This window comes from Asticcacaulis sp. P2_C5 (assembly GCF_056404555.1).
Map to the genome: position 1 here is coordinate 115343 of NZ_JBFUDU010000013.1, position 57671 is coordinate 173013.

The 57671-nt window shown below is 60.6% G+C and carries 53 protein-coding genes, 1 tRNA gene and 2 riboswitches; of the genes, 36 read left to right on the forward strand and 18 right to left on the reverse strand.

What is annotated here, in order from left to right; genetic code table 11:
- Nucleotides 1-106: 106 nt before the first annotated feature.
- From metE to AC1DXO_RS21105, 4 genes are all read right to left on the reverse strand, one after another.
- Nucleotides 107-2434 carry a 5-methyltetrahydropteroyltriglutamate--homocysteine S-methyltransferase gene (metE, locus tag AC1DXO_RS21090; protein WP_476980163.1) on the reverse strand — a complete coding sequence of 776 codons (2328 nt, stop codon included), beginning with the start codon at nt 2432-2434 and terminating at the stop codon, nt 107-109.
- Nucleotides 2435-2540: 106 nt separating this feature from the next.
- Nucleotides 2541-2766, reverse strand: a riboswitch (cobalamin riboswitch).
- A 96-nt stretch (nt 2767-2862) separates the two neighbouring features.
- Nucleotides 2863-3480, reverse strand: a complete 618-nt coding sequence (locus AC1DXO_RS21095; protein WP_476980164.1) for a hypothetical protein — start codon at nt 3478-3480, stop codon at nt 2863-2865.
- 6 nt (nt 3481-3486) lie between these two features.
- A complete protein-coding gene (locus AC1DXO_RS21100; protein ID WP_476980165.1) occupies nt 3487-4905 on the reverse strand; it encodes a TIGR01777 family oxidoreductase in 1419 nt (472 codons plus the stop codon).
- 2 nt (nt 4906-4907) lie between these two features.
- Nucleotides 4908-5537 (reverse strand): DUF4166 domain-containing protein, encoded by a 630-nt coding sequence (locus AC1DXO_RS21105; RefSeq protein WP_476980166.1) that lies wholly within the window; start codon nt 5535-5537, stop codon nt 4908-4910.
- A 136-nt stretch (nt 5538-5673) separates the two neighbouring features.
- Between AC1DXO_RS21105 and AC1DXO_RS21110 the strand changes: the two genes are divergently transcribed.
- The 3 genes from AC1DXO_RS21110 (at nt 5674) to AC1DXO_RS21120 (ending at nt 9832) form a co-directional block, all read left to right on the forward strand.
- Nucleotides 5674-6000: a metalloregulator ArsR/SmtB family transcription factor gene (locus tag AC1DXO_RS21110; protein ID WP_476980167.1), complete on the forward strand. Its 327-nt coding sequence runs from the start codon at nt 5674-5676 to the stop codon at nt 5998-6000.
- A 57-nt stretch (nt 6001-6057) separates the two neighbouring features.
- The gene (locus tag AC1DXO_RS21115; protein WP_476980168.1) at nt 6058-8223 is read left to right on the forward strand and encodes an exo-alpha-sialidase; all 2166 of its coding nucleotides are present in this window, start codon (nt 6058-6060) and stop codon (nt 8221-8223) included.
- A 130-nt stretch (nt 8224-8353) separates the two neighbouring features.
- Nucleotides 8354-9832: a tryptophan halogenase family protein gene (locus AC1DXO_RS21120; protein WP_476980169.1), complete on the forward strand. Its 1479-nt coding sequence runs from the start codon at nt 8354-8356 to the stop codon at nt 9830-9832.
- A gap of 26 nt (nt 9833-9858) precedes the next feature.
- Here the strand turns inward: AC1DXO_RS21120 and AC1DXO_RS21125 are convergent, their stop codons facing one another.
- The 3 genes from AC1DXO_RS21125 to AC1DXO_RS21135 are packed head-to-tail and all read right to left on the reverse strand — an operon-like array spanning nt 9859 to nt 13210.
- Complete coding sequence (locus tag AC1DXO_RS21125) at nt 9859-10404, reverse strand: hypothetical protein (RefSeq protein ID WP_476980170.1); 546 nt, start codon at nt 10402-10404, stop codon at nt 9859-9861.
- Between the two features lie 46 nt (nt 10405-10450).
- Entirely contained in the window at nt 10451-12100 is a 1650-nt protein-coding gene (locus AC1DXO_RS21130; protein ID WP_476980171.1) for a glycoside hydrolase family 43 protein, read from the reverse strand.
- Nucleotides 12101-12106: 6 nt separating this feature from the next.
- A complete protein-coding gene (locus tag AC1DXO_RS21135; RefSeq protein ID WP_476980172.1) occupies nt 12107-13210 on the reverse strand; it encodes an endo-1,4-beta-xylanase in 1104 nt (367 codons plus the stop codon).
- A gap of 484 nt (nt 13211-13694) precedes the next feature.
- On the opposite strand from AC1DXO_RS21135, the gene AC1DXO_RS21140 reads away from it, so the two are divergent.
- The 7 genes from AC1DXO_RS21140 (at nt 13695) to AC1DXO_RS21170 (ending at nt 23537) form a co-directional block, all read left to right on the forward strand.
- The gene (locus AC1DXO_RS21140; protein ID WP_476980173.1) at nt 13695-16103 is read left to right on the forward strand and encodes a glycoside hydrolase family 3 N-terminal domain-containing protein; all 2409 of its coding nucleotides are present in this window, start codon (nt 13695-13697) and stop codon (nt 16101-16103) included.
- 76 nt (nt 16104-16179) lie between these two features.
- On the forward strand, nt 16180-17022 hold the full coding sequence (locus AC1DXO_RS21145; RefSeq protein WP_476980174.1) for an SGNH/GDSL hydrolase family protein: 843 nt from the start codon (nt 16180-16182) through the stop codon (nt 17020-17022).
- Between the two features lie 87 nt (nt 17023-17109).
- Nucleotides 17110-19740, forward strand: coding sequence for a glycosyl hydrolase 115 family protein (locus tag AC1DXO_RS21150; protein WP_476980175.1), 2631 nt, complete (start codon nt 17110-17112; stop codon nt 19738-19740).
- 306 nt (nt 19741-20046) lie between these two features.
- The gene (locus tag AC1DXO_RS21155; protein WP_476980176.1) at nt 20047-21309 is read left to right on the forward strand and encodes a DUF3422 domain-containing protein; all 1263 of its coding nucleotides are present in this window, start codon (nt 20047-20049) and stop codon (nt 21307-21309) included.
- A 185-nt stretch (nt 21310-21494) separates the two neighbouring features.
- Nucleotides 21495-22220 carry a M12 family metallopeptidase gene (locus tag AC1DXO_RS21160; protein WP_476980225.1) on the forward strand — a complete coding sequence of 242 codons (726 nt, stop codon included), beginning with the start codon at nt 21495-21497 and terminating at the stop codon, nt 22218-22220.
- The gene (locus AC1DXO_RS21165) at nt 22217-23215 is read left to right on the forward strand and encodes a cupin-like domain-containing protein (RefSeq protein WP_476980177.1); all 999 of its coding nucleotides are present in this window, start codon (nt 22217-22219) and stop codon (nt 23213-23215) included. Before AC1DXO_RS21160 ends, AC1DXO_RS21165 begins: the two co-directional genes overlap by 4 nt.
- An 88-nt stretch (nt 23216-23303) precedes the next feature.
- Nucleotides 23304-23537, forward strand: coding sequence for a hypothetical protein (locus tag AC1DXO_RS21170; protein ID WP_476980178.1), 234 nt, complete (start codon nt 23304-23306; stop codon nt 23535-23537).
- Between the two features lie 17 nt (nt 23538-23554).
- Here the strand turns inward: AC1DXO_RS21170 and AC1DXO_RS21175 are convergent, their stop codons facing one another.
- The 5 genes from AC1DXO_RS21175 to thiC form a co-directional block, all read right to left on the reverse strand.
- Nucleotides 23555-24232, reverse strand: a complete 678-nt coding sequence (locus AC1DXO_RS21175; RefSeq protein ID WP_476980179.1) for a hypothetical protein — start codon at nt 24230-24232, stop codon at nt 23555-23557.
- Between the two features lie 62 nt (nt 24233-24294).
- On the reverse strand, nt 24295-24675 hold the full coding sequence (locus AC1DXO_RS21180; protein WP_476980180.1) for a hypothetical protein: 381 nt from the start codon (nt 24673-24675) through the stop codon (nt 24295-24297).
- Nucleotides 24676-24762: 87 nt separating this feature from the next.
- The gene (locus AC1DXO_RS21185; protein WP_476980181.1) at nt 24763-26154 is read right to left on the reverse strand and encodes a hypothetical protein; all 1392 of its coding nucleotides are present in this window, start codon (nt 26152-26154) and stop codon (nt 24763-24765) included.
- Between the two features lie 80 nt (nt 26155-26234).
- On the reverse strand, nt 26235-26381 hold the full coding sequence (locus AC1DXO_RS21190) for a hypothetical protein (RefSeq protein ID WP_476980182.1): 147 nt from the start codon (nt 26379-26381) through the stop codon (nt 26235-26237).
- Nucleotides 26382-26719: 338 nt separating this feature from the next.
- The gene (gene thiC / locus AC1DXO_RS21195; protein ID WP_476980183.1) at nt 26720-28555 is read right to left on the reverse strand and encodes a phosphomethylpyrimidine synthase ThiC; all 1836 of its coding nucleotides are present in this window, start codon (nt 28553-28555) and stop codon (nt 26720-26722) included.
- Between the two features lie 52 nt (nt 28556-28607).
- Nucleotides 28608-28703: riboswitch (TPP riboswitch) on the reverse strand.
- A gap of 106 nt (nt 28704-28809) precedes the next feature.
- Here thiC and AC1DXO_RS21200 point away from each other — a divergent pair.
- From AC1DXO_RS21200 to cytX, 4 genes are all read left to right on the forward strand, one after another.
- A complete protein-coding gene (locus AC1DXO_RS21200; protein ID WP_476980184.1) occupies nt 28810-29094 on the forward strand; it encodes a BrnT family toxin in 285 nt (94 codons plus the stop codon).
- Nucleotides 29075-29356 carry a BrnA antitoxin family protein gene (locus tag AC1DXO_RS21205; protein WP_476980185.1) on the forward strand — a complete coding sequence of 94 codons (282 nt, stop codon included), beginning with the start codon at nt 29075-29077 and terminating at the stop codon, nt 29354-29356. The genes AC1DXO_RS21200 and AC1DXO_RS21205 overlap by 20 nt, the downstream gene beginning before the upstream one ends.
- A gap of 99 nt (nt 29357-29455) precedes the next feature.
- On the forward strand, nt 29456-30292 hold the full coding sequence (locus tag AC1DXO_RS21210; RefSeq protein WP_476980186.1) for an AIM24 family protein: 837 nt from the start codon (nt 29456-29458) through the stop codon (nt 30290-30292).
- Nucleotides 30289-31596, forward strand: coding sequence for a putative hydroxymethylpyrimidine transporter CytX (gene cytX / locus AC1DXO_RS21215; RefSeq protein WP_476980187.1), 1308 nt, complete (start codon nt 30289-30291; stop codon nt 31594-31596). Before AC1DXO_RS21210 ends, cytX begins: the two co-directional genes overlap by 4 nt.
- Here cytX and AC1DXO_RS21220 read toward each other — a convergent pair.
- Nucleotides 31547-31990, reverse strand: coding sequence for a VOC family protein (locus AC1DXO_RS21220; protein WP_476980188.1), 444 nt, complete (start codon nt 31988-31990; stop codon nt 31547-31549). The genes cytX and AC1DXO_RS21220 overlap by 50 nt on opposite strands.
- Between AC1DXO_RS21220 and AC1DXO_RS21225 the strand changes: the two genes are divergently transcribed.
- Nucleotides 31971-33248, forward strand: a complete 1278-nt coding sequence (locus tag AC1DXO_RS21225; protein WP_476980189.1) for a TCR/Tet family MFS transporter — start codon at nt 31971-31973, stop codon at nt 33246-33248. The two genes, AC1DXO_RS21220 and AC1DXO_RS21225, sit on opposite strands and share 20 nt — an antisense overlap.
- On the opposite strand, the gene AC1DXO_RS21230 is transcribed toward AC1DXO_RS21225, so the two are convergent.
- Nucleotides 33236-33784, reverse strand: a complete 549-nt coding sequence (locus AC1DXO_RS21230) for a hemerythrin domain-containing protein (protein WP_476980190.1) — start codon at nt 33782-33784, stop codon at nt 33236-33238. The genes AC1DXO_RS21225 and AC1DXO_RS21230 overlap by 13 nt on opposite strands.
- 147 nt (nt 33785-33931) lie before the next feature.
- Here AC1DXO_RS21230 and AC1DXO_RS21235 point away from each other — a divergent pair, with 147 nt between their 5' ends.
- Nucleotides 33932-34315, forward strand: coding sequence for a hypothetical protein (locus tag AC1DXO_RS21235; RefSeq protein WP_476980191.1), 384 nt, complete (start codon nt 33932-33934; stop codon nt 34313-34315).
- On the opposite strand, the gene AC1DXO_RS21240 is transcribed toward AC1DXO_RS21235, so the two are convergent.
- A complete protein-coding gene (locus tag AC1DXO_RS21240; protein ID WP_476980192.1) occupies nt 34316-34669 on the reverse strand; it encodes a hypothetical protein in 354 nt (117 codons plus the stop codon). It lies immediately after the preceding gene.
- Between the two features lie 111 nt (nt 34670-34780).
- Here AC1DXO_RS21240 and AC1DXO_RS21245 point away from each other — a divergent pair, with 111 nt between their 5' ends.
- The 18 genes from AC1DXO_RS21245 to rplA all read left to right on the forward strand — a co-directional run bounded on the left by AC1DXO_RS21245 (nt 34781) and on the right by rplA (nt 53975).
- Nucleotides 34781-36427: an alpha-amylase family glycosyl hydrolase gene (locus tag AC1DXO_RS21245; RefSeq protein WP_476980193.1), complete on the forward strand. Its 1647-nt coding sequence runs from the start codon at nt 34781-34783 to the stop codon at nt 36425-36427.
- Between the two features lie 533 nt (nt 36428-36960).
- Complete coding sequence (rpsL, locus tag AC1DXO_RS21250) at nt 36961-37332, forward strand: 30S ribosomal protein S12 (protein ID WP_006275291.1); 372 nt, start codon at nt 36961-36963, stop codon at nt 37330-37332.
- A gap of 12 nt (nt 37333-37344) precedes the next feature.
- Entirely contained in the window at nt 37345-37818 is a 474-nt protein-coding gene (rpsG, locus tag AC1DXO_RS21255) for a 30S ribosomal protein S7 (protein WP_476980194.1), read from the forward strand.
- A 165-nt stretch (nt 37819-37983) separates the two neighbouring features.
- Nucleotides 37984-40062, forward strand: coding sequence for an elongation factor G (fusA, locus tag AC1DXO_RS21260; RefSeq protein ID WP_476980195.1), 2079 nt, complete (start codon nt 37984-37986; stop codon nt 40060-40062).
- 96 nt (nt 40063-40158) lie between these two features.
- The gene (tuf, locus tag AC1DXO_RS21265; protein WP_476980196.1) at nt 40159-41349 is read left to right on the forward strand and encodes an elongation factor Tu; all 1191 of its coding nucleotides are present in this window, start codon (nt 40159-40161) and stop codon (nt 41347-41349) included.
- Between the two features lie 283 nt (nt 41350-41632).
- The gene (locus tag AC1DXO_RS21270) at nt 41633-42049 is read left to right on the forward strand and encodes a hypothetical protein (RefSeq protein WP_476980197.1); all 417 of its coding nucleotides are present in this window, start codon (nt 41633-41635) and stop codon (nt 42047-42049) included.
- Nucleotides 42050-42096: 47 nt separating this feature from the next.
- Nucleotides 42097-42447 (forward strand): YbaN family protein, encoded by a 351-nt coding sequence (locus AC1DXO_RS21275; RefSeq protein WP_476980198.1) that lies wholly within the window; start codon nt 42097-42099, stop codon nt 42445-42447.
- Nucleotides 42448-42544: 97 nt separating this feature from the next.
- Nucleotides 42545-42775, forward strand: a complete 231-nt coding sequence (locus AC1DXO_RS21280) for a putative signal transducing protein (RefSeq protein ID WP_476980199.1) — start codon at nt 42545-42547, stop codon at nt 42773-42775.
- 129 nt (nt 42776-42904) lie between these two features.
- Nucleotides 42905-45115, forward strand: coding sequence for a S9 family peptidase (locus tag AC1DXO_RS21285; RefSeq protein WP_476980200.1), 2211 nt, complete (start codon nt 42905-42907; stop codon nt 45113-45115).
- A 36-nt stretch (nt 45116-45151) separates the two neighbouring features.
- Nucleotides 45152-46303: a serine hydrolase domain-containing protein gene (locus AC1DXO_RS21290; RefSeq protein ID WP_476980201.1), complete on the forward strand. Its 1152-nt coding sequence runs from the start codon at nt 45152-45154 to the stop codon at nt 46301-46303.
- A gap of 455 nt (nt 46304-46758) precedes the next feature.
- Nucleotides 46759-47628, forward strand: a complete 870-nt coding sequence (locus AC1DXO_RS21295) for a GIN domain-containing protein (RefSeq protein ID WP_476980202.1) — start codon at nt 46759-46761, stop codon at nt 47626-47628.
- Nucleotides 47629-47794: 166 nt separating this feature from the next.
- Nucleotides 47795-49789, forward strand: coding sequence for a DUF3857 domain-containing protein (locus tag AC1DXO_RS21300; RefSeq protein ID WP_476980203.1), 1995 nt, complete (start codon nt 47795-47797; stop codon nt 49787-49789).
- A gap of 104 nt (nt 49790-49893) precedes the next feature.
- On the forward strand, nt 49894-51093 hold the full coding sequence (locus AC1DXO_RS21305; RefSeq protein ID WP_476980204.1) for an endo-1,4-beta-xylanase: 1200 nt from the start codon (nt 49894-49896) through the stop codon (nt 51091-51093).
- Between the two features lie 194 nt (nt 51094-51287).
- A tRNA-Trp gene (locus AC1DXO_RS21310) sits at nt 51288-51363 on the forward strand.
- Between the two features lie 84 nt (nt 51364-51447).
- A complete protein-coding gene (gene secE, locus AC1DXO_RS21315) occupies nt 51448-51765 on the forward strand; it encodes a preprotein translocase subunit SecE (protein WP_476980205.1) in 318 nt (105 codons plus the stop codon).
- A gap of 12 nt (nt 51766-51777) precedes the next feature.
- Nucleotides 51778-52353, forward strand: a complete 576-nt coding sequence (gene nusG / locus AC1DXO_RS21320; RefSeq protein WP_476980206.1) for a transcription termination/antitermination protein NusG — start codon at nt 51778-51780, stop codon at nt 52351-52353.
- A 504-nt stretch (nt 52354-52857) separates the two neighbouring features.
- On the forward strand, nt 52858-53286 hold the full coding sequence (gene rplK / locus AC1DXO_RS21325; protein WP_476980207.1) for a 50S ribosomal protein L11: 429 nt from the start codon (nt 52858-52860) through the stop codon (nt 53284-53286).
- A complete protein-coding gene (gene rplA / locus AC1DXO_RS21330) occupies nt 53286-53975 on the forward strand; it encodes a 50S ribosomal protein L1 (protein ID WP_476980208.1) in 690 nt (229 codons plus the stop codon). Before rplK ends, rplA begins: the two co-directional genes overlap by 1 nt.
- Before the next feature lie 186 nt (nt 53976-54161).
- On the opposite strand, the gene AC1DXO_RS21335 is transcribed toward rplA, so the two are convergent.
- From AC1DXO_RS21335 to ftrA, 3 genes are all read right to left on the reverse strand, one after another.
- Complete coding sequence (locus AC1DXO_RS21335; RefSeq protein ID WP_476980209.1) at nt 54162-54761, reverse strand: MiaE family protein; 600 nt, start codon at nt 54759-54761, stop codon at nt 54162-54164.
- A 409-nt stretch (nt 54762-55170) separates the two neighbouring features.
- Entirely contained in the window at nt 55171-55506 is a 336-nt protein-coding gene (locus AC1DXO_RS21340; protein WP_476980210.1) for an antibiotic biosynthesis monooxygenase family protein, read from the reverse strand.
- Complete coding sequence (gene ftrA / locus AC1DXO_RS21345) at nt 55503-56510, reverse strand: transcriptional regulator FtrA (RefSeq protein WP_476980211.1); 1008 nt, start codon at nt 56508-56510, stop codon at nt 55503-55505. The genes AC1DXO_RS21340 and ftrA overlap by 4 nt, the downstream gene beginning before the upstream one ends.
- Nucleotides 56511-56598: 88 nt before the next feature.
- Between ftrA and AC1DXO_RS21350 the strand changes: the two genes are divergently transcribed.
- Both AC1DXO_RS21350 and AC1DXO_RS21355 read left to right on the forward strand, forming a co-directional pair.
- Complete coding sequence (locus AC1DXO_RS21350) at nt 56599-57009, forward strand: rhodanese-like domain-containing protein (RefSeq protein WP_476980212.1); 411 nt, start codon at nt 56599-56601, stop codon at nt 57007-57009.
- Nucleotides 57009-57245: a DUF1272 domain-containing protein gene (locus tag AC1DXO_RS21355; protein ID WP_476980213.1), complete on the forward strand. Its 237-nt coding sequence runs from the start codon at nt 57009-57011 to the stop codon at nt 57243-57245. Before AC1DXO_RS21350 ends, AC1DXO_RS21355 begins: the two co-directional genes overlap by 1 nt.
- Nucleotides 57246-57671: the final 426 nt, after the last annotated feature.

Consider the following 57671-nt stretch of genomic DNA (forward strand, 5'->3'; position numbering starts at 1 on the left):
AGGCAGCAGGCTTGCCTTTTCGGCAACCAAATTATGCGCCGTGTCATCCCAATCTCCGATACAAGTTCAAAGAGGACGGCCCGCCACGCGGACCATCCTCGATCGGCTAGGCGGTGCGCAACGCCCTGGCCGCGGCAACCATGTTGATGATCGCCGGTTTGACCTCCTCCCAATTGCGGGTTTTCAGTCCGCAATCCGGATTGACCCAAAGCTGGGCGTCGTCCAGACGTTCCCGCGCCAGTGCGAGAAGTTCGGTCATCTCGGTCACATCCGGTACACGTGGGCTGTGGATGTCATAGACGCCCGGCCCGATTTCATTCGGATATGTCTTCGACTTGAAGACATCGAGCAATTCCATCTTCGACCGTGACGTTTCGATGGAAATGACGTCAGCATCCATCGCCGCGACGGACTCCATGATGTCGTTGAATTCCGAGTAGCACATATGGGTGTGGATCTGGGTCTGATCCGCCACGCCCGAAGAACACAGGCGGAAAGATTCGACCGACCAATCGAGATAGGACTGCCAGTCGCGGCGGCGCAAGGGCAGGCCTTCGCGCAGTGCGGCCTCGTCGATCTGGATCATCTTTGCGCCGACGGTCTCGAGATCGGCCACCTCGTCGCGGATGGCGAGGGCAATCTGGCGACAGCTTTCCGAACGCGGCTGGTCGTCACGCACAAAAGACCAATTCAGAATTGTCACCGGCCCGGTCAGCATGCCCTTGACCGGTTTATCGGTCAGGGATTGCGCATAATGCCACCATTCGACCGTCATGGCCTTGGGGCGTGACACATCGCCGAACAGGATCGGAGGGCGGACATAACGCGAACCGTAGGACTGCACCCAGCCATGCCCGGTGAAGGCAAAACCCGACAGTTGCTCACCGAAATACTGTACCATGTCGTTTCGCTCGAACTCACCATGCACGAGCACGTCCAGGCCAACCTCTTCCTGCCAGCGGATCGCACGCGCGGTTTCGTGCCTGAGGAATGTGTCATATTGTCCGGCGTCGATCTTGCCCCTGGCAAGGTCAGAGCGGGCCTGGCGCACGTCGGCTGTCTGCGGGAAGGAGCCAATCGTGGTGGTCGGAAATGCCGGCAGATCGAAGCGTGCGCGCTGGGTCGCCGCGCGTTGCGGGAAGATACTGGTGCGCCGGGTGTCGTTGGCTGTGACAGTGGACAGGCGGTGACGGACCGCCCAGTTGTGGACCTTGCTGGAATGGCGGCGTGCGGCGGCCGCCGAACTTGCCGCTCCGAGAGCGTCGCGCGCACTATTGCGCCCTGAAGCCAGCGCCTGCGACAGAGTCGCCAATTCGTCCATCTTTTGCAGTGAGAAGGCGAGCCAGGACCGGACATCACCATCAAGCGATTCTTCCAGGTCGAGATCGATCGGTACATGCAGCATTGAACAGGACGGTGCGATCTGGAAACGATCCCTTCCATGTGCGGCGATGATCGGTTCCAGATGATCGAGGATACGAGCCAGGTCGGCGCGCCATATGTTGCGGCCATCAATCACACCCAGCGACAAAACCAGATTTTCAGACGCGGCATCGAGCACAGTCTTCAATTGGGTTGGCGCACGCACGAGGTCAATATGAAGGCCTGCCACCGGGAGCGACACAGCGGTACCAAGATTCTCCTCGAGCCCGCCAAAATAACTGGAGACCATGAGTTTCAGGCCCGGCACCTTGTGCGCGAACGCAGCATAGGCATGTTTCAGGGCTTCGGTCACCGCGGCATCGCCGTCGAGCACAAGCGCGGGTTCGTCCAACTGTACCCAGTCGGCGCCCGCGTCATGTAAGCGCGTCAGGATATCGACATAGGCCGGAATCAACCGATCGATCAGGGATAAAGGATTGAAATCGTGACCATTGGTCTTGCCGAGCTTCAGGAACGTCACCGGGCCAACCAATACCGGCCGCGTGTGACATCCGAGCGCTTTGGCTTCAAGGAACTCATCGAGCGGTTTGAATGAGGTCAGGCGGAAGGTTTGGTCCTGGGTGAATTCCGGCACCATGAAGTGGTAGTTCGTATCGAACCACTTCGTCATCTCCTGCGCCGGTATGCCGTGACCGTAATGATGGTTATGTCCGTGATCGCAGGCTTCGGCATGTCCTTTTTGCGCGCCGCGTGCCATGGCGAAGTAGGTATCGAGATCGGCCCGGGCGCCATAGATGGCAGGAATGGCCCCGACCATGAAGCTGGTATCGAGCACCTGGTCGTAAAGCGAAAAATCGTTCGATGGAATGATATCGACGCCACGCGCCTTTTGACGCGCCCAGTTGGCGGCACGCAGATCGCTGGCCGTTTGCAACAGGCCAGCCGGGTTGGATTTTCCAGACCAGTAGCTTTCGAGAGCGAATTTCAGTTGACGTTTGGCGCCGATGCGCGGTGTGCCCAGCGTGGCGACAGGAAGTTGAGTTTGTGACACGGTTTTCCCCGTACAAGGCGGGAGAAGAACGACGGGCACACGTCACAGCAACCGCAAGACAGGGTGTCCGCAGGGAATGGCGCATACCCGTGGCCCTCCGCCCGGGATTGATATGAGGTCAATGGCAGGTCTCCTGGCTCACGGGTCAGTGCCCAGGCTCGCCTTCTCGGAAGGTTTCCGTGTCAGGAAACGTCCCAATGGCATGTTGAACCTTGACTCACCGTTTACAGTTGCGGGGGCAGCGCCGGCCTTCCCAGAAATTCTGGGGCACCGGCTTCCCTCTTAGCTGCGCACCCACAAAGGCACGCAGAACCACGACGGACGTAAACTATGTCCGAACAGGCTTGGCGTCAAGCAACATATAAAGATATGTTTATATCGTTATATGATTTTCGTGTTCGCTTCGTCGCGGGAGGGGGGAACCGGCGCTACGCCGGGAGCGTGGTCCAGGCCGCAAGACAGGCGAGCTTTTGTTCTTTTCGCCAGGGCTTGCCGCATGTCGTCCCGAGCCGCTTGAGGTGTGCGTCGATTTCGGCTGGCGTAAGGCCCAGCGCGTCCGACGCGTGGGCCGGAAGCGATTTCTCATCGACTTCCGATATGGCAATTCCTGCCTGACCCAGCGCGAACCTGATGGCGTCGCGCACGGCAAGGCCTTCGGCGACGGGAGGGTGATCGGCAAAGGCCAGGCTATATTCGAGCAGATCGGTCACCCAACCGGCGCGATTGATCAGCAAGGCCGCGATAGACACTTCCTTTCCGGTGGTCTGCAGGCTTTCAACGACGGCATTCAGACCCGCCACGGCCAGGGCGTCCTGCCGCCTGCGGCCTTCGGCGACCACAGCCTTTGCGTTGGCCATGCCACCGCTGGCAGTACGCGCCGTTTCGGCGGCTATGTGATAGGGCTCGAGCGTCAGGCGGTCGCCTTCCTCTGCCGTCGCCAGGAAGGTCGACAGCACAAGGCGCGGTTCGCCCGCCGTTACGGCCACGCCGACGACGACGCTGCCGCCCTTGAGCACTCGAAATCCAAGTGCAATCTTTTCAGGCATCTCGCCTCACATGCGCCCACCCAGCAGGCTATCGAATGCGCCATCAAGGTCAGGATAGCTGAAACTATAACCCGTTTCCAGCGCCCGGGCCGGCACGACCTTCTGGCCGCGCAGCAGGATGGTTTCCGCCATCTCGCCAAGCAGCAGTCTCAGCGCAAAGCCGGGCAGGGGCATGATGGCCGGGCGGTGCATGGCGCGGCCCAGCGCCCGCGTGAAGTCGCGGTTGCGCACAGCCTCCGGCGCCGTGGCGTTCACCGCGCCATCGATCTCGTGATTGATCACATGGGCGAACAGCCCAGCCACATCGTCGATATGAATCCACGACATCCATTGCCGGCCGTGGCCCATCGGCCCGCCGCCGCCGAATTCGAAGGGGAAAAGCATCTGTGCCAAGGCCCCGCCATCGAGCGCGAGAACGACGCCGAGGCGCAGGATGGAGACGGGAACATTCGCCGTCTGCGCCAGGGCTTCCCATTGCCGGCACAGGTCCAGCGCCAGATCGGGCGAACCGGGGGGCGAGTCTTCGGTGAACTCCAGGGTTTCGCTGTGGCCATAGGCGCCGATGGCCGAAGCATTGATCAGCCGCCGCGGCTTTTCCTCGGCTCGGTTGATCCAGGCGACCAGGGCGTGCGTCAGGTCGAGGCGGCTGTCATACAGTTCCTTCTTCTTGCGCCGTGTCCACAGGCCGCTGCTCAGCGACTCGCCGGCCAGGTTGATGATCAGGTCGACGGCGCGCAGGTCTTTCAGGTCGTTGATAACCGTGATGCGGCCGCGGAACTTCGATGCCTTGGCGGCGTCGCGCGTCAGAACCGTCACGTCGTGGCCGTCGTCGATCAGGCCCTGGACCAGGCGCGAGCCAATCAGGCCGGTGCCGCCGGTGATAAGAATGCGCTGGTTCGGACGATCGAGATGCAGCGCTGGCGTGGGCGAAGGGACGCGAAAGCGCCGGGAGCGCAGATAGTCGAACACCGCCCAGCAGGAAACGCCGACGGCGAACAAGGTCATGAGCCACGACCACAGGCCATGTGCCTCGACATGAAATCCTGTCGGCTCAGCCGCCCAACGCAGCAACTCCGGCGCCAGCAGGCAGAGGATGACGCCATAGTTGATGGCCAGGATCGTATGGGTGATGCGCTCGCTGGCCGGTAGTTTGCGGCTGTTGTCCTCGACCACGAAATCCCACAGGGTCAGGCCGATCTCGCCCAGCAACATAGCGGCGAACAGCCACGCCAGCACGCCGCCCCAGGCGAGCCAGCCGAGTGAGGCAAAGATAAGCCCGTAGAAGAAGTTGCGCACGCCATGGATCCACAGTTCCTGCGATGCCGAGGCCTTCCAAGGCAGGCGCTCGGTGAATTCATGGTGATACAGGGTGTCGAAGGCGCCGAGGCAGCCCTGGATCGTCATCATAAGCAGCAGCGCTGTCATGGTTAGCCAACCTTGTGAAAGACGCCGGTCTGGTAAAATGTCCGCCCCAGCCAGGCGTGGTCCATGGCGATGGTGAAGCGGAACTGCCCGCCGCCCAGGTCGGTATGGCTGACATGGGTGCGGCCGGGAGACAGCCAGTGCGGCAAGGGGATCTGCTGGCCTGCGACCTGCCAGAAATAGCGCTGGCTGACGAAATGCAGGGCGCCGTTGCGCGCGAAAACCTTGAGCCGCATACCAAAGCCCAGCCCGACATATTCGCACAACCGGCCTTGCGCATCCTCACGCTTGGCCGACGTGACGACAGACGGCTTGCGGCCGGCAAAGCCATAGCTGCGCCGCCAATAGACGCCGGTCCGATCCGGCCGCTTGGTCAGTTGCACCTGCATGGGGACGTCGCGGCCGCGATGGGCGGTCAGGGGATTGCCGATCAGGCGCGTCACCTGCGCGAACAGCCAGCCGGCTCTGGAGCAATGGACCTTTTCCATCACGCCCTCATAGACAATGGGATGGCCCGGTTCGGGCTCGGTGCCGAAACGTGCTTGGACCGCCGGATGGAGGCGATACCAATCCGTTCCCATCAAGGTCTTCAGCGCGCTGTCCGGTGCGCCGGTGTGCAAAATCTGTGCGTACATGTCTGCCCCGCCGATCTTGACTTTGCGGTCAAGTTGCCTTACATTTAGCTAACTGACTAAACGTTATGCCGCAAGCAACAATTCGTCAATAGGCTAAATAACGAAAGGTTGCCATGCGGTCGAAGGACGCACCCAAATGCGCATGGTAAAAACCTTCGAGGCCCTGGCCTCGGAGCCACGGCTGAAAATCCTGGCCTATCTCAGCCAGACGACCATGACAGCCGGCGAGATCGCCGAACGCTTCGACATGGCCAAACCGTCCCTGTCCAAGCATCTGAGCATTCTGGAAAATGCCGGGCTGATCACCGGCGTGAAGAAGGGCAAGTTCATCCATTACAGCATCGTGTCCGAACATATCTTCAACCAGTTGGACGGGTATCTACAGGAGGTCTGCACCGTACGCGGGCCCCTAAAGCGCGAAAGCGCTCAGAAGGCCCAAAAGAACCACGATGCGGACGCTTGACCCTGCGTTTTGGATGTGAAAAGCGTTCAGCCTGTAAAAATAAGGACGGGTGAGATTATGGGCTGGAAGTCGTTCGCGCTGGCATGCGCCCTGAGTCTGGCCGGGTTTGGCGCCTATGCCGGAGATGCCTATGCCGGAGACGCCTATGCTTGGAAGACCGTGCCGTTCCAGGGCGGCGGCTTCGTCCAGGGCTTCCTGTATCACCCAAAGCAAAAGGACATCCTTTACACGCGGACCGATGTCGGCGGCATGTACCGCTTCGACTTCGCCCATGATCGCTGGATCCCGTTGATGGACGGCTTCGGCCGCGACGACTGGGACTGTTTCGGTGTGCTCAGTTTCGCTGTCGATCCCAATTTCCCCGACCGCGTCTATGCCACCTGTGGGCTGTATCTCAGCGATCGTGTGCCCGACGCCGGGGTATTGCGTTCGGATGATCGTGGGGCGCACTGGCAGAAAACCACACTGAAAGGCGTGAAGCTGGGCGGCAATGCCCTGGGTCGCGGCACAGGTGAGCGGCTGCAGGTCGATCCGCGCAATGGCGATGTCCTCTGGCTGGGCACCAACCAGAACGGCCTGTTGAAGAGCAGCGATCGCGGCGTGAGCTTTACGCGTGTCACGGCCTTCGTGCCGAAGTCGGTGACGACGGTCCTGGTCGATGGCGATGTCGTCTATGCCGGGTCGGGCGAGACCGGTGACGGGTTGTACCTCAGCATAGACGGCGGCCAGACCTTCACGCGCATCGAAGGCGGGCCGCACCTGATTCCGCATCAGATGGCGCTGGATAGTGATGGCGCGCTCTATGTGACCTTTGCCGATGGCCTGGGACCGCATGGCGTCACCGACGGCGCCGTATGGAAGCTAAAAGATGGCGTGTGGAGCGATATTTCTCCCGCCAAACCTTCGAAAGACCTGACGTTTGGCTATTCCGGCCTCGATATCGACCGCCAGCATCCCGGCACCCTGGTGGTGGCCACCTCGGATCGCTATCCGGGACTGGACGACATCTATCTCAGCCATGACGGCGGCGCGACCTGGAAGCCGGTCAAGCCGCAGGCCGAACATCATCCCGAATCCCATCCGTGGCTGACAAGCTATATGAACGGCCATGACGAGGATGGGCCCAACCGCCGTGACATGGGCCACTGGATGGACGCGGTGAAGATCAACCCGTTCAACAGTAATGAGCTGGTTTACGGTACGGGCTATGGTGTGTGGCGGACGCGTAACCTGTCGGCGCTGGACAGCGGCGGCACGGTCGATTTCGCCTTCGCCAACGACAATCTCGAGGAGACGGTGATCCTGGGGCTGGAAGCGCCATCGAAAGGCGCGCGGGTGTTGATGGCGGCCGGCGATGTCGGTGGTGCGGCCTTCACGGACCTGGATCGGACGCCGTCGCACGGATTGTTCACGCCGGAAAGCAAGACCAACCAGAGCATAGCCTTTGCCGCCCTGGCGCCCAAAATTCTGGTGCGCAGCGTCGATTACGAAGAGGCGAGGGGCTTTGTCTCGAACGATGGTGGCGAAAGCTGGAGCGCCCTGCCGTCAGCGCCGCCGCCGATCGCCACCCGCGACTGGAGCAATCATCGCGCCGGCAAGATCGCCATCTCGGCAAGGGGCCACACCCTGGTCTGGGTACCCGAGAGCGAACCGGCTTATTATTCCAGTGATATGGGCAAGACCTGGACTCTGTCGCAAGGCTGGCCGACAGCGGAACGCGGCCAGGAGGTCATTGCCGACAAGGTCAATGACGCGACATTTTTCGCTTTCGATCGCAGGACGAGCCGCATCCTGGTCAGCCGCGACCGCGGCCAGTCGTTTGGTGTGCTGACGGCCGATCTGCCGAAGTTCGAAGGCTGGGGTGGTCAGTTGCGCGCCGTACCGGGCCGCGAGGAAGAGTTATGGCTGGCCTCGCCCGGTGGACTGTACCGCGTCCACGGCGGGAAGCCTCTGGCCATTGCGGGCGTTGATACGGCGTGGCAGGTGACCTTCGGCAAGGCCGGCCGCGGGCACGACTATCCGGCGGTCTTCGTGTGGGGCAAGGTGCACGGCGAAGAAGGATTGTGGCGTTCGGATGATACCGGCGCCACGTGGCTTCGTATCAATGACGACGCTCACCGCTTTGGCCAGATGCGTGCCATCGCCGGAGACCCGAACCGGTATGGGGTGCTATATATCGCACCGGACGGACGCGGCGTGATGGTAGGAACGCCGTCAAAATGATGTCTCGCAAATAGGACCATGACAACCCGATGCTTCCTGCGCTATCCCTTGAGTAATAACAGCTGACTGCCGTCACAGCGCCATCTGGCGGGCAGAGATGCAGACAACGAACAGGTGCAGGAGAGACGTGTTGGAAGGGCAGGTTATTAAACGCGTGGTGATCGCCGGAGGTGGGACCGCAGGCTGGTGCGTCGCCGCAGCATTGAGCAAACTTTTGGGGCCGTTGCTTGATATCACCCTGGTCGAGTCGGCTGAGATCGGCATTGTCGGCGTCGGCGAAGCGACGGTCCCGACCATTTGCGCCTTTCACCGCCATCTCGGTATCGATGAGCGCGATTTCCTGCGCGAGACCCAGGGCGGCATCAAGCTTGGTATCTCTTTCGAGAACTGGGCGCGGTTGGGTGATCGCTATTTCCACTCCTTCGGTGTCATCGGCAAGTCGCCATGGATCGCGCCGTTTCATCACCTGTGGCTGCGCGCCAGGGCCGAGGGCTATGGCGGCGAGTTGCAGGACTATTGTCTCGAACTGCTGGCCGGCGAAGCGGGCAAATTCTATACCGGTGAAAATGCCCCGCTCAACTACGCCTATCATTTCGACACCAATCTTTACGGGCCCTATCTGCGCAAGCTGAGCGAGCGGCACGGCGTCAGGCGCTTCGAAGGCAAGATCAACGCTGTCGAACAGGACGACCTGACAGGCTTTATCACCGCTATCGGCCTGGAATCGGGTGAGCGGATCGAGGGGGACCTGTTTATCGACTGTACCGGGTTCCGCGGTATCCTGATCGAGCAGACTCTCAAGACTGGCTACGAGGACTGGAACCACTGGCTGGCCAATGACAGTGCCTGGGCATGCCAGACAGGCCTGTACGGCCGACTCAATCCCTATACCAGTGCCATCGCCCACGTAGCAGGCTGGCGTTGGGAGATCCCGTTGCAGCACCGTATAGGCAACGGTTTTGTCTTCAGCAGCAAGCATCTGTCGGATGACGAAGCCCATGGCCGGTTCATGGCCGAATTGAAGACGCCGCCGATCACCGAGCCCCTGCTGATCAAGTTCCGCACCGGCCGTCGCAACAAGATCTGGAACAAGAACTGCATTGCGTTTGGCCTGGCCAGCGGATTTATCGAGCCGCTGGAATCGACCAATATTCATCTTATGCAGATTTGCGCGACGCGCCTGGTCCAGATGTTCCCGTTCAGTGGCATCCATGACTCCCAGGTCAACCACTTCAACGAGGCAACCCGCCGCGAGGTCGAGAAGATTCGCGATTTCGTCATCATGCATTACAAACTGACGGAGCGCGACGACACGCAGTTCTGGCGCGACCGCCGCGATATGGAGGTGCCGGAACTTCTGGCCGAACGCATCGACATGTTCCGCAAGTGTGGACATCTCTACAAGGCCGAGGAGGAGCTGTTCAGAATCGATTCCTGGTTGCAGGTCATGCTGGGCCAACGGGTCGAGGCGAAGGGCTACCACCACCTGGGGCATCTCATGCCCAGCGACCAGTTGCGCGGCTCGCTTGCCGGCATGAAGGCCAGCATTGCCGCAGCCGTCACAAAGCTACCGGACTATGAGCCCTTCATCCGGCAATATTGCGCCTGATATCGTCGGTCAGCCCTGTCCGCCCCCTAACCCTGGCCCAAATCGAGCACGAAGCCTGGGCCGAGATAGATCGTTTGTTTGGCAGAGGCGAGGTGGATGACCATCACGGTCGAATTGGCGGCATAGTCCTTGGTGGCGACGGCTTCGATGGGATAGAGCTGCCATTCCGGGCCGACACTGATCGAGGTCTGGCCCAGCTCGGTATAGGGGGCCGAATTGATCTGCAGGCGCAGATTCAGATTGGCCCGGGCGCCGTTTTCGGTCACCGAACGCAGCCAGGCAGCGCCCATGATCTTGTCGCCGGACTTGATCGGCTTGATGATGGCGGTCTGGGCGGCGGCTTCCCACATATTGCCCGAGGCCGAGGTAATCTTGACCTCGATAGCGCGGCCGCCCTGCGCCGCTTTGTCCTTGACGACCTTGTTGGTCTGTGGGCCGTAAATCACCCAGCCGTCTTCCGGCTTGTTGATCAGGTTCTTGCTGATATCGTCTTCGGCAGACGCGACCATGGGAAAGACGACAGGCGCGACAAGCAGGCCGGCGGCCCCGGTGAGAATTTGGCGGCGGTTCATGATAAGCTCCCTGGAATTTCTTATATTTCCGGGCAGCTTACATGATTTACGGGTTTTGGCGATAGGCATAGGGGCCGATGATAGTCCCGACAAAGCCGCCAGCCTTGGCTGTTGACAGATTTGTCACATCGACATTGTCGATCAGGGTGTCGAAATGCGGTCCGTAGCGCACAGACATCTTGCCGCCGTCGATCGTCAGCCTCAGCGCAAGCTTGTCGTCCTGTGGCGCGATAGCCTGAGAGGCCAGCACGACGCCGTCCCGCGGATCATTCGGCCCGGCCCGACGCGTGACTTCCAGCACTTCCCCGCCGTGGCGCATGGCCAGGCCGACGAAGATATAGGCGTCGTCGCTTTGAACCGCGGCCAGGCCGGCACGATCGCCTTCGGCCGCTGGGCGATAGGTAAGCGTGGTGGTGAAGGCTACGGTCGCCTCGGGCTGACGCAGGCCGATAAAGGCCGGATGAGACCTGACATCACCCAAGGCTTCGGACTGCGGCGTCAGCACCCAGGTTGTGGGAGATGGATGAGTGTAAAAAGGCTTCGCCGGTGTGCGGACGCCGACAAAGGCCAGAGGGTTTTCCGACGGGTGAGGCGGTTGTACGTTTTCCTGGGGCAGGCCGGCGACGGCCACCTGCAACGGGATCGGCGTGGCATGGGGCAGGATCACCGGCCAGGCGATGCCGTCGTCGTCCTGCCAGGTAGCCGGCAGTGCGAAGGTCTCGCGACCGGTATTGTAGAGATTGCCGTCATAGGGCCGCGTGGCCAGGAAGACCGACCACCATTGGCCCGTTTGGGTTTGGACCAGTTGGGCGTGGCCGGACGAGGTGACCGGCTGGGGGCGGCCTTCCGGCAGGTCGCGTTGGGTCAGGATCGGGTTGCCACGCCACGGCGTATACGGGCCGAATACGCTGTCGGCGCGGAAGACGACTTCGGAATGGTCCTCGGCCGTGCCGCCTTCCGCTGCGATCAGGTAGTAGTGTCCGTCTTTGCGGAAGATGTGCGGACCCTCGATCCACACCGGCTTTTTCGATATATCGGCGCCGCCGTCGACGATAATACGGCGCGGGCCGGTCAGGGTGTTGCTTGCCGGGTCGAATTGCTGCAGCCACAGGGCGCGGTGACCGCTATACAGGGGCGTACCTTCCGGACCGCCGTTATTGACGATATAGGCCTTGCCGTCGTCGTCCCAGAACAGCGACGGATCGATCCCATCGAACGGAAGCCACACCGGATCGCTCCACGGCCCCTTCGGGTCCTTCGCGGTGATCACGAAGTTGCCCTTGCAGTCGACGCAGGTGTTGAGGATGTAAAACAGGCCGTCGTGATAGCTGATGTCGGGCGCGAAGACGCCGCGCGACGTGTTCAGGCCGGAAAAGTCGAGCATGCCAGGCCGGTCGATGGCATTGCCGATCTGCGTCCAATGGCTGAGATCGGTTGAATGCCACACCGGAATGCCGGGATAGAAGGCGAAGGTGGAATTGACCAGATAATAGTCCGTTCCCACGCGGACGATCGACGGGTCGGGATAGAAGCCGCGCAGGACCGGATTGGCGTAGTGGCCAGTGTCGGAGGCTACGGGACCCGTGGCCGTATAGGTGAAGCCCTCGAACGTTGCGCCCGTCGGTGGCGGTGCAGCCAGGGCGGGGGCGCCGGCAAGTGCTGCCAGGGAGAGAGCGGCGAGCGCGGTTTTCAGCATGATGATCTACCGTGCCGGTGCGGTTTTGAACGCTGCCGCAATGGCGTCATACAAAGGCTTGGGCTTGAAATCGGCATCGAACGGGGTGGGGCGCAGCGGCGCCTTGTCGGCGCGCGGCGTGAAGCCCTGCAGCCAGTTGAGGTGATCGGGCATGCCCCAGAACAGCACGTCCTTGGTCTGGGGATAGCTCAGCATCTGGTCGAGATAGATACGGCCGACGGTAGCGACAATGGCGTCACGCTGACCGATATCGGCGGTCGGAATGCGTTGATCGTCGACATCGAATTCGGTGATCAAAAGGTCGAGGTCGAGACTGACGACATCATCGAGAAAAGTCTTCCACGCATTGACCTGGCCGCCGGTCAGTTCGAAACCGTTGCCGATGTGCGACTGCACGCCCAGGGCGTCGATCGGCACATGGTTGTCGCGGAACCAGTGCAGCAGCTTCAGCACGCCGCCGCGGTGGGTTTCATTGCCGGCTTCCCAGCTCATATAGTCATTATACACCAGTTGCATCTTCGGCAGGTGTTCGCGCGCCGCCTCGAAGGCGATGCGCAGGCTGTCCATGCCGAGGACGCGCGTGAAAACATTGCTGCGCACCTCGCCGGTTTGCGGATCTACAGTTTCGTTGACGACGTCCCACGACGTCAGGCGGTTGCCGTAACGCGTCGTGACGGTGGCGATATAGTCGCGCAGCAGACGCTCGGCCTCGACCTTCGGCTTGCTGCCGAAGTCATACGATTTCAGCCACTTTGGGGTGAATTCGTCGCGCGCCCAGAACAGGTTGTGGCCGCGCATGGCGATCTTGTTGGCCTCGGCAAAACCCAGCAGTTCGTCGGCGGGCGCGAAATTGTAGTCGTGCGCATTGTTGTTATGCGTGACGTACATCTTCAGTTCGTTTTCCATAACCAGGATGTTGCATTCGCGGATCAGCAGATCCTTGACCTTCGGGTCCTGGAAGGCGCCCATGCCGATTGCGTCGCCGAAGCGCAGCCCCTTGGCGGCGGCCAGGTCTTTCAGGGTAGGGGCAGACTGAGCAGCGGCGGGCAGGGCAGAGGCCAGTCCTGCCGCGGTGAGGCCAGCCAATATATCGCGGCGATGAAATGACATGCAGTTACTCCCTGGTAGTGCGGCGGTCCGCATCTGGTATGGCCGGCGATTCGCCGTCATTCTTATCGTGTGAACTCTGAACGCCGCGTTTCTTTCCCGATAATCTTGTCGAAAGCGTGTTACCGCTATCATTGACTCTTTTCTTACGGCGCGAAATCGATTAAGTCAATGCGGGCAGCCGTCTTGTGTGAGGATTAAAAAGTAAGTAAAAACAAACACGTGCAGACAACGGTTCGCGCTATTTGTCGTACAAATGGCGCTTTGATCGCATAATATTGACCCCGTGCGGGACCTGACCAAGCAATTCCTCGTGAAGGGCTAAAGGCCACCGTTTGGATTGCGCTCAAATTGCGCCATAGACGATGTCCATGGCCCTCTTCGCGCCCGAATCCGGGCGGGATATGACAAGACAAGAATACCGGGCGTCCCGCAGCGGCCGCCTGTAAGATAAAAAACGCTAAAACAAAAAAGCAGGGAGATACCCATGACCAAGCCCATCCTGACCCGCCGCCTGTTCGGCGCCTCAACCCTGGCCCTGACCGTCGGCGCCGCTACCGGCGCGGTCGCCAAGAAGACCAAAGCCAAGAAGGCGCCCAAGGAGGTCCTGCCATACAAGGATGCCAGCCTGGGCGTCGATGCGCGTATAGACGACCTGATAGGGCGCATGACGCTGGAGGAAAAGGTCGGCCAGATGCTATGCGTCTGGCAGGCCAAGGGCGCCATCATGACGCAGAGCGGCGATTTCGATCCGGCCAAGGCATCGAGCGTTTATCCCAGCGGCCTGGGCATGATCGCTCGCCCGTCTGACCGGGTCGGCGTCAATGTCGCGACCGGCGCCGGCGATAATGGCGCGGTGCCCAATCGCAACGCCTTCGAGACCGCCACCTATATCAATGCGGCGCAGAAGTGGGCGGTCGAACAGACCCGCCTCGGCATCCCGATGATCATGCACGAAGAGAGCCTGCATGGCTTTGTGTCGCGTGACGCCACCAGCTTCCCGCAGGCGATCGGCCTGGCCTCGACCTTCGATCCGGACATGGCGACGAAGATCTTCAGTGTCGCCGCCCGCGAAATGCGTGCGCGCGGCGCCAACTTCGCCCTGGCGCCCGTCGTCGACGTGGCGCGCGAGCCGCGCTGGGGCCGCATCGAGGAAACCTATGGCGAAGATCCGCACCTGTGCGGCGTGATGGGCAAGGCGGCCGTGCTGGGCTTCCAGGGCGAGACCCTGCCTTTGGCCAAGGACAAGGTGTTCGCCACGCTGAAACACATGACCGGCCACGGCCAGCCCGAAAACGGCACCAATGTCGGCCCGGCCCAGGTATCGGAACGTATATTGCGCGAAGATTTCTTCCCGCCCTTCGAAAAGATCGTCAGGGAAACCAATATCCGCGCCGTCATGCCATCCTACAATGAAATCGACGGCGTGCCGTCGCATGCCAACAAGTGGCTGCTGACCACCATCCTGCGCGGCGAGTGGGGTTTCAAGGGCGTCACGGTCTCCGACTATTTTGCCATCAACGAACTGATCACCCGCCACAAGCTGGTGCCCGATATCACCGAGGCCGCCTATCGCGCCATCAAGGCCGGCGTCGACGTTGAGACCCCGGACAACCAGGCCTATGGCAAGCTGGTCGACCTGGTAAAGGCCGGCCGCGTGTCCGAGGACGAAATCAATGCGCCGGTGCGCCGTATCCTGGAACTGAAGTTCCAGTCCGGCCTGTTTGAAAATCCCTATGTCGACGCCAAGCTGGCCGACAAGCTGACGGCGACACCGGACGCCGTCGCCCTGGCACGCGAGGCCGCGACCCGTTCGGTCGTGCTGCTCAAGAACAACGGCCTGCTGCCGCTTGACGGCAAGAAGGTCGGCAAGGTTCTGGTCCTGGGCACCCACGCCAAGGACACGCCGATCGGCGGTTATTCCGACGTGCCGCGCCATGTCGTGTCAGTGCTGGACGGTGTTACGGCCGAGGGCAAGGCCCAGGGCTTCGACGTCGCCTATTCGGAAGGCGTGCGCATCACCGAAGGCCATATCTGGGGCCAGGACGTGCCAGTCTTCACCAAGCCCGAAGTCAATGCCAAGCTGATCGCGGAGGCCGTCGAAGCCGCCAAATCGGCCGACACCATCATCATGGTCCTGGGCGACAACGAGCAGACCAGCCGCGAAGCCTGGGCGGATAACCATCTCGGTGACCGCGACAGCCTCGACATGGTCGGCCAGCAGAACGACCTGGCTCGCGCGATCTTCGACCTGAAGAAGCCGACCGTGGTCCTGCTGCTCAATGGTCGTCCGCTGTCGGTCAACCTCCTGGTCGAACGCGCCGACGCCCTTATCGAAGGCTGGTACATGGGCCAGGAAACCGGCTGGGCCGCCGCCGACATCCTGTTCGGTCGCGCCAATCCGGGTGGCAAGCTGCCCGTCTCGATTGCCCGCGGCGTCGGCCAGCTGCCCATCTACTACAATTATAAGCCCTCTGCGCGCCGCGGTTACCTGGGTGGCGACACCTCGCCGCTGTTCCCGTTCGGCTTCGGCCTCAGCTACACGACCTTCGATATTTCCGCCCCGAAGCTGGCCAAGGCGACGATCGGCACGAGCGACAGCGTCACGGTCAGTGTCGATGTCACCAATACCGGCACGCGCAAGGGCGACGAGGTCGTGCAGGTCTATATCCGCGACGACATCTCGTCGGTCACCCGTCCGGTCAAGGAACTGAAGCACTTCAAGCGCATCACGCTCAATCCAGGCGAGACGCAGACGGTCAGTTTCGAGATCACGCCGGCCGATCTTCAGTTCTACAACATGGAAATGAAGCGCGTTGTCGAACCGGGGACCTTTACGATATCTTCAGGTGCGAATAGTGTGGATCTGAAGACGGCTGTATTGACCGTAGCCTGAGCATGCGCCGTAAACGTCACCACGTTTCGGTCAAATTGCGCAGCCAGTATGACCGAAGGTCGATGTGGGGATTGTAATGACGGATAGAGTGCGGCGTGGACTGCTGGGTGGGGCGCTGATGGCCGGCGTCACGTCGGGTATGGGGGCGTTGGCGGGCGGGGCGAGGGCGCAAAGCGCTCCCGCCGCCGACCAGCAGGCGGCTGCAGAGGATTTGCAGGAAAAGCTCAAGGAAACGGAGGCGGCCGCTACTGCGCCGGCCACCGTCCCCGCCCGTCCGGCAGGCCAGGACTGGGCCAATCTGCAACGCTACCGTGCCGCCGATCTGGAGGCGATGAAACTGCCGGCCTTCAACCGCCGCGCCGTCTTTATGGGTGACTCGATCACCGATGCGTGGCCGGGCGCCGTCGGTGATTTCTTCGCCAGGAACAGCCTGATCGGCCGCGGCATCAGCGGCCAGACCACAGCCCAGATGCTGCTGCGCTTCACACCCGATGTCATAGCGCTGAAGCCACTGGTCGTGCACATCCTGGCCGGGACCAATGACATTGCCGAAAACCTCGATCCCTACGATTTCGGCGCGACGACCAACAATCTGATGGCCATGGCCACCATGGCCGGGGCCAATAATATCCGCGTCATCATGGGCAGCGTGCCGCCGGCCACCAGCTTCGGCTGGCGGATGGCGCTCGGCAACCGCAGCGACAAGATCGTCACGCTGAATGCCTGGATCAAGGCCTATTGCGCGGCCAATAACTGTATCTATGCCGACTACTGGCCGGTCCTCAATGACGGCAATGGCGGGCTGAAGCCGGAACTTGGCAATGACTCGGTCCATCCCAATGCGGCGGGCTATGCGGCGATGAATCCGATCGCCCTGGTCGCCATCGACCGCGCCATGACCCGCAGCAGCGGCCGGTGACGACCAAGTCCGCGGGGCTGTAACGACGGAAAATTCAATGCCGGCGGACCTTTATCAAAAGGGCTTGCAGGGTTTAGGGAGACATCCATGCGCGTCTGGCTTGTAGCTTTGGTAGTGGCCCTGACGCCTGTCGGGGCCTTCGCGCAGACAGTCTGCGATGGGCAGCTTACGGTATGTCTCGGTGGCGGCACCGGGTTCGCTCTGATCCAGGCGGGCAAGCCGGCGACGGTCTTTGTCGATGGCGACGCGGCGCGACCGGTGGCCCGGGTAGCCGGGGACTTCGCCTCGGACCTGCAAAAGGTTTCCGGCCAGGCGCCGATCGTCGTCCACGACCTGAACGGGGTGAGCGGACCAGTGGTGATCATCGGCCAACTGGGCCATTCACCGCTGATCGACGCCATGGCGGCGGATGGCCGGCTGGATGTTTCGGGCGTTTCCGACACCTGGGAAGCCTATGTCCAGCAGGTGGTCGATAATCCGGCGCCCGGCATTGTCCAGGCCCTGGTCATTGCCGGCGCCGACCCGCGCGGCACTATATACGGCACCTATGATATCTCGACGGAGATGGGCGTATCGCCGTGGTACTGGTGGGCTGACGTGCCGGTGGCACATCAGACCGAAGTTCGCGTCACGGCCGGCAGCCGGGTTGATTATCCGTCGGTCAAGTATCGCGGCTTTTTCCTCAATGACGAGGAGCCCGCCCTGGGCGGCTGGGCGCGCGAAAAGTTCGGCGGCCTGAACCATGAATTCTACGGCCATGTCTTCGAACTCGACCTGCGCCTGAAGGGTAATTATCTGTGGCCGGCCATGTGGGGCAAGGCGATTGCCGATGACGACCCGGAAAGCCTGAAGACGGCCGACGACTACGGCATCGTGCTGGGGACATCGCACCACGAGCCCATGACGCGCGCCCAGGACGAATGGCACCGCCATGCTGACGGCGGCATCACCGGCGGCAAGTGGGACTATACCAAGAACGCCGCCAATCTGCGCACCTTCTGGAAGGGCGGCATTGAGCGTTCTATCGGCCATGACATGCTGATCACGGTAGGGATGCGTGGTGACGGCGACGAGCCGATGACCGAGGGCACGGCGACGCAGTTGCTGGAGGCCATCGTCACGGATCAACGCCAGATCATCGCCGACGTGACGGGTAAGCCCGCCAGCGAGACGCCGCAGGTCTGGGCGCTCTACAAGGAGGTCCAGAACTATTACGACCACGGCATGAAGGCGCCCGACGACGTCACGCTGCTGTTCAGCGACGATAACTGGGGACAGATCCGGCGGCTGCCGTCGGTTGATGCGCCTGAGCGCGCCGGCGGCTACGGTGTCTACTACCATTTCGACTATGTCGGCGGGCCGCGGAACTACAAGTGGCTCAACACCAACCAGATCGAGAAGGTCTGGCAGCAGATGGACCTGGCCTGGGAATCGGGTGTCGACCGCGTGTGGATCGTCAATGTCGGTGATCTGAAGCCGGTGGAATATCCGCTGAGCTTTTTCCTCGACATGGCGTGGAATCCTGAGGCCATGGATAGCGCAGCGGTTCAGCGTTATCCTTATCGTTGGGCGGCCCAGCAGTTCGGTGACCAATTGGCCCAGCCGGTCGCGGATTTGATCAGCAGCTATTCGCGGTTCAGCAGCCGCCGCAAGCCGGAACTGCTCGATCCCGCGCTGTTCGCGGCCTATCCCGACCTGAAATCCATGAGCGGCGATTATACCTTCCTGAACGGACAGGCGACCGAGGTCGGCAAACATCTGGCTCCGGAATACCAAGCCGCCTATTTTCAGCTGGTGCAATATCCGATCGCGGCCTCGGCCAATCTCTACGAACTCTATGACGCTGCGGCCGACAATCAGGCGCTTGTCAAGGCTGACACCACGGGTTCGCGGGAGACGGCCATCAAGGCCAATCTGGCCGCCGATATCGCCGAGCGCGACTTCGACCGCGATGCCGCCCTGGCGGCGCAGTATAATGAGCTGCTTGACGGGAAATGGCACCACATGATGGACCAGACCCATATCGGCTACAGCAACTGGCAACAGCCCGACAACAATATCATGCCCAAGGTTGAGCGCGTGGCGGTCGATGGCGTCGTGCCAGCGCGAAACCCGAAGCCGGCCGACCCAAAATACGCGCTCCAGTTCTCAATGGACGACGGCCCGGCGGTATCCGGCAGCCGCTATGTCGAAAGCGGCGGCTACGTTGCTATCGAAGCCGGCGACGCCACGCGGGTTTTTGAAGACGTAACGGCCGGTGTTTATTGGGACCATATGTTCAACCTGGGGCGGGCGGCGACGGCCGTGCTCAGCTTGCCGCAAACGGCGCCGGCGTCCGACCCGGCGGCGTTGAACCCCATGCGGCTGGAATACGATATCCAGACCGTGACGGCGGGCGATGCGACCTTGCACCTCTATCTGGCCCCAACGCTCGACACGGCAGGGCAGGGCGGGCTTCGTCTGGCGGTGACCATCGATGACCGGCCACAGCAGGTGCTGAACTTCGATCTGAAGCCGGATACACCGCAGTGGAACAAGGCGGTCAGCGACAATGTCGTCGACCTGACGGCGGTCTTTAACGGGCTGCTGGCCGGACCGCATACAGTGAGAATCTTCCGCATTGACGGCAATATCGTTGTGGAAAGGGTGATCGTCGACATGGGTGGCCTTGGGCCGTCGTATCTGGGACCGCCGGAGTCGCGGCTGGGGTCGTCCTGACGCCGCTCTCGTGTGGATGGGGAGTTGAGGGGTTTACACAGATGTCACAGATGGCACAGATGATTTTCTCAAAAGCCTTTGCGCGCAGCGCATCAAATGTCTCTGTGAAAGGCGCTGCGCGCCACAGTTAAGCCGACAAATCATCTGTGACATCTGTGACATCTGTGTGAAAAGTCTGCAAGAGCGGCACGTCTCATAGGCCGACAGGATCGCAAAACCGTGTAGTAACAGGACACAGGAAGTGACGTTACGGCACGGTGCGCCCTGTCTATAGTGATGCAAAATCACATAATGCCACAGACGATCATGACCCGCCCAGACGACCATCCCCTGCGCCGCACGCTCAGCGACCTGATGCACGAGCGCGCCATACCTGTTTTCAAGGCGCCGGTGACGGTCCGCAGCTGGGTCTATCTGGTTAGTGACGACGAACGTGCCGCCGAAGATGCCTGGGTGAACAGTCTGGCCGGCGAGGACGAACCCGGCCGATGGCGCCATGCCGAAATCGGCGAACGCGAGGGACGCATCTGGGAGCGTCATGGCGAGTTCTCGACGTGGCTCAAATTCACCCACGACCTCAATGTCCGGGACGAGAGCCGGGGTGGGTTGGGCTTCTGCAAGGTCAAGACGGCCGACTTCGACTGGCTGGCCGAGGCGCCGGGCAGCGTGTTCCGTAGTGTCGAGATCGCCGTCTTGCCGTATGAGCCCAAGCCGGCGCAGCTTCAGGCGGCGATCGACCTGACAAGTGCGGTGTGCTGCGATGTATTTGGCGGCCAGGCGCGGATCTGGTCGGATTTTCGCATGCACGAGGGCGGGTCTGGACGGATCTATGTCCAGGACAAGGGCATGCGCAATGACGAGTTGTCGCGGTTGCTGCAAAGCCTGATCGAGATCGGACATTACCGCAAGCTGGCGCTGAAGGGGTTTCCGGTGGCGCGGAGCTTGATGGGCTGGCTGAAGGGCGCCGAGGCGCGGTTGGCGGCGGTGACCTCGGACATGGCGCGACAGAGCGCGTCGCAGGATCAGATCCTGGAACAGTTGATGACCTTGTCGGCCGAGGTCGAGGAGCGGGTCAATGCGGTGCGTTTCCGCCAGGGGGCGACGGAGGCCTATGCGCAATTGGCCGAGGACCGATTGATGTCGTTGCGCGAAACGCGGGTCGAGGGCTTTTCGACCATGCAGGAGTTTATTGAGCGGCGGTTGCTGCCGGCGATGCGGACATGCGAGGCGGCGTCGCGGCGGCTGGACGATATTTCGACACGGATCGGCCGGGTGAGTGATCTTTTGCGGGCGCGGATATCCATCTCATTGGAAGTGCAGAACCAGAGCTTGCTGAAGAGTATGGATCTGCGGGCGCGGTTGCAGATGAAGTTGTCGTCCCTGGTCGAGGGACTGTCGGTGTTCGCGGTCAGCTATTACATTTTCAACCTGGTCAAATATGTCATTGATCCGTTGTTCGACGCCCACACCGCCCACCTCTTGTATGCGCCGGTGATTGCGGTGATTATCGGCCTGGCATGGCTGTTTATTTATCATCGGAAGAAACGGATCGAGAGCGCAGCCGAATAGCGCTGTCGAGTCATGGGGTCTGGGGCCTGAGGCCCCAGCTCTTCCTCTTCCTGCTTTCCTTTCGCCCCGGGGGGCGAGAGGAAAGCAGGAAAAGTAAAAGATGTGGGGTCGCAGACCCCACGCCCCGATACCTGACAGCGCTCCTCCTCCTGCTCCTGCCGATTCCCGCCCATGCTGCCGCGGTGATGCAAGGCACCAAGGCGTGGCCGAATGCCACAGTCACCTATCGGCTCGACCCGGCTCTTCTCAAGGCCGTCGGTACCACGCAAAAAGACTGTGCCGGCTGGAGCGCATGGCGCACCGCCAGTGCCGCCTTCAAGGCGTGCAAGGCCATGGATGCCTGGCATGGGGCGACCGGCATCACCTTCAGGGCCGATAACCGCCTCGACTCCTTGAACATCGTCCAGGGCACAGGCACCAGCGCGACACTCGGTCACCTCCCGGCCGGAAATACCATGCATATCGAAACCGGCGTCACCTACGGTTCCGTCCTTCACGAATTCGGCCACGTCCTGGGCCTGATGCACGAACATCAACGCCCCGACCGCAACGACTACCTGGCTCTGGAGCCCTTCCTGCAAACCTATCTCGACACGTGCGGATTCAAGCTCACTGCTGTCTGCCTCGATGTCCGCAACGCATTTCCGACCGTCAAAATTCAGATGTCGTCCGACTACGATCCGTGCTCCCTGATGCATTATCTGTCGAACCAGACTCCTCGCCATCGCGAAGACCCGCGGTGGTCGCGCATCTTCACCCTGACCGACAAGGGCCAGATGGCGCTGAACACCTGCCTGCCGCAGTTCGCCAAACTGGAGCCGCGCTGCCGCAAGGTCGGCCAGAAATGCGCTATCTCCAGGTCGGACGCTGCCATTGTTCGTCGCTTCCACCATCTCGACGGGGCGCCATGACCGATTTCCCTTCCGTTCCCGTCGTTGATAAACCCGACCGGGCGCTGTTCGAAAACGACATCAAACCGCTAAACCGTCCGTTTGTCCTCAAAAACCTGGTGGCCCACTGGCCATGCGTCACGGCCGCGCGAAACTCGCCCCAGGCCCTGGCGGAATGGTTGACGACGCACGACAACGGCACGCCGGTCACGGTTTCCATCGCCCCACCGCACGAAAATGGCCTGTTCTCCTACAAGGACGCGCAGGGTTTCACCTTTATCAACCAGACCCGGCCGCTCGGCCAGATCGTCGAACGTCTGCTTAACCATCCCGGTCGGGAAAGCCTCTACGTTCAGGGCGTTCCGCTCGACGATCACCTGCCGGACGCGGTGGCCGAACTGGACATGCCGCTGCTCGATCCAGCCGTCAGGCCGCGTCTGTGGATCGGCAATTCGGTGACCGCCCAGACTCATTTCGACCTGTCGGCCAATATCGCCTGCCATGTGGCGGGCGAGAAGCTGTTCACCCTGTTTCCGCCGGAGCAGGGCGTCAACCTCTATCCCGGCCCGACCGACGTTACCCCCGCTGGCGTTCCGGTTAGCCAGGTTCGGCTCGACACGCCGGATTTCGAACGGTTTCCGAGGTTTCGCGAGGCCCTGGCGACGGCGCAGTCGGCACGGCTGGAGCCTGGCGACGCCCTCTATATTCCGGCCTTGTGGTGGCATCACGTGCGCACCGACGGTCCACTCAACATGCTGGTCAACTACTGGTGGACAGACGGGCGCGCCGATCTGCCGTCACCGTTATTGGGCCTGTACCTGGCGGGCCTGAGTTTCAAACATCTGCCGCCGGAGCAGCGCGCGGTGTGGCGTCAACTGCTCGACTACTATGTTTTCGAAAGCCACGGCGATCCGCTGGCCTCTCTGCCGGGCCTGCCCAGCCTGTTTCAGGCGCAGGCGTCGGAGCAGCAGATGGAAGCATTCAAAACCTATTTTCGATCCATGCTGAAACTTTGACTTGACGGCAGCGTCACAACCGGAACAAAAAGAGAAACCATCTCGCGCAAAACGCCGTACCGTCACCTTGTTCCCCAGGAGTACCGGCGTGGCTCGGGTTCCCAAACCTTTTTCCGACAAACTTTTCGATTGCTGCTGGGTCGAGCTGCACGGCTATGCGCGGCCGGAACTGGTTATCCAGAAACGACTGAAGCCGAAGATCTTCGCGATCGACGAATTCCTCTACGAGGAAAGCGGCAAGCCCCTGTCCGTCAATGCGGATGCGCCAGTGATTTTGACTATCTACGCGACGACCATTTCACCACGTCGCCGGGTCGGGTAGGTAGCTTTGTCGCCCTATTACGCCGGACACGTGGTCAGAAACCCTGCCAGTTTCGGCTTTATAGGGCCGATCTTGGCCATGAGCTGATCGAATTGTATGGCGTCCGTTGAATTGTCGGGCACCTGGCGCCGCAGTTCGATCAAAAAGTCATAGAGTTCGCCATAGGCCGTGTCCGCGACGCGATAGTCGGCACAGGCGGTCGCCTTATCGCCATTCTTCTCGGCGGTCAGCCCTGCGTTCAGGGAGCCCATCAGGGTTGATGACAGCCGTGTCAGCTTGTCGATCATCGCATCGGTCGCCGGGTCGCCTGTCTTGGCAAGGGAGCCGTCGCACAGGCCCCGGGCTGTGGTGTGCGTGCCTTCGACGAGTTGCGCGCTTCCAGAGACCATTTTTTCGACGCCTTCGGTTGGCTTGCCGTCTGCAATCAGGTGGTCGCGCAGAGCCTTGGCCCGCCTGTCCACGTCGAGGGCCTGCTGTTCCGCGGTCCGACCCAATTCACAGGCCTTGGCAGTATCTGTGCTTGCTATCTGAACGGCGGAATTCACGTTGTTCATGGCCGCTATTGCAGAATCAACAAGGTTCTGTGCTTCGGCCTTATCCGCATCGCTTAGCGGTTTTCCCGGCTCGGCCCAAGCCTGGCTGGCAATTGCGCCGAACACGACGGCAATGACAATAACCCAAAATGACCGGAACATGTTTTCCCCCTCAGCTACAGGGCAAAAGCCTAGCCGCGAAGCGCGGGCCTGTCCAGCTGGGATCAAGCGGGCTTGCAGTGGTTCTCGTAAACCGGATTGATGTGGTCGATATAGTCGACCACCATATTTTGGGTCTTTACCGCCTTTGCTTCAATTCCCGAGTTCGGCTCCTGGCGGGCATAGGCGACAAGCTTGACCAGGGCATCGTTGGCGGCGTAGAAATGTTGCCGCGCCGAACCCAGATAGGGACAGATGGCAGCATCGGACTGGTCTGTTTGTTGCATCGCCTCCAGATCGGACATGCCGGCCTGGGCCTCACGCTGGGCGGTATCGTTCAAATCGGTATAGGCGTCGTTATAGGTGTCATATGTCTGTGCCGACGCGGCGCCGGTATATGCCAGCAAAACTGTGGCGGCGAGGAACAGGCTTTTGAACAGGGACATGGGCGCACCTCAGATCGGAAATTCTCCTGGTGCGGTAACGCGAAAGCCTCCGACATCCTACTTACAACGGCTGTCATACAGCCTGTTCTAATCCAGCGCCATGTCGGCCACCGCAGCAGCTGGGCAAGCGGTGGCTTCGATGGCCGCGGCTTGCTGCAAGACGCCCTCCGTATGGCGATAACTTACGCGCGTGCCGGCCAGATAAGCTTTGGTCTTGCTGTCCTGTGGCGAGTCTTCGATCAGCACAGTGATCAGCTCAAGACGGATGATCCTTTCGCTGGCGATTGTCAGAACTTCGCGACTGGCCCGGCATTTCCGGGCCACGTCATGGGCCGCTGTTGCGGCGTTCAGTGAGAGGACGGCGGGATTTTGCCGGGCCGTCGCGGCCGTCAGGGCTGCATTGACGGTATCGTAAAGCGCCTGGACCGTTCCGCTCTGGCGATAGCGGGCGCACAGCATTCGGGCGGTCTGGACGTTGGTCGCCATCGCTGGGTCAATCTTGCCCAGCGAACGTCTTAGAGCGGTCGTGTCGGCGCCGCTGTCTGCTCGGCTTTTGATATAGGCTTGGGCATAATCCCTGACCTTCTGCAATTCGGCCTGTCCAAAGCGCGCATAGGCACAGTTCAGGCCCGGATCGGGCGCCATCATCGTCTTCATGATCGCTAAGCCCGGCTCCGTGGACTTGAACATCAATTGCAGGAGCTGCTTTATAAACGCATCGTCATCGGCTGGCAGGGAGGGCAAGCTCAGGGGACGGTAGATATAGGGCGCATCCGCGTCCACTTCGCCGGGATGAAGCAGTGGCGCGATCTTGCCCTGGTATTTCTGATGTACCGCTGCGTATTCGCCGCGCAGAGCCGGCGCCCTGGCGAGAATGGCTTTCGTCTTGGGCCCATTATCGGTCGAAGACCTACCGTACATGTCGATCAGTTCGACGACCTTTTTCATGAGGGTATGCATGGTTTGCAGGCGGCTGATATAGACCAGCCGGTCCTGACTTGCCCGGGCTGAGGCGTTATCGGCCTTGGCGTTCTCGTAGGCGGCCAGCAGGTGGTCGACCTGATCGGCCGACTCTGCGTCATAGTCGTCGGCAAACTGACCGCGAGCGCAGAATTGGTACTGGCGGATTAGAGCTGCGTCGGCGAAATCCGACCGCGATAGATAGGTGCGTTCCAATTTGGCGGTGGTCTTGCCGTCGGACTGCATCTGTTTCAGATAGGTCAGGGTCTTCCGGTACGAGTCTTGTGACAGACGAGTCACCTCGACGGCGTTGCTGCACCAGACGGCATAATCGACGTGTCCGCCCGTGCCCTGGTCGATCATGTGGTTTTGCAAGGCGGAGATGGCTTTGTCGTTATCGCTGCCCAGGGCGAAGAGGGCATCTTCAGCCGATTGCGGTGCGACATCTTGAGCCAGAGCCTGGCCGGACGCACCCAAACACAGCAGTACAGCCCACGCGATCGTCAAAAACCGGGTCATCGGCCATCCCCCCAAAATCCGCCCTGACTGCAGACTAGCAAGCGGCTCGGCGCTTGCCAAGGTCAGTCCGGAAGGTGAGTTTAATCGATCATCTCGGCTACCAGACGGCGCAGTTCGCGGCGGCTGAAGCCCAACAGATCGGCGTTGGTCTTACGCGTCGTGGTATCGGAGATCACGCGCAGATCGGGACGCACGGGCGTCCGGGTATTCAAATTATGGGTATGCATAGCAGTTTCCTTGGCCACCCGTTTTCCCGGTGGTCTTTTTTATGAAGGCAATTGGAAGTCAAAAGCCGGTTGCGCCGCGTCACATGATGCGGCGATCAAACGGTGGATATTCGGAAAAATTCACACGGCTTGCGTCTGGCGCTGCCGGATTATCGTCGTTGATGGTGGCTATATAGTGGATGAACGCAGAAAGATCAAGTTGCACACGAAACAAGTATCGGGGTTTGGGGCCTGAGGCCCCAGCTCTTCCCCTTCTTGTCTTCCTGCTCGCCCCTTGGGGCGGCAAGGAAGACAAGAAAGAGAAAAGATGTGGGGTCGCGGACCCCACGCCCCGTTAGCTATTGTGCCGGCACGTCGATCTCCGAGCCCAGCGCCTTGAACTTCACCGACATCTCACTCATCCCAGCTTCGATATCCGCCCGTTCATTATCCGTCATGCCGGCGGCATAGTCGCGCACCTCCTGGCTGATCTTCATCGAGCAGAATTTCGGGCCGCACATCGAGCAAAAATGCGCTGTCTTGTGCGCCTCCTTCGGCAAGGTCTCGTCATGGAAGGCCCGCGCGGTTTCCGGATCGAGCCCCAGGTTGAACTGGTCCTCCCAGCGGAACTGGAACCGCGCCCGGCTCATCGCGTCGTCCCACATCCGCGCCCCGGGATGGCCCTTGGCGAGGTCAGCGGCATGGGCCGCGATCTTGTAGGCAATCACCCCGTCCTTGACGTCCTGGCGGTCCGGCAGGCCCAGATGTTCCTTAGGCGTGACGTAACAGAGCATTGCCGTGCCGTACCAGCCGATCATCGCCGCCCCGATCGCCGAGGTAATATGGTCGTAACCCGGTGCGATATCCGTCGTCAGTGGCCCGAGCGTATAGAAGGGCGCCTCGCCGCAGGTCTTCAACTGCTTGTCCATATTGGCCTTGATCTTGTGCATCGGCACGTGGCCAGGCCCTTCGATCATCACCTGGACATTCTTCCTCCACGCAATCTGCGTCAGCTCACCCAGTGTCTCCAGTTCGGCAAATTGCGCCGCGTCATTGGCGTCGGCAATCGAGCCCGGTCGCAAACCGTCGCCCAGGCTGAACGAGACGTCATAGGCGCGCATGATGTCGCAGATCTCGTCGAAATGCGTGTAGAGGAAGTTCTCCTTGTGATGCGCCAGGCACCACTTGGCCATGATCGAACCGCCGCGCGACACGATACCGGTCACCCGCTTGGCCGTCAGGTGGATATAGGCCAGGCGCACGCCGGCATGGATGGTGAAATAGTCGACGCCCTGCTGGGCCTGCTCGATCAGGGTGTCGCGATAGACCTCCCAGGTCAGGTCCTCAGCGACGCCATTGACCTTTTCCAGCGCCTGATAGATCGGCACTGTGCCGATGGGGGCCGGTGAATTGCGGATGATCCATTCGCGGATATTGTGGATATTGCGCCCGGTCGACAGGTCCATGACATTGTCGGCGCCCCAGCGGATGGCCCAGACCATCTTTTCGACCTCCTGCTCCATCGCGGAGGTCACGGCCGAATTGCCGATATTGGCGTTGATCTTGACCAGGAAGTTGCGGCCGATGATCATCGGCTCGACCTCGGGGTGGTTGATATTGGCCGGAATGATCGCCCGCCCGCGCGCCACTTCATCGCGCACGAATTCCGGCGTGATAAAGTCAGGAATCTCCGCCCCGAAATCTTCGCCGTCACGAATGACCTCGGCAGTTTCGGCGCGACGCAGGTTTTCGCGAATGGCGATATATTCCATCTCGGGCGTGATCACCCCGCGCCTGGCATATTCCAACTGCGTGACGTTGTGGCCGTCCTTGGCGCGCAACACCTTGGGTAGGTTGGGAAACTGCGGCGCCAGGGCGCCGGCGGAGACATTGCCGTTGTCCTCGGGCTTGACCTCGCGGGCGACAATCTCTTCGACATCGCCGCGTGCCTTGATCCAGCTTTCGCGCAGCCTTGGCAGACCCTTCTCGATATCCGGAACAAAGCCGGCCTCCGTGTAGGGACCGGACGAATCATAAATGGTCAGCGGCGCTTCGTTGGCAGACGGATGGACGCAGACTTCGCGGAACGGCACGCGAATCTCGGGGAACAGTGTTCCGGATTGGTAGGCCTTCTGCGAGCCCGGAATGGGCGTGGCTTCGACCTTGATAGGTTTGTGTTCGAGTGGCTTGTTCATGGTGAATCCCTTCAAGATTAAAGGGATCATGCGCTTAGATTGCGGGCGCCTCAGTGTGGCGTATCCAACTCCCTTCGCCGGCATGACCCGGATCAGGTTCTGCGGGTTTTATCTCAGCCCCGATGAAGGGACACCCCGGTGAACTGCTGCGAAGCATAGAAGGATAGGGCAGGGCGTCAAGATGGAATATCCTCCGGCAAAACTTGACATCCAGACGGTTGTATATACATAATCGTATATACCGGAGGCGAAGCTTGAATTGGACTTGGGATGAAAAGAAAGCGGAAGCCAATCTGAAGAAACATGGTGTGTCATTCGAACTGGCCTGTCATGTTTTCGACGACCCTTACCATCTGATCATGCCTGACCCATATGTGGATGAGGAACGCTGGCGAGCCATAGGGCAGCCCTATTCCGGCCGCGCAGTTCTGGTCTTTGTAGTCCACACATGGCCGGATGACGACGAGACCGGTCGCATCATTAGTGCGCGAGAAGCAACCGTGCATGAAAGGAGAGCTTATGAAGACGGAAAACTCTAAGCCCGTATCACCCGAATTGATGGCAGAACTCGATGCGTTGGAAGCTCGGGGTGGCAAGGGCATTGATCTAAGCGATATTCCGGAAGTCACTGATTGGTCCGGAGCGGTGCGTGGCGCCCTCTACCGGCCTGTGAAAAAACCATATTCCATTCGGTTGGATTCGGACCTTGTGGCCTGGTTCAAGGCGTCCGGCGAAGGCTATCAGACGCGGATAAACGCCGCCCTGCGCGAATATATGCGTAATCATAACAAGGCTGTTTAGCTTCGAGATACCGGGACTACTAAACGGATTCCCGCTTACATTTTGCTCAGCAACGGCTAAATCTTAGGCGACGATTCCCCTTGCCCAAGGAGCCTTCCCATGGCCGATCCCTTCGATGACCGCATCCACCATCGCCGCACCGGTATCGCTGACGATATCGATTTCGAGATCAAGGGCCAGGAGTTGCAGTTTATCGAGATCGAACTCGATCCCGGCGAAAGCGCCATCGCCGAAGCCGGCGCCATGGTGTGGAAGGACGCCTCCATCGGCATGACCACGGTCTTCGGTGACGCTTCCGGCCAGCAGGCCGGCGGCTTCATGGGCGCGCTTTTGGGCGCTGGCAAGCGCCTGGTCACCGGCGAAAGCCTGTTCACCACGGTCTTTACGCACAACGGTCGCGGCAAGGCACGTGTCGCTTTTTCCGCTCCGGTGCCGGGCGCCATCGTACCGCTGAAACTCAGCGATCTGGGCGGGCGGTTGATCTGCCAGAAGGACGCCTTCCTGTGCGCCGCCAAGGGCGTGTCGCTGGGTATTGCCTTCCAGAAAAAGATCATGACCGGCCTGTTCGGCGGCGAAGGCTTTATTATGCAAAAGCTTGAGGGCGACGGCTGGGTATTTGTTCAATTCGGCGGCATGGTTATTGAGCGCGAATTGGCGCCCGGGGAAACACTGCACGTCGATACGGGCTGTGTCGCCGCCTATACCGAGACGGTCGATTTCGACCTGATCCAGGCTGGCGGCATCAAGAGCATGTTGTTTGCAGGCGAAGGCGTGTTTTTCGCCCAGTTGACCGGGCCCGGCAAGGTATGGATCCAGTCGCTGCCGTTTGCCCGCCTGGCGGGTCGCATCGCCGCGGCAGCCGGTGGCGCAGGACCGTCGCGCGGCGAGGGCTCGGTCCTGGGCCAGTTGGGTGATTTAATCGGCGGCAATTCATGAGCGACCCAGGCGAGGCCGATACCTATGATCCGTTGACGCCGGCGCCCCCGGCGTCGCGCAGCCTGACCGGCCGCGACGCCTTTGCGCTGTGGTTCAGCCTGGGTATCGGCCTTCTGGTCATGCAGGCCGGCAGTTTCCTGGTGCCCGGCCTGTCGCTGGGTGCTGCCCTGGCCGCCATCGTTGTGGGCAGTTTGGTCGGCGCCGGTCTGTTGGCCCTGGTCGGCGTTATCGGCGCCGATACCGGCCTGGCCAGTATTGCCGCCCTGCGGCCGGCCCTGGGCATTCGTGGCGCCGGAGTCGCTGCCATTCTCAATATCGTCCAACTGGTTGGCTGGGGCGCTTTCGAAATCATCATCATGCGCGATGCTGCCAATACCCTGTCGGGCGAGGCCTTCGGTTTTACCTTGCCGGTGCTGTGGACTCTGCTGTTCGGAGTTGCGGCAACCGGGCTGGCTGTCCTGGGGCCGCTCAGTTTCGTGCGCCGTTTCCTGCGCCATTGGGGCATGTGGCTGCTTCTGGCCGGTGCCGCCTGGTTGACCTGGCTGCTGTTGTCGCGATCCGACCTCGGCGCGATCTGGGCGCGGCCGGGAGATGGCACGGGCACCTTCTGGGCGGCCATCGACCTGGTCGTCGCCATGCCTTTAAGCTGGCTGCCCCTAATCGCCGACTACAGTCGTTTCGGCCGCTCACCCGTCGCCATGTTTCGCGGCACGGCCGGCGGCTATCTGCTGGCCAATATCTGGTTTTACGCCCTGGGCGCCGCCTACGCCCTGGTCTCGGCGGGCCAGACCGGCGACATGCTGTTGTCGGCTCTGGCCACGGCCGGCGGAGGCTTGGCCCTGCTGCTGATCCTGATCGACGAGACGGACAATGTCTTCGCTGATATCTTTTCGGCCGCGACCTCGACCGGGACCCTGTTCCCGATTCAGACGCGCTGGCTGGCCATCGGCTTCGGCGTCCTGTGCACCGGAATCGCCCTTTTCGTGCCGATGACCCAGTTTACCGACTTCCTCTATATGATCGGCGCCGTCTTCACGCCGCTGTACGCCGTGCTTCTGATCGACCATTTCGTCATCCGTCGCCGTGTCATTGCCGCTGAGGACATTCGCAATCCCAACGGTGTCTATCGTTTCTTTTACGGCGTCCACATCGCTGCCTTTGCCGCCTGGGCCGTCGGCATTGCTACCTACTATTACTTCCTCAAATACCTGCCGGGCGCCGGCGCGACCTTGCCGGCCTTTGCGGCGGCCGGTATCAGCTACTGGGGTCTGTCGCAGTCCTTCGCGAAACCGGCGGCCGGGTAGCCGGGCCTTTCAGTTCCAGGCGGTTGCCTTCCGGATCGTCAAGATAGATGGACGGCCCTTCGCCATCGGCGCCGTAACGCTCCGCCACCTCTGCGATAATGCCGTGGGTGAACAGATGAGCCAGGATATGTTTCTCGTTCCACGGCGCGACACGGAAACAGACGTGATCGACATTGCGCCCTTCCGGACCGGGCGCAGCACCACCCTGACGGCCCAGCACGCCGTCGACCGGGATCAGGTCGATCAGCGAGGTGCCGACGCGCAATTGATAGAGATCGACATGCTGTTGGTACTGCTCGAACTGCGCACCCAACACCTCGGTATAGAAGCGCACCATGGTGTCGAGGTCGCGGACGCGGAAGACGACGTGGTCGATGTTCTGGATATGGATCATCTGGGCAACCAAACTTGACTTGAGTCTCGCCTATCCCTATCGCCGCGCGATGTCAAAGTCCGCCGGCCGTCTTCCCCTCGCCACTATTTTTCTCACCGTCATCCTCGACTCGGCCGGCATCGGTCTGGTCCTGCCGGTGCTGCCGGATTTGTTCACGGCAAAGGGGCAGGGCGGCCACGCCGTCGCTTTCGGCTTCTTCCTGTCGCTCTATGCCCTGATGCAATTCCTGTTCGCGCCGATCCTGGGCAGGCTGAGCGATCGCGTCGGGCGCAAGCCGGTGCTGATCGCGTCGGTGGCGGGGGCTGTGCTCAGCTATTCGGTTATGGCTCTGTTGCCGCCGCTGTGGATCCTGTTCATCGCGCGGGCCGTGGCCGGTATTACCGGATCGAACATGTCGGTGGCCTCGGCCTATCTGACCGACATTTCCGGGCCGGAAGATCGCGCAGCTCGTTTTGGCCAACTGAGCGCCTGTCTGGGGATCGGGTTTATTCTCGGGCCTGCGCTGGGTGGCGTATTACGCGACGTCGGACTCAACTGGCCGTTCGCCGCGGCGGCTGCCCTGGCTGCGATCAATCTGGCCATGGTGCTGCTGGTCCTGCCGGAATCGCGGGTGAAGCGGGAAGCCATGCCTGTATCTGGGGATGGGCCAGCCGACCCCTTCGCGGGCCTGCGTGGAATTGCGTCGTTTCGCAGCCTGACCGGACTGTTGTTCGTTGTCACCATGATGGCGATGATCGGTGAAATCGGCGGCAGCGTCTGGGTCTTCTATGTCGAACATCGCTATCACTGGCACGGCCTGACGGTCGGTATTTCGATGACCCTGTTCGGCCTGTTCCATACCCTGGCCCAGGCTTTCGTCGTCGGCCCGCTGACCAGGCGGTTCGGTGAGCGCGCCGCCTTGTTGACCGGTATCTTCGCCGACATGTTGTCCTATATCGCCATCGCGTTGGCAACCGACGGCTGGATGATCTTCCTGCTGGTGCCGTTCCTTTGCCTTGGCGGCATAGGACCGTCGGTGCTGCAGGCGGTGATCAGTCATAAGGTCGATGAGGACCGCCAGGGCGAGCTTCAGGGCGTGATGGCCAGCCTGCAAAGCCTGGCGGCGATTATTGCGCCTCTGGTTTTTCTGGGCCTCTATTTCGCCACGCGCGATATCTCTCCAGGCACTGTCTGGCCGGGCTTGGTGTGGATCGTCGGGGCGGCGTTGTACCTGCTCTGCCTGCCGATTGTCCTGCGGCGGTCGGTCTACACGTCCTGAATGGCAGGGATGCCCAGTTCGAAGTCCTGGAGCAGAGCCTGTTTCAGGGCATCCATGTCCTTGGCGAGTTGGCGCTCCACGGCCGGGCTCAGCAGGGTTCTGGCCTTAGGGAAGACATCGGTCTCTTCCTGCTCCACGTGGTGTGCGACCGCCTGGCGCAGTTCGCCGAATTTCTCCGCCCAGAACTCGCTGGAGATCGGCGCGGTATTGAGTACGGCCAGCAGGTCGGCGATTTCATGATGCTCGTACACGGAGTGGCCCAGTTGCTCGCGCAGGCTTTCGCTGGCGGCGGCTTCCACCGCCGTATAGAAGGTCTGCTCTTCGCTCTGGCTGTGGGCCATCAGCTCGGCGCGAATCTGCTGAAACAGGGTCTGGCGTACGGTGGGCAGGCGGATCGCCAGGACATCACCCATCATGCCTGCCAGTTTGCGATGATCCCTTTTGATATAGGCGTAGATGTCCACAAAGGCCTCCTGCGGCACGATCGGCGGATAGTTAGGTTGCTCAACTTCATGTAACGATGAAATACGGGACACGCTGGGCGAGATAAGAAAGGTGTTAAAATCGTACCCGCCAATTTTTATCCACAGCCTGTGGAAAATTAGGCCATCCTTAAGCACGGCAATGTATCTTGACGTTGACGGCAAGTTCGCCGCCCTCAGGGAGATGCGCTCGACGACCCCATGACAACCCTTGGCCCAGCTAAAACACTTCAACTGAGTGGCGTGGCTTTATTGGCTCTTATGCTGACAGGATGCAGCGAACTGGGCATGTGTACGCAGGACAGTTTGTCGAGCCGGGACTCACCTTCGGGCCGTTACAGCGTCGAGGTCGTTTCGGCCGATTGTGTCGGCACATCCAAGGCCAAGTGGGTGGTGGTGCATCAGCTGGAGGGCGGGCTAAAGGGCAGCAAGACCGTCGCCGTTTTCGACGATTCCGATCCGGACGACGAAGCCGAGATATCGGTCAGGTGGGAGGATGATGCGCACCTCGCCATCCGCACCCATGGCGCCAGGCCCTGGTCGTTCTCGCCCAACTGGCACGGCGTCCATATCGCCGATCGGTAATCAGCCTTCGGGTTGCCGGGAGAGCAGGTGGGCTTTAGCCATACGAATCTGGCGCCAGCAATAGAGCGTATCCAGCAAACCAGCCAGGCTGGGGAGTAACAACAAAAATACCAGCCAGCCAAATGCGTAGGGCCGAATGAGCATGGCAACGACAAAGGCGACTGCACCCAGCATCGCCGCGGGCAAGGACAAACCTATGCGGTCTTGGAAAGCGCGTATCTTGGCGGAATAGGCCAACTGTGTCGCCACGGCCGCTGAAGCGCCATCCTCCATCAGCAGGTAGGCGACCTGGTTTGCGGGCTGGTGCGCGGCAACCAGGCGACGGGCGCGTTGGCGGTATTCGTCCTCAGTCATTTTGGTCTCCCCGCCGGACAGGGTAACAGGCAGCGCATACGTATTCAAGTTTGCAAGCCATGCAAGCCGTGTCACACCTGCCGTCATAACAAAACGACAGGGAAGCCGATCATGACACTCAAGGCGTATATGCGCACACTAGCGCTTGTCTCGACCCTGGCCTTGACGGCCGGCATGGCCCATGCGGAGATCGACGTGTCGCATGTTACGGTCGATCAGAAAGCCAGCGCACTTCCGAAAGACTGGAACAAAGACGCCGCCTTCATGGAAATCTTCGTCCGCTCGTACAAGGATAGCGACGGCGACGGGATCGGGGATTTCAAGGGTTTGACCTCCCAACTCGACTATCTGCAAGACCTGGGCGTGACCGGAATCTGGCTGATGCCGATGATGCCCAGCCAGGACCACGACCACGGCTACGCGGTCAATGACTATCGCGCCGTTGATCCCGACTACGGCACCATGGCCGATTTCGATGAATTTTTGGCCGAGGCGCACAAGCGCGGCATAGGCGTCATTCTCGATTTTGTCTGTAATCACGCCGGCAGCGGCAACGCCATTTTCCGCGATGCGGCGACGTCGAAGACCAGTCCTTATCGCGACTGGTTCGTCTTCGCCGACAAGAATCCTGGCTGGTATAATGAAAAGATGCGTGGCGTCAGCGGCGCCTACTGGACCGATCCATGGAAGCCGGTTGGCAAGCAGGTTCAAGGCGGGCAGGGGCTCTATTACGCAGTCTTCTCCGATACCATGCCCGACTGGAACCTGAAAAATCCGGACGCGATGGTGTATCTTCAGGACAGTATGCGCTTCTGGATGAACAAGGGTGTCGACGGCTTCCGCCTGGATGCAGTGACTATGTTGCTTGAAAACGGCGCCAAGAGTTATTTCAACGATCCTGGAAATCCGGCCATCGTCAAGAAGCTGAAAGCTACGGTCGATCAGTTCGACAATCGCTACCTGATCTGCGAGGTTTCGGAAGGCGCCGAAAAGTACCTCGATGCCTGCAACGCCTTTGCCTATGGCGTCCAAGGTGCAGTTATCGAAAGCGCCAAAAAGGGCGCGGTCGAGGCAGCCGTCATCACCCAGCTTCAGCACCCCCGCGCCAGCCAGATGCCGTTGGCCCTGCAAAGCCATGACGCTTATGTCGGTGACCGTCTGATCAACCAGTTCGGCGTCAATGGCACGGCGGGATACAAGGTCGCCGCGGCGATCTCCATCCTGGCCTCCAGTACGCCGTTTTCCTATTATGGCGAGGAGGTCGGCATGAGCAATGGCGGGACCTATAACGATCCCGGCCTGCGCTCGCCGATGTCATGGACAGGGCAGGGGCGTACCGCCGGCTTCACGACGGGCAAACCATATCGCGCCGTGGCGATCAATGTCGCGTCGAACAATGTCGCCGACGAAGCGGGCGATCCTTCCAGCTTGCTGGAATATTACCGGGCGCTATACACTGTGCGCAAGGCGCATCCGGTGCTGGGGACAGGCGCGTTCAAGCTGCTGACTAAGGCCGGCGACCCGGTGCTGGCCTTCTCGCGTTCGGACGCTGGCGATACCGCGATCGTCGCCATCAATGTCTCGGATACGGTTCAGGATATCCGCCTTGATACGGGCACTGCCGGCACGGACTTCCACGAGGCGCTGATGATCGTTGGTGCTCCCTTGGCGCCGGCCCTGAAGAGCGATAACGCCGGGCAGATTCTGCTGCATCTGGAACCTAAGTCGGCCAAGGTGTTGAGCCGGACTGGTACCTGAGCGGCCGAGCTCGCCAGGCGCCGTCGGTATCAAGGGGCCTCTACCGAGGTTTCAACACAGATGTCGCAGATTGCACAGATGATTTGGCCGAAGCGGCCGCGCATAGCGCATCAATAACGCGATGAAGGGCGCTGCGCGCCGATAGCCATGCACATCAAATCATCTGTGCAATCTGTGTCATCTGTGTAACCCTATAACCATGTGTCCGCACGACGGTAGCAGCAGCGGCCATGAGGCCGTTCTACGGCTTAACCCTACAATCCCGTAAATAGTCGGCATTGACTGACTGTGGCGCCTTGACGCCTGTCCCCCCTTCCTCTATAGCCCGGCCATCATTTTCGAGGCGGTCCTCAAAAACCTTCCCGATCCATCATATGCAAGGGGCTGTGTCCCCGCCGTAACCTCCATAGCGCAGGTTGCGGCTTTTGTGTTTGTCTTGGTGACGGAGCGGGGACCTAGCCTCAAAACGGTAAAACCGCAACCGGAACCCTTCGGCCAAACGGCACAGGTTCCCCAGAGAGCACAGAGATCCTATGCCCACAGTCAACCAGCTTATCCGTAAGCCCCGTCAGCCGAAGCCAAAGCGCAACAAGGTACCCGCCCTTAAGGGTTGCCCGCAGCGCCGTGGCGTCTGCACCCGCGTCTACACGACGACCCCGAAGAAGCCGAACTCGGCTCTGCGTAAGGTCGCCAAGGTCCGTCTGACCTCGCAAATCGAAGCCGTGTGCTACATCCCGGGCGAAGGCCACAACCTGCAGGAACACAGCGTCGTGCTGATCCGCGGCGGCCGCGTCAAGGACCTTCCCGGCGTCCGTTACCACATCCTGCGCGGCGTGCTCGACACGCAAGGCGTCAAGAATCGCAAGCAGCGCCGTTCGCATTACGGCGCGAAGCGTCCTAAGTAAGGAGCAGATCATATGTCACGTCGTCACCGCGCAGAGAAGCGCGACGTCCTGCCGGACCCCAAGTTCGGTGATCTGGTCGTCACCAAGTTCATGAACTACGTCATGTACGAAGGCAAAAAGGCCGTTGCCGAAAACATCATCTATGGTGCTTTCGACATCCTGGTCGCGAAGAAGAAGGATTCGACCGCGATCGAAACCTTCCACGCTGCCCTTGACAACGTCGCCCCGTCGATCGAAGTGCGTTCGCGCCGCGTCGGTGGTGCGACCTATCAGGTCCCCGTCGAAGTCCGCCCGGACCGTCGTCGCGCCCTGGCCATCCGCTGGCTGGTCAACGCCGCCCGCAAGCGCGGCGAGAACACCATGACGGAAAAGCTGGCCGCCGAGCTGCTCGACGCCGCCAACAACCGCGGCACCGCCGTCAAGAAGCGTGAAGACACGCACAAGATGGCTGAAGCCAACCGCGCCTTCTCGCACTACCGTTGGTAGGGCGCCTGTGCTGGTAATTTCCAGCCCTGTTGCAGTCGCGAAAATATTGCTTTGAAGCGCGGGCGGTTTGAGCTAAACCGCCCGCGCTGCTTGCAACTGAAATCTGTTTTGCTCCTGCGCAACCGGCGTGGGGGCGATGTCCACGTAAGGTATTGAGGCTCTCCCATGCCCCGCACACACAAGATCGAAGACTACCGAAATTTCGGTATCATGGCGCACATCGACGCCGGTAAGACCACGACCACCGAGCGCATCCTGTATTATACGGGCAAGAGCCACAAGATCGGCGAAGTCCACGACGGCGCCGCCACCATGGACTGGATGGAGCAGGAGCAGGAACGTGGCATCACGATTACCTCGGCTGCCACCACCACCTTCTGGCTGGGCAAGCGCCTGAACATCATCGACACCCCGGGCCACGTTGACTTCACCATCGAAGTCGAACGCAACCTGCGCGTCCTCGACGGCGCGGTCGCCGTGCTCGACGGCAATGCCGGTGTCGAGCCGCAGACCGAAACCGTCTGGCGTCAGGCCGACAAGTACAAGGTGCCGCGCATCGTGTTCGTCAACAAGATGGACAAGATCGGCGCCGATTTCGATAAGTCGGTTCAGTCGATCCGCGATCGTCTGGGCGCCAAGGCTGTGCCGATCCAGTTTCCGATCGGTTCGGAAAACACGCTCAGCGGCCTCGTCGACCTGGTCCGCATGAAGGCCGTTATCTGGGATAACGATGCCCTGGGCGCCAACTACCGCGACGAAGAAATCCCCGCTGATCTGCTGGACAAGGCCAAGGAAGCCCGTCAGTACCTGATCGACAACTCGGTCGAACTCGACGACGAAGCCATGGAAGCCTATCTCGACGGCCAGGAGCCGTCGGAAGAAGTGCTGAAGAAGTGCATCCGTAAAGCCGTTCTGAACGCGGCCTTTTACCCGATCCTGTGCGGTTCGGCCTTCAAGAACAAGGGCGTTCAAACCCTGCTCGACGCCGTCGTCGACTACCTGCCGTCGCCGTCGGATGTTCCGCCGACCCACGGTATCGACTACAAGACCGAAGAAGACGTTGTCCGCAAGGCTTCGGACGATGAGCCTCTGTCGATGCTGGCCTTCAAGATCATGGACGACCCGTTCGTCGGCTCGCTGACCTTCTGCCGCCTCTATTCCGGCAAGCTGGAAACCGGCATGGGCCTGCTGAACACGACCCGTGAAAAGAAGGAACGCGTTGGCCGCATGTTGCTCATGCACTCCAACGACCGTCAGGACATCAAGGAAGCCTTTGCCGGCGACATCGTCGCCCTGGCTGGCCTCAAGGACACCCGTACGGGTGACACCCTGTGCGATCCGATGAAGTCGCCGGTTATCCTGGAACGCATGGAATTTCCGGCGCCGGTTATCGAAATCGCTGTCGAGCCCAAGTCGAAGGCCGACCAGGAAAAGCTGGGCGTTGCCCTTGCCAAGCTGGCGTCCGAAGATCCGTCCTTCACGGTTTCGACCGACCACGAGTCGGGCCAGACCATCCTGAAGGGCATGGGCGAACTGCACCTCGACATCAAGATCGACATCCTGAAGCGGACCTACAAGGTCGAAGCCAATATCGGCGCGCCGCAGGTTGCCTATCGTGAATCGATCACGCGCAAGTGCGACATCGACTACACCCACAAGAAGCAGACCGGTGGTACCGGCCAGTTCGCCCGTATCAAGCTGACGGTCGAGCCGGGCGAGCCCGGTTCGGGCTTCGTGTTCGAATCGGCCGTCGTCGGTGGTAACGTTCCGAAGGAATACATCCCCGGCGTCGTGAAGGGCCTCGAATCGTCCAAGGAAAACGGCCTGCTGGCCGGCTTCCCGCTGATCGACTTCAAGGTCACGCTGACGGACGGCGCCTACCACGACGTCGACTCCTCGGTCCTGGCCTTCGAAATCGCCGCTCGCGCCGCCTTCAAGGAACTGCGCGAAAAGGCCGGCCCGCGTCTGCTGGAACCGATCATGAAGGTCGAAGTCGTGTCGCCGGAAGAATATCTGGGTTCGGTCATCGGTGACCTCAACGGTCGCCGTGGCATGATCCAGGGTCAGGACATGCGCGGCAACGCCATCGTCGTCGACGCCTTCGTGCCTCTGGCCAACATGTTCGGTTATGTGAACACCCTGCGCGGTATGTCGCAAGGTCGCGCTCAGTTCTCCATGACCTATGACCACTACGAGCCCGTGCCGCAGCACGTCGCCGACGAAGTGATCAAGAAGTACGCCTAAAAATCCTGTTGGCCCGCAGCACAGACTGTGCTACGGGCCGCAACCCTTATAGATCAACCCCTAACCGAATGAAGGCCCGCCCTGCGGGAATGAGAAATGGCCAAGGAAAAATTCAACCGCAGCAAGCCTCACTGCAACATCGGCACCATTGGTCACGTTGACCATGGCAAGACGACCCTGACGGCGGCGATCACGATGACGCTGGCCAAGTCGGGCGGTGCGACGGCAAAGAAGTACGAAGACATCGACGCGGCGCCGGAAGAAAAGGCACGCGGCATCACGATCAACACGGCGCACGTCGAATATGAAACGGCGAACCGCCACTACGCCCACGTCGACTGCCCGGGCCACGCCGACTATGTGAAGAACATGATCACCGGYGCCGCGCARATGGAYGGCGCGATCCTGGTCGTTTCGGCCGCCGACGGCCCGATGCCGCAAACGCGCGAGCACATCCTGCTGGCYCGYCAGGTCGGCGTKCCGGCCYTGGTYGTCTACATGAACAAGGTCGACCTGGTCGACGACGAAGAACTGCTGGAACTGGTYGAAATGGAAGTGCGCGAGCTGCTTTCGTCYTACCAATTCCCCGGCGACGATATCCCCATCACCAAGGGCTCGGCCAAGGCCGCGACCGATGGCGTCAACCCGGAAATCGGYGAAAACTCGATCCTGGCCCTGATGGTCACGGTTGACGAATACATCCCGCAGCCGGAACGCCCGATCGACCTGCCGTTCCTGATGCCGGTCGAAGACGTGTTCTCGATCTCGGGCCGCGGCACCGTCGTCACCGGCCGTGTCGAACGCGGTATCGTGAAGGTCGGCGAAGAAGTCGAAATCGTCGGCATCCGTCCGGTYCARAAGACGACCTGCACGGGCGTCGAAATGTTCCGCAAGCTGCTGGACCAAGGTCAAGCTGGCGACAACGTCGGCGTGCTGCTGCGCGGCACCAAGCGTGAAGACGTCGARCGCGGCCAGGTTCTCTGCAAGCCYGGTTCGATCACGCCGCACACCAAGTTTGTGGCCGAAGCCTACATCCTGACCAAGGAAGAAGGCGGCCGTCACACCCCGTTCTTCACCAACTATCGTCCGCAATTCTACTTCCGCACCACCGACGTGACGGGCATCGTCCGTCTGAAGGAAGGCGTGGAAATGATCATGCCGGGCGACAACGCGGAACTGGACGTCGAACTGATCACCCCGATCGCCATGGAAGAAAAGCTGCGCTTCGCTATCCGTGAAGGTGGCCGCACGGTTGGTGCAGGTGTTGTCTCGAAAATCGTAGAGTAGGTTAAGGCGAGGGGGCCTCAGGCCCCCTCGACCCCCATAACGCGACGGTGTTGAACGCGCTTAAGCGACAACGAAGTATGCCTGTGAAAAAGACCCTCCGGCCCAAAAGGCCTGGAGGGTTTTTTCATAGGCGTATTTGTTTGTAACTTGACCCCGATCAGCGCTATCGAGTTTCGGGTCGAAGGGCCTGCGGCCCTTCACCTTACCTTACTTACCGGTCTTTAATTTGCCACGAATCCGCGCTGTGCTATAGTGGGCGGATAAGGGTTGTTGGGGAAGTCACATGAAGAAGCGGGCGTCGGGTGCGTTGATCGCCGCAGTGGGTCTTGGCCTGCTGCTGGGCGGGTGTGACCATATGTATGGCGGCATGGACAAGGGACTGGCCAACGTCGGCGCCGTCAAGCGTGGCGAAAACCTGTATGACGTCGTCTATATGGGTGATGACAAGGCGACCGGGGATTTTCGTCGCGACATGGCGCTGATGCAGTCCGCCCAGCTGTGCAAGGCGCAGGGCTATAAGTTTTTCAAGGCCAGCGACACCCAGGTCTATTCCAATCATGCGTCGCCAAAGACGCTGGCGGTCGGCGAAAATCCGCAGGTGACCTTGCAGGTATCCTGTCACAAGGAATTGGATGCTGACCTGGTTGACGATGTCGATACCGTCATCGACCGCATTTCAGCGCAATATACGGTCAACTGATACGCAATTGGTCGTGCGGCGGCCGATAATTCCGGTTATGCTGTTTCATGCGTTGGATTTTCATGCTTGGGGGATTGCTGTGTGTCGGGCTGGGTATCGCCGGCATGTTTCTGCCTGTCATGCCATCGACCGTCTTTTTTATCGTCGCAGCTGTCTGTTTTGCGCGGTCGAATCCAGCGTGGGAAGCCCGCATCATGAACCATCCGAAGATCGGGCCGCCGATCCGCGCCTTTCGTGACCGCGGCGCTATCGGCGTCAAGGCCAAGGTGGCTGCCATCACCGCCATGACGATCAGTTCGATCGTCTCCTTCCTGCTGATCAGCGGTCCGTGGCGTTATGCACCGGCGGCTGTCTGCGCGGCGTGCGCGGTGTTTATCTTGAGCCGGCCATCACAATGAAATCTACCTTCCGTATGACAGCGCCCGACCGGGCGCCGGCGATCGTTCGCCGCACCCGCGTAGGCGTTCGCCTTGCGAACTGCCGTGAGCGAAAAAAATGAAGGAACTCATTCGCGCCAACAATCCAGCCCTGATTTCGTTTGTCGAAGCCTTGCTGAAGGAGCTGGAGGTCAGCTATTTCGTGGCCGACCAGGCGATCAGTGCCGCCGAAGGCTCGATCGGCATGTTCCCCAAACGCGTCCTGGTCATACCGGAACATTTCGAAAAGGCGCGGCAACTGCTGATCGATGCCGGGCTGGAAGATGAATTGCGGCCGCTGAAACCGTGAAGCCATGAAATGTATCACCTGCAACGGCTTGACGACGCGTCGCACCGCGGTCTAGCGTCGCGGCTTCAAAATTAGGGGAGTGCGCCCGTGAAAATCCGTTTACCGCTGGTCCTGTTAGGGTCGATTCTGATGTCCACCACCATGATGACCCAACCGGTCTTCGCGCAGACCGTACCGGCTACGGCGCCAGTCCCTCTTACACCTGAACGCGTGTTCGCCGATCCGGACTTGTCGGGCCCCAAGGCGGTCGGCGCCAAGCTGTCGCCTGATGGCACCCTGCTGACCTGGCTGAAGCCCAAGACCGACAATGCCCTGGTCCAGGACCTGTGGGCCGTGTCGACCAAGGGCGGCGAGCCGTATCTGCTGATCGATTCCGACGCCCTGTCAGCGCCGGGCAAGGCCTTGTCGGAAGCGGAAAAGTCGCGCCGCGAACGCATGCGGGTCTCAGCGCGCGGCATCGTCGCCTATGACTGGGCCGGCAACAGCCAGTCGATCCTGGTGCCGCTGGATGGCGACATCTATATCGTCGACCGCACAACCAAGGCTGTCACGCGCGTGACTCAGACTGAAGGTGACGAGGTTGACGCCAAGCTGTCGCCGGCTGGCGACGCGGTCACCTATGTTCGCGACCAGACGCTCTATATTCGCGACCTGAAAAGCGGCGCCGAGACGGCTGTATCGCCTCAAGGGGCTGAGTTGATCACCTATGGCACAGCCGAGTTTATCGCTCAGGAAGAGCTGGATCGCTACACCGGCTACTGGTGGAACCCGAAGGGCGGCCAGATCGCCTACCAGAAGACCGACGAAAGCCCGGTCAAGGTGGCGGAACGCGTCGAGATCGGCGGCGAGGGCGTCAATATCGTCCAGCAGCGCTATCCCTTTGCCGGGACACCCAACGCCGTGGTTGAGCTCTATATCAAGAGCCTGAGCGGCGGCGATGCGGTCAAGGTCGATCTCGGGCACGGCGATTTTTACCTGGCGCGCGTCGACTGGGCCAAGGATGGCAAGACGCTCTACGTCCAGCGCCTGAGCCGCGACCAGAAGACGCTCGACCTGTTGAAGGTCGACCCTGCGACCGGCGCGGCGTCGGTTCTGCTGGCTGAGACGTCGGACACCTGGGTAGAGCTGAGCCTGGACTTCCGTGTGCTGGCGGATGGAGGCTTTATCTGGTCGTCGGAGCGCGATGGCAATAAGCATTTTTACCTCTACGGCGCCGATGGCAAGCTGGTCCGCCAGGTGACGCATGGCGACTGGCCGGTCGACAAACTGGACGATGTCAACGAAACGACCGGCGAGCTGTATTTCGAGGCTTCGAAGGATACGCCGCTGGAACACGGCCTGTACAAGGTCAGCTACAAGACGCCAGTTGAACCGGTGGCACTGACCACTGCCGGCGGCTGGTGGACAGCGACCGTATCGGGCGGAGGCAAGGCGTTTATCGGCAACTATTCCGACCCCCAAACGCCACCGCAGACAGCCTTGTACGACGGTACGGGCAAGCGCCTGCGCTGGATCGAGGAGAACAGGCTGGATGCCGGCCATCCCTACGCCGCCTATAAGGATGAATATAGCGCGCCGGAATTCGGCACGCTGAAATCATCGGACGGCCAGACCCTTTACTGGTCGATGCTGAAGCCGGTCGGTTTCGATCCGGCGAAGAAATATCCGGTGATCGTATCGATCTATGGCGGCCCAGCCAGCGCCCTGGTCAAGAAGACCTGGGTAAAGCCGGCCGACCAGTTGTTCCAGCAAGCGGGCTATATCGTCTTTACGCTCGACAACCGCGGCACGCCCGGTCGCTCGGTCAAGTTCAGCCGTGCCATCTACAAGCAGTTCGGCGGGCCCGATATCGACGATCAGATCCTGGGCGCCAACTGGCTGAAGACCCAGCCCTATGTCGATGGCGACCATATCGGGATCATGGGTTGGTCGCAGGGCGGCTTCGTCACCATGATGGCCATAACGGCCAAGGATACGCCATTTGCCGCCGGCGCGGCCGGTGCGCCGCCGACCCAGTGGGCTCTGTACGATACGGCCTATACCGAACGTTACATGTCGACGCCGCAGAACAACCCCGACGGCTATAGCGCGTCGGACGTGCTGAACCGGATCGACAATCTGAAGCCGGGTTCGCTGCTGCTGATGCACGGCATGGCCGACGACAATGTCCAATTGTCCAACACGACGCGCGTCATGCTGGCCCTGCAGAAGAAGTCGGTGCCCTTCGAATTGATGCTGTATCCGGGCGAAAGGCATGGCGTACGCGGCAATGACAAGAATTTGCAGAAGTACCGCCTCTTTCTCGACTTCTTTGACCGTAAGTTGAAGCCCCACGGCTAGGAGCGAATCTCCGGGCCATCAGGCGGGGAGACGACTATGCGGCTTGTAATCGGTGCGATCCTGGCGGGAAGCCTGCTGACGGGCATGGCCCAGGCCGGTGACTACAAGCCGGTTCGTTGCTCGGCCGCTAAACCCTATGCGGGTGCGGCTCAAATGGCGCCGGATGTCACCGGGGCCTTTGGCGTGCCGGCGACCCCGGACAGCGACCTGGACACCGTGACGCAACAGCGCCTGATCGAGGGGCTGCACAAGGCCATGGCGGCGACCCATGCCGGCGCGATGACGGCAGCGGTCGCGGTACCCGGCAAGGGACGGTGGCAAAACGCTGTCACAACCGATGGCGTGGCGACCGACAAGCTGTTCTTCTGGGCCAGTGCCGGCAAGACCCTGACGGCGATTGCTGTGCTGCAACTGGTCGAGGAAGGCAAGCTGTCCCTCGTTGATCCGGTTTCAAAGTGGATCAACGGTGTGCCCAATGGCGATGTCATAACGGTAGGGCAGGTGCTGGACCATACCAGCGGCCTGTTCAGCGCCAATGAAGACCTGGTCTTTCGCAAGTCGCCGCATCGCATGGGGCTGGACGAAGAGGTGAGTATCCTCGACCGCCATGGCGCCATGTTCTGTCCGGGTGAAAACTGGCGCTACAGCAATTCCGGATATGCGCTGTTGGGGGTGATCCTCGAAAAGGTCGAAGGCAAGCCCTATGACCGCATCGTGACGGAGCGGGTGATTGACAAGCTGGGTTTGAAACATATGCGCATGGTGACGCCGGATGACGGTTTGAGCGATGTTATGCCGCTCGTGTCACAGACAGCCGAGGTTGCGATTGATCCGCGCCAGCCGGGCGCTGCCGGCGGAGTAGTAGCGATGGCTGCGGATATGGTCGTCCTGTGGCAGACGCTGCTGGATGGTGGTTTGCTGAAGCCTGAAACGGTGAGGGGGCAGTTCCGGGCCTTGTACCCGATGTTCAGCCGGCCGCAATTCTACGGCCAGGGTGTGATGGTCTATGCCCTTCCTGTCACGCCTGGCGAGGCGCCGGCGACCTGGGTCGGTCACAGCGGCGGCGCACCGGGCGTCAAGGCGGTCGTCGCCTATTCTTTGAAGGACAAGGCGTTTGTCGCTGTTGCTATGACGGGGGATGGCTCGGCGGAAGCCACGGCGGCCTTGCTGCTGCGGCAGTTGCAGTAGGCTAGCGGCGCAGCCCCTTTGTGTTGCGTACAGCACATTTACTGTATGTTGTTTCCTGGGCTGCTCTTCTATCCACCTCTTCCCGTCGCTTTACGGGGAGAGGGTGGCGAGCTTGCGAGCCGGGTGAGGGGCATTCTAGAGATGGCAACCCGCACTTATGGCGGTAGAAAGTCGTGCCAAAACTTTCCTTATGCGAAGCCAAGAGCTCGAATTTCCAGGCTCGTGCAGACCATTTCGACCGTGGAATTTGCCCCTCACCCGGCGCTTCGCGCCACCCTCTCCCCGTAAAGCGACGGGAAGAGGTGGACTAAGAACCGCACTGTTATCAAGCAATCCCCTATACAGTCGAGCATTCACCGTCGAGTGTTGGGTCCAGGGCCCGAGGCCCTCGTTACAAATGCTTCATGACATCCTTTTAAGTTGCCACAATGCGGCCTCAAAGCCAGAATGCGGTCATGGCTCCTCGTTGGAGCGCCTCACAGGAAACCATGACCATGAAGATGTTTACGCTTATGTCCGCCGTCTCCGTACTGGCCCTTGGCGTCGCCGGCGGCGCCCAGGCAGCCACTGAAGTCGAATTGAAGGATATCGCCGCCAAGGTGGTGGTGACCCCGGAAAATCGCAGCGATGTCGAGCTGAAAGTCGTCTATGGCACGGCCAAGCTGCCGGTCATCATGGTGCGCACCGAAGGCAATACGTTTATCGCCGATGGTAAGTTGAAGCATCGCGGGCTGGACTGCAAGACCGGCAGCGCGGTCAATGTTTCGGGTGTTGGCCTGGTCGGCAATGCCGATTTGCCGACCATCTATATCAAGGTGCCGATGGACGCCCGGGTATCGGCCGGCGGCGCGACCTTCGGCACCATGGGATCGTCGACACACCTGGAATTCAATCACGGCGGCTGCGGCAGCTGGACGGTCGGCAATGTGACGAACGACGCCGAGGTCAATATCGGCGGATCGGGCGACGTCACCATGGGCAGTGCCGCGGACGCCCAGGTCAATATCGGCGGGGCCGGCAATTTCAAGGCGACGACGGTGAAGAAGCTGGAAGCCAATATCGGTGGCAATGGCGATATCGCGGTGGACCGTGTCGACGGCGACACCTCGATCAATATCGGCGGCTCGGGCAATGTGGTGATCACGGATGGCTCGGCGCCCAACCTGGACGTCAATATCGCGGGTTCCGGCGACGTCCGGTTCGGTGGTGAAGCGCACGACGTGTCGATCAGCATTGTCGGCTCGGGCGATGTCCGTATCAAGAAGGTCACCGGCCAGGTCGACCGCAGCATCATGGGCTCGGGCAATGTCCTGATTGGGCAGTGATTTAAGCGGTTTTTACACAATGAGCGCGCCGGTGAGAGCCGGCGCGCTTTTTCGCGCAAACTGCAAATCGCCGCCGACGTGTTGCCCGTTGACATCTTCCAAGCCGTGAAAGCTTATGTTAACGATTAAAGGCTGCCAGAAGGGGTGGCCCAACAAGGGGGCGTGCGTGTTCGAGGAAGAAGTCAGGCGGCATATACATTTTGCACCGGCGCCCGCCTGGGTGAAGGAAGTGCCGTTCGCGCGGCCGCAACTGCTTGACCAGTCAAAGGCGCCGTGGGGCCTTTATACCTGGCTGGTCGACGACCAGGCCCGGCTGGATACGCGTCCGCACCGCTACAACCGGACCATCGAGGAAGTCGTCAATCTGTCGGCGCTCGACTACCTGGCCAATGTCACCCTGCCGTTCAATCCCTATTTTGACGACCTGACCATCCACCATATCCGCATTCTGCGCGGCGATGAGGTGATCGAGGTCGATGTCGGCAAGCGCTATTTCGTCATGCGCCGCGAACGCAGCTTCGAGCGCCTGGTGCTGGACGGCCGCTGGACCTTCGCCATTACGCTGCCCGATGTGCGCGTCGGCGATATTATCGACACGGCCCTGACCCTGACGGGCGATCCGGCCTGTTTCCAGGGCGAAATCACCATGCCGATGCCGCTGCAAAGCGCCATCTATTGGGACAAGCGCCACGTCCGGCTGCTGGTTCCACCCGAGCGCAAGCTGAATATGAAGCCGTTCCCGTTGGGCTGGATTCCGCCCAAGGTGACCAAGCTCGAGGACGGCTACAGCGAAATCCTGTTCGAGGACGAGCACGTCTACGAATGTGACTATGAGCGCGATATGCCGGGTTGGGTCATTCCGGCGCGCGGCTTTTTCGCCAGCTCGATCGACAGCTGGGCCCGCGTTGGTGACCTGATGCGCGCCGGCTTCGAAGGCGATCACGACTATCCGCAGGGGCTTTTGGACGTCATCGCCAAGATCGAGGCGGAACATGCCGCTGTGCCGGATCGCATCGTTGCCGCCGTCCGCTGGGTGCAGGAAAATATTCGCTATTTCGCGTTTTCGTTCGGCGAGGGCGGCTTCGTGCCGCGCAGCCTGACGGCGATTTATGGCGACCGCATCGGCGACTGCAAGGACGTGTCGAAGATGATCGCCGCCATGCTGACCAAGATGGGGGTCGAGTCCTATCCGGCCCTGGTCGACACGCGGCGTGGCCACGACCTGAACAACCAGCCGCCACGGCTTGGTGCGTTCAACCACTGCATTTCCATGTGCTACTACAATGACCGGATCTACTGGTTTGAGGGGACGTCGTCGGTCGCCCAGGGCGGCGATCTGGACCATATGGCGCAGAACGACCTCGGCTATTCGCTGATCCTCAAGCCCGACACCGACCTGGTCCGCATGATGGACAAGGCGCCGATGCTCGACTACGAGGTCCGCGAGGTCATCCACCTGCCCAAGAAGAAGGGCGAAGAGACCCTGATCGAGATCGACTATATCTACCGTGGTGCGCGGGCCGACGGTGTGCGGCGCGAGCTGCGCTACCAGAGCCTCAGTTCCTACGTCGAAGATCGCTGCGCCCTGTTCAGCTATATTTACGGCATGAACATGTGCGCCATCCCGCAGATGATCGATGACCGCCGCCTGAATGAAATCACCATCAATACTCTGGTGACGACGAAGGACCCTTGGCATTATGTGTCGGGGCAGAAGGTATTTTTCAGCCCGGAATCGGGCTTCGACTACGTGCTGGAAGACCCGGACGGACGGCGGCGATTCCCGTTCGACCTGGGTGACGTGCGTGAGGGGCGGATCACCACCCTGATCAAGACCGATTACAAGCTGGACTGGCCGACCAAGCCCAGGACGTGGAATTTCGGCGGTCTTGTACTGAATTTTACGGGACGCCAGACGGCGCAGGGTTTCGAGGCTGTGCGCGATTACAGCGTCAGCCGAACCTGGCTGTCGGCCGATGAAAAGGCGGCGCTCGACCGGGCGCATGACGAGGTCTCGAACTATGACCGTCTGAAGGTCAGCGTGCCGGGACGCAAGATCGCTACCTGGCTGCCCAGCTTTATCGCCCGTGTCTCGGTCTGGGCCGGGGTGCCGGCGGTTGCGGCGATCATCTGGTTTATCGTGACGCAACTGATCAAATAGCCACACTGCCTGGCGGATATCGCGGTTATGGTAGCGCTACCTTGACAGGTTCTAAAAAGCTGGTCAGGAGTCGTTTCAACGATAAAAATGCCAGGGAAGATACCATGAAGATCAAGACCCATCTCGATCGCCGCGCGTTGCTGTTTACGGCCGGCGCGTCCAGTCTGCTCGCTGCGTGCGGCGGCGGTGGGGGAGGTGGCTCTGGCGGCGGAGGCGGGGGATCATCGTCGAGCAGTTCTTCCAGTTCCTCGTCAACTCTGCCCGATCCGGCGACGGCGCCGGCGCTGAAAACCCACTTCGCCGGCAAGTTCAAGGTCGGCATGGCGGTCGATCCGGGCCTGACCAGCCAGGCCCTGACCCATGCCATCCTGGTCAAGCACGCCAATTCGATCACTGCCGAAAGCGTGATGAAGGCCAATCCGATAGGGGTTTCCGCCGGCGTCTACAACTATACCCTGGCTGATGCCCTGATCACCTACGCCCAGGCCAATGGCATCGATGTGCGCGGTCATGCGCTGGTATGGCACCAGACCTCGCCATCGTGGTTCTTCGATGGCGACCAAAGCGACATGACGGCCTATCGCGCCCTGGTCCGCGCGCGCCTCGAAACCTACATCACTGACGTGGTGACGCATTTCAAGGGCAAGGTCTATTGCTGGGATGTGGTCAATGAAGTGACCAGCGACGATGGCGGCTCGACCTATCGCAATTCGCCCTGGTATCAGCTTTTCGGGCCTGACTATATCGAATACGCCTTCCGCGCCGCGCGGGCCGCCGACGCTACGGTCAAGCTGTTCATCAACGACTATGGCACCGAAGACCCCGGCAAGCGCAGCCGGCTGATGACCATCGTCCAGGACCTGATCACCAAGGGCGTGCCGATCGACGGGGTTGGCCATCAGATGCACATCAATACCGGCTATCCGAGCGTGGCGGCGGTTGAAGCGACATTGAGCGATGTCGAGGCCAAGGGGCTGATCAACCACATTACGGAAATGGACGTCTCGCTGTACAGCGATCCGGGCAGTTGCTTCGGTACGCCGCCGACGGGCTGCGTGGCGGAGGCGACGGGCGCGGCCCTGACGACAGCGTTGCGTAATCAGGCGCTGCAGTATCGCGCTCTATTCACGGTCTTCGCGGCCCATGCCAGCGTCCAGTCGGTCACCATGTGGGGCGTGGCCGACAACCACACATGGCTGGATAGCTTCCCGGTGGCGCGCAAGAACTATCCCTTGTTGTTCGACACCTCAGGGAATCCAAAATCGGCCTTCTGGGCGGTGTCGGATCCGACTTTCGTCGTATAATTCCAAGCCATATCATGGCTTGGCAAGGGCAAGCGCCCGTCGCGCACGTTTGCGCGAGCCATGCGGCGCTTGAGCTGAAACACTTTTCCCCAGGCGGGTTGCAAAAAATTAGCTGGGCCCTGTTGCCCTTTGGTGCCGGCACTGGTACATCGCACGGCTCAATTCCCGAAGGACTCACGGTCCGGCAGGAACATAGGGGTATAGCTCAGCTGGTAGAGCGTCGGTCTCCAAAACCGAAGGTCGTGGGTTCGAACCCCTCTGCCCCTGCCATCCATTCCCGATGAGGCTTGAAAATTCGTTTTCGAGCCTCATTTCTGTTGTTCGCAACAACGGATAGAAGACAGGCTTAACACGGTGAAAAAACCAGAGGTCAAGACAAAGACGGCTGAAGCCCCTCGCGGCAACGCGGCAGGCAAGGGCACGGCCATCGGCAAGATCGAACCGGTCAAGGCGGCCGCAGCGCCGGCGGCGCCGAAAAAGCCCTTCAACATCGTGAAATTCTTCACGGAAGTCCGTCAGGAAGCGCGCAAGATCACCTGGACGTCGCGCAAGGAAACGTGGATCACCACGGTCATGGTCATGATCATGGTCGTTCTGGCCGCTTTATTCTTCTTCGTTACCGACGCCATTCTCGGCTGGGGTTCCAGCCTGCTTACCAAAATCGGCCAATAAGGACGCATTCGCATGGCACATCCGGCCCAGGACGTCACCGCTCCGGTCTCCAATCCGAACCACAAGTGGTACATAGTCCACGCCTATTCCAACTTCGAGAAGAAGGTCGCCGAAGCTCTGCGCGACCAGGCCAAGTCGCAGGGCCTGGAAGACAAGTTCTCGGAAATCCTGGTCCCGACCGAAGAGGTCGTTGAGGTTCGCCGCGGCCGCAAGTTCAATTCCGAGCGCAAGTTCTTCCCGGGTTATGTCCTGGTGAAGATGGAGCTTTCGGACGAAGCCTACCACCTGGTCAAGAACACACCGAAGGTCACGGGCTTCCTGGGGTCGGGCTCCAAGCCCATGCCGGTGTCGGAAAAAGAAGTTCAGCGCATCGTCGGTAATGTCGACGCGGCGGTCGAGCGTCCCAAGCCCGTCCTGGCCTTCGATATCGGCGAGAAGGTCAAGATCACCTCGGGTCACTTTGCCTCGTTCGACGGTGTTGTCGAAAGCTCCGATCCGGAACACGCCCGTCTGCGCGTGTCGGTGTCGATCTTCGGTCGCGCCACGCCGGTCGATCTGGAATATAGTCAGGTCGAGAAGACAGCCTGATTTCAGGTCTATCAAGTTTGCAAAGCGCTTCGGAGAGATCCGGAGCGCTTTTTGCTGCGTGGGCGGCATGACTTATTGTGCAATGTTTTGAAATTACAGCAATTTTCAACGCGGAAAGCGCTGAAAAGTCGGAAAGACGCGGAAATTTTCTACCGCGCGAAGCGCATTCCCCGCATCAATCCTGCCACCATCTGGATTGAACGCCCTTCGGGCACGAACCTAACCGCCTTCGCCATTTTCCGCGTCTTTCCGACTTTTCAGCGCTTTCCGCGTTGAAAATAGCTGTAAAATAAGGATTGTCGCCGAAATGGTAGCCGAACACGGACACGATCGTCGAGGCGACACGCTCACACAACCGCCCGATAATGGAAAATCCCTTGCCAGAAAAGACATTGTCGGCTATAGCGCCCGCTCTTCGTCTTCGGACGTCGATAAATCCGTGGGAGGAGAGATCCGCACCACGGCTCACAACGTCCCTCTAAACCGGGACTTCAGGAGATATCAATGGCTAAGAAAATCCTGGGCTATATCAAGCTCCAGGTGAAGGCCGGCTCTGCCACGCCTTCGCCCCCCATCGGTCCTGCACTGGGCCAGCGCGGCGTCAACATCATGGGTTTCTGTAAGGAATTCAACGCCCGTACCGAAAACGTCGAAAAAGGCACGCCCCTGCCGACCATCATCACGGTCTATCAGGACAAGTCCTTTACCTTCGTCACCAAAACCCCGCCGGCAACCTTCTTCATCAAGCAGACCCTGGGTCTGAAGTCGGGCTCCAAGCTGCCGGGCCGCGACTCCGCCGGTCAGATCACGCGCCAGCAACTGCGCGATATCGCCGAAAAGAAGATGAAGGATTTGAGCGCCCACGACCTGGACCAGGCTTCGAAGATCATCGAAGGTTCGGCGCGCTCCATGGGCCTGAGGATTGTTGACTGATGAGCAAGACCGCAAAACGTATCAAGGCCTGGAACACCGATTCCACCAAGGTCTACCCGCTGACCGAAGCGTTGAACGCCGTGAAGGCCAACGCCAAGGCCAAGTTCGACGAATCCGTCGAAATCGCCATCAATCTGGGTGTTGACCCGCGTCACGCCGACCAACAGGTCCGTGGTGTCGTCAATCTCCCGTCCGGCACCGGCAAGCACGTTCGCGTCGCCGTGTTCGCTAAGGACAAGAAGGCTGAAGAAGCTCTCGCCGCCGGCGCTGAAGTCGTTGGCGCCGAAGACCTGGTCGAAAAGATCCAGGGCGGCTTCATGGACTTCGACCGCGTCATCGCGTCTCCGGACATGATGGCCCTGGTCGGTCGCCTCGGTAAGGTGTTGGGCCCGCGCGGCCTGATGCCGAACCCGAAGGTCGGTACTGTCACCCCGAACGTCGCCCAGGCCGTCAAGGACGCCAAGGGCGGTGCGGTCGAGTTCCGTGTCGAAAAGGCCGGTATCGTCCATGTCGGCGTCGGCAAGGTAAGCTTCACGACCGAAGCGCTGGAACTGAACGTCAAGGCTCTGGTCGATGCGCTGGTTAAGGCGCGTCCGTCCGGCGCCAAGGGGCTCTATGTCAAGAAGATCGCTTTGTCTTCGACCATGGGACCGGGCATCAAGGTCGACACAGCCTCCACCTCGGCCTAAGCCACGCTGACGGGCTGCAAACCGTCATCCAGCTGCGATACGGTGCTCACGTACTTGAGTACGCTCCGCTCCGTTTCTCGCTGGCTAACGGTTTTCGCCGCATCATCGCGGCTTAGGGGCCGGCGATGTAAGAATAAGTAAGAAAGCCGTCCGGTTCGCCGGGCGGCTTTTTTATTAGGCCATTTTCTATTGGGGTGGGCCGCTGTGGAAGCGGAATTCGCTGTCGGGATCTGCAACCAGGGCCTGCTCGATCGGGCGGATGGCCTCGATGCGACGCGCGATGTCGCCGGCGTCGCCATACAGATGCGCCAGCTTGAGATAGCCCTGGTAGTGGCGGGCCTCGGTACGCAGCAGGCTTGAATAGAACTTCCCAAGTTCGTCGTCGAGATGCGGCGCAATGGCGGCGAAACGCTCGCACGACCGCGCCTCGATAAAGGCGCTGATCACCAGGATATCGGTCAGCATACCGGGTTCATTTCGGCGGACGTGGCCACGCAGGCCCACGGCGTAACGGGCGGCGGATATAGGTCGAAGAGCGACGCCGCGTTTCTTGATAAACTTCATCACCTGTTCGTGGTGAGCCAGCTCCTCACGCGCCAGGCGCGCCATGGCAATGACCAGAGCCTCGCGCTCCTGGTACTTGGCCATGAGATTGATGGCGTTGCTGGCGGCCTTGTACTCGCAATTCTTGTGGTCGAGCAGCATCAGGTCCTGGTTGGCCAGGGCGGCCTCGATCCAGCCTTGCGGTGTGGTTGTACCGAGAAAACTGTGGATATCGCTTAACATGTCATCGCTGTGCCAAACGCGGCCGGTAAAATCAAGTGCGGATCACGGATATTACAACCGTGACAGTATCTGGTGAAATAAAATGCAAATGATACAATTTGAAAGGTGTTTTTCCAGCGGTGGAATCCTCTCGCCGCTACATTACTGCTAATTAATTCGACTTTTGTGCCATTCTGCATCATTCTGAACCTACGGAATTCACAGTGTCAAAATATATGCTTCGCTATACGCGTGTGGCTTTGGTTATACGTGTTCCAATAAGTATAATTTGATACGGTTACTGCGTTTACAGGTTTATCTGAGTGAACTTCCTTCTCCGGGTTGCCGCAGCTCAGGTAATAAGGGGGAAGATGTAGGCGCGTCTTCCCCCGTTTCTATTATTGGCCCCATTTTTATAATTCGGCACTTTTCACGTTTTCAAAAAGCCGTAGTCACGTTCGACCCGGGCAATACGCGTAATATAGCGTTCGTACCAATGCTCGCGGCCCTGCTTCTGCGCCGTCATATGGTCGCCGACCCTTTTCCACGCCAGAATACTGGCTTCATCGGCCCAGTAGGAGTTGGTGATGCCGAAGCCTGATGCGTCGCGCACGCTTTCAACGCCGAGATAGCCAGGCTGTTGGGCGGCCATCTGCACCATCAGCTCGGCCATCTCGCCATAACCGCTATCATCCTCCGTCGTGCGCTGGTTGCTGAAGGTGACAATATAGTAGGGTGGGGCAGGGGTATCGGCGAAACGGCTCATGCAGGAATATGGGCTCCGGGACTGGAGGCGGTGGAAAAGCGGCTGAAGGTCTGGCGATAGGCCGTCGGCGTCGTGTTCAGGTGCTCACGGAAATGGTGCCGCAGATTGGTCGTCGTGCCAAAACCGGTGCGCTCCGCGATGCGTTCGACACTGATGTCGCTGGCTTCGAGATGATCGCGTGCTTCGTTCAGCCGCACGCGCAGCAGCCACTTGGCCGGTGTCGTGCCGGTGGCTTCGCTGAACCGACGCAAGAAGGTGCGTTCGCTCATTCCCGCCCGGCGCGCCAGGTCGGGAATGCGGTGCTCCTTGTCGAGATTTTCACGCATGAAGTCGAGCAGCGGTCCCAGGCGCTTGCTTTCATAGTCGGTCGGCACAGCCCGTTCGATATATTGCGCCTGGCCGCCGTCGCGGTGGGGCGGAATGACGAGGCGCCGCGCCACCTTGTTGGCGGCTTCGGGGCCGAAATCACGCCGGATCAGGTGCAGGCAGAGGTCGATGCCGGCGGCGCTGCCGGCCGAGGTCATGACCTGTCCCTCGTCTATATAGAGGACATCCGGCACGATCTCGATGTCGGGATAATGCAGCCGCATATGGTCGGTATATTGCCAGTGGGTGGTGGCGCGCCGCCCCTTTAGCAGGCCGGCCGCCGCCAGGACGATGGCGCCCGAACAGATGGTCAGGATGCGCGCACCGCGGTTATGGGCGCGAACCAGCAGGTCGATCAGCTTCTGCGGCACAGGCTGCCGGATCGGCCAGCCGGGAATGATCACCGTGCCGGCATCTTCGATAGTTTCGAGCGGATAGGGCGCCTCGATCATCAGGCCCGCTGTAGTGCGGGCCGGGCCATCTTCGAAGCGGGCGACCTGGAATTTGTACCAGTCGGGTCCCATCTCCGGACGTTCGAGCCCGAACAGCTCGACGGCAATGCTGAATTCGAACAGCGGCATGCCGTCGAAGGCAATGGCGCAGACCTTGCGATTGGGGCGTGGAGACATGTTTGGCATAATGCTTACCATAGCTGTCAATTGCGCCATCTACAAGAGCAAAAGCTTTTCCGGCAAGCTATTTTCACGACATGAAAAGGAGTTTCCCATGACCGCCACCCGCTCTTACGTCACTGCCTATCCCGCCGCCGCACCCGAAGATGTCATCAGGGTGTATGAGGCCAGGCTGGCGATGGAAACTGACTGCGCCGACGTCCAGGACGCCTTGGCCTCGGGCGATCCGGATTTTGTGCTTCTGCATGCCGTGGGTTCGCCCGAGGCCTTTGCGCGCCGTCATGTGCCGGGCGCCATCCACCTGCCGCATCGCCAGATATCCCAGGAGCTCATGGCGCGGTGGCCGAATGATACACTGTTTGTCGTCTATTGCGCAGGGCCGCATTGCAACGGCGCGGACCAGGCGGCGCTGAAACTGGCCAGGCTGGGCCGCAAGGTCAAGGTGATGATCGGCGGCCTGACGGGCTGGGCCGATGAGGGTTTCGCCTTTGCGGGCGCGGCGTGATGCTGGATCTGCGCCCCAACTGCGAATGTTGTGACGCCGACCTGCCGCCGGCGGCGCAGGCGCTCATATGCACCTTCGAATGCACCTTTTGTCCGGATTGTGCCGACAAGCTGCAGGGTACCTGTCCGAACTGCGGCGGCAACCTGGTGGCACGACCGGTCAGGCCCGCCGAAAAGCTGGTCAAATATCCGGCCTCGACACAGCGCGTCCTTCGCGCTGAACCGTGCGACACATAACGTAGTCCGACGGCGGAAATGACTGATCTTTCGCGTGACGAGCCATCATGTTCACACGTCACTTGATTCAAACCTCAATCAGCCAGTCCTCCACCGTAGCGAAGCGTTACGGGGGAGCGGGGCGCCCCGTGGCGTGTCGCCGCTTGTCGGCGACGGAGGGGGCTTCTGCACTTCAACGGGCGCCGCTATATGCCCCTCCGCCGCCTTTGGCGGCACCTCCCCCGCAAGCGGCTAGGGTATGCACATATCTGCTTGGTTTGAGTGACTGAACGACCGAAGGCCCCCACCACCACCCTTCGCCAAAGCTGCGCTACGCTTCGCAATCACCCTTCGCCAAAGCTGCGCTACGCTTCGCAATGTCTCGGGCGGTCCCCCCGCCCCGCTCACGGGGCGGTATAAGTATTTGTTTTTCTTATACAACACCGC

Bases quoted from the DNA above. Each gene is read 5' to 3' on its own strand.
- AC1DXO_RS21335 (WP_476980209.1), bottom strand. From the start codon at position 54,761: ATGTTAAGCGATATCCACAGTTTTCTCGGTACAACCACACCGCAAGGC.
- AC1DXO_RS21350 (WP_476980212.1), top strand. From the start codon at position 56,599: ATGACCGCCACCCGCTCTTACGTCACTGCCTATCCCGCCGCCGCACCC.
- AC1DXO_RS21155 (WP_476980176.1), top strand. From the start codon at position 20,047: ATGACCCGCCCAGACGACCATCCCCTGCGCCGCACGCTCAGCGACCTG.
- rpsG (WP_476980194.1), top strand. From the start codon at position 37,345: ATGTCACGTCGTCACCGCGCAGAGAAGCGCGACGTCCTGCCGGACCCC.
- AC1DXO_RS21115 (WP_476980168.1), top strand. From the start codon at position 6,058: ATGGGCTGGAAGTCGTTCGCGCTGGCATGCGCCCTGAGTCTGGCCGGG.
- AC1DXO_RS21205 (WP_476980185.1), top strand. From the start codon at position 29,075: ATGAAGACGGAAAACTCTAAGCCCGTATCACCCGAATTGATGGCAGAA.
- AC1DXO_RS21245 (WP_476980193.1), top strand. From the start codon at position 34,781: ATGACACTCAAGGCGTATATGCGCACACTAGCGCTTGTCTCGACCCTG.
- AC1DXO_RS21185 (WP_476980181.1), bottom strand. From the start codon at position 26,154: ATGACCCGGTTTTTGACGATCGCGTGGGCTGTACTGCTGTGTTTGGGT.
- nusG (WP_476980206.1), top strand. From the start codon at position 51,778: ATGGCACATCCGGCCCAGGACGTCACCGCTCCGGTCTCCAATCCGAAC.
- AC1DXO_RS21210 (WP_476980186.1), top strand. From the start codon at position 29,456: ATGGCCGATCCCTTCGATGACCGCATCCACCATCGCCGCACCGGTATC.
- AC1DXO_RS21305 (WP_476980204.1), top strand. From the start codon at position 49,894: ATGAAGATCAAGACCCATCTCGATCGCCGCGCGTTGCTGTTTACGGCC.
- AC1DXO_RS21145 (WP_476980174.1), top strand. From the start codon at position 16,180: ATGACGGATAGAGTGCGGCGTGGACTGCTGGGTGGGGCGCTGATGGCC.
- AC1DXO_RS21240 (WP_476980192.1), bottom strand. From the start codon at position 34,669: ATGACTGAGGACGAATACCGCCAACGCGCCCGTCGCCTGGTTGCCGCG.
- AC1DXO_RS21110 (WP_476980167.1), top strand. From the start codon at position 5,674: ATGCGCATGGTAAAAACCTTCGAGGCCCTGGCCTCGGAGCCACGGCTG.
- thiC (WP_476980183.1), bottom strand. From the start codon at position 28,555: ATGAACAAGCCACTCGAACACAAACCTATCAAGGTCGAAGCCACGCCC.
- AC1DXO_RS21095 (WP_476980164.1), bottom strand. From the start codon at position 3,480: ATGCCTGAAAAGATTGCACTTGGATTTCGAGTGCTCAAGGGCGGCAGC.
- rplA (WP_476980208.1), top strand. From the start codon at position 53,286: ATGAGCAAGACCGCAAAACGTATCAAGGCCTGGAACACCGATTCCACC.
- AC1DXO_RS21270 (WP_476980197.1), top strand. From the start codon at position 41,633: ATGAAGAAGCGGGCGTCGGGTGCGTTGATCGCCGCAGTGGGTCTTGGC.
- cytX (WP_476980187.1), top strand. From the start codon at position 30,289: ATGAGCGACCCAGGCGAGGCCGATACCTATGATCCGTTGACGCCGGCG.
- AC1DXO_RS21190 (WP_476980182.1), bottom strand. From the start codon at position 26,381: ATGCATACCCATAATTTGAATACCCGGACGCCCGTGCGTCCCGATCTG.
- AC1DXO_RS21275 (WP_476980198.1), top strand. From the start codon at position 42,097: ATGCGTTGGATTTTCATGCTTGGGGGATTGCTGTGTGTCGGGCTGGGT.
- AC1DXO_RS21340 (WP_476980210.1), bottom strand. From the start codon at position 55,506: ATGAGCCGTTTCGCCGATACCCCTGCCCCACCCTACTATATTGTCACC.
- AC1DXO_RS21130 (WP_476980171.1), bottom strand. From the start codon at position 12,100: ATGCTGAAAACCGCGCTCGCCGCTCTCTCCCTGGCAGCACTTGCCGGC.
- rpsL (WP_006275291.1), top strand. From the start codon at position 36,961: ATGCCCACAGTCAACCAGCTTATCCGTAAGCCCCGTCAGCCGAAGCCA.
- AC1DXO_RS21100 (WP_476980165.1), bottom strand. From the start codon at position 4,905: ATGACAGCGCTGCTGCTTATGATGACGATCCAGGGCTGCCTCGGCGCC.
- AC1DXO_RS21160 (WP_476980225.1), top strand. From the start codon at position 21,495: ATGCAAGGCACCAAGGCGTGGCCGAATGCCACAGTCACCTATCGGCTC.
- AC1DXO_RS21105 (WP_476980166.1), bottom strand. From the start codon at position 5,537: ATGTACGCACAGATTTTGCACACCGGCGCACCGGACAGCGCGCTGAAG.
- AC1DXO_RS21165 (WP_476980177.1), top strand. From the start codon at position 22,217: ATGACCGATTTCCCTTCCGTTCCCGTCGTTGATAAACCCGACCGGGCG.
- AC1DXO_RS21225 (WP_476980189.1), top strand. From the start codon at position 31,971: ATGTTCTGGATATGGATCATCTGGGCAACCAAACTTGACTTGAGTCTC.
- AC1DXO_RS21180 (WP_476980180.1), bottom strand. From the start codon at position 24,675: ATGTCCCTGTTCAAAAGCCTGTTCCTCGCCGCCACAGTTTTGCTGGCA.
- AC1DXO_RS21290 (WP_476980201.1), top strand. From the start codon at position 45,152: ATGCGGCTTGTAATCGGTGCGATCCTGGCGGGAAGCCTGCTGACGGGC.
- AC1DXO_RS21175 (WP_476980179.1), bottom strand. From the start codon at position 24,232: ATGTTCCGGTCATTTTGGGTTATTGTCATTGCCGTCGTGTTCGGCGCA.
- AC1DXO_RS21295 (WP_476980202.1), top strand. From the start codon at position 46,759: ATGGCTCCTCGTTGGAGCGCCTCACAGGAAACCATGACCATGAAGATG.
- AC1DXO_RS21150 (WP_476980175.1), top strand. From the start codon at position 17,110: ATGCGCGTCTGGCTTGTAGCTTTGGTAGTGGCCCTGACGCCTGTCGGG.
- AC1DXO_RS21125 (WP_476980170.1), bottom strand. From the start codon at position 10,404: ATGAACCGCCGCCAAATTCTCACCGGGGCCGCCGGCCTGCTTGTCGCG.
- ftrA (WP_476980211.1), bottom strand. From the start codon at position 56,510: ATGCCAAACATGTCTCCACGCCCCAATCGCAAGGTCTGCGCCATTGCC.
- AC1DXO_RS21285 (WP_476980200.1), top strand. From the start codon at position 42,905: ATGTCCACCACCATGATGACCCAACCGGTCTTCGCGCAGACCGTACCG.
- AC1DXO_RS21355 (WP_476980213.1), top strand. From the start codon at position 57,009: ATGCTGGATCTGCGCCCCAACTGCGAATGTTGTGACGCCGACCTGCCG.
- AC1DXO_RS21280 (WP_476980199.1), top strand. From the start codon at position 42,545: ATGAAGGAACTCATTCGCGCCAACAATCCAGCCCTGATTTCGTTTGTC.
- AC1DXO_RS21135 (WP_476980172.1), bottom strand. From the start codon at position 13,210: ATGTCATTTCATCGCCGCGATATATTGGCTGGCCTCACCGCGGCAGGA.
- rplK (WP_476980207.1), top strand. From the start codon at position 52,858: ATGGCTAAGAAAATCCTGGGCTATATCAAGCTCCAGGTGAAGGCCGGC.
- fusA (WP_476980195.1), top strand. From the start codon at position 37,984: ATGCCCCGCACACACAAGATCGAAGACTACCGAAATTTCGGTATCATG.
- AC1DXO_RS21235 (WP_476980191.1), top strand. From the start codon at position 33,932: ATGACAACCCTTGGCCCAGCTAAAACACTTCAACTGAGTGGCGTGGCT.
- AC1DXO_RS21220 (WP_476980188.1), bottom strand. From the start codon at position 31,990: ATGATCCATATCCAGAACATCGACCACGTCGTCTTCCGCGTCCGCGAC.
- AC1DXO_RS21140 (WP_476980173.1), top strand. From the start codon at position 13,695: ATGACCAAGCCCATCCTGACCCGCCGCCTGTTCGGCGCCTCAACCCTG.